Origin of the sequence: Nocardioides seonyuensis (assembly GCF_004683965.1) — a bacterium.
Classification (GTDB): domain Bacteria; phylum Actinomycetota; class Actinomycetes; order Propionibacteriales; family Nocardioidaceae; genus Nocardioides; species Nocardioides seonyuensis.
The window spans coordinates 3,559,630-3,616,648 of the sequence record NZ_CP038436.1 but is presented as its reverse complement, the minus strand read 5'-3'; the positions used below and the strand labels follow the sequence as shown (position 1 = coordinate 3,616,648).

Below are 57,019 nucleotides of genomic sequence, written 5' to 3'. Positions count from 1 at the left end.
TGTTCGAGGGAGTCGGGCTGCCCATGGACAAGCCGATCTCGAAGTTCACCAAGAAGCAGCTCGACACGATGCTGTGGGCCGAACCGACCAAGATCAAGGTCGAGGGGGTCAACCTCACGTTCGAGGGCATCATCCCCAAGATCCAGAAGTCCATGCTGTCGAAGGACCCCGAGGCCATGCAGCCGCACGTCCGACGCTTCGTCGAGCGCGCCGTCACCTTCCAGACCTGCCCGGACTGCGACGGCACCCGACTCACGCCGGAGGCGCGCGCCTCGAAGATCCGAGGGAAGTCGATCGCCGACCTGTGCGCGATGCAGATCAGCGACCTGGCCGTGTGGGTGCGCGACCTCGACGAGCCGTCCGTGGCGCCGTTGCTCAAGGGTCTCCAGCACCTCCTCGACTCGTTCTCCGACATCGGCCTCGGCTACCTGTCCCTGGACCGGCCGGCGGGGACCCTGTCGGGGGGAGAGGCCCAACGCGCCAAGATGATCCGCCATCTCGGGTCCTCGCTGACCGACGTGACCTACGTCTTCGACGAACCCACCATCGGCCTCCACCCCCATGACATCGCGCGGATGAACACGCTGCTCCTCCAGCTGCGCGACAAGGGCAACACGGTCCTGGTCGTCGAGCACAAGCCGGAGACCATCGCCATAGCCGACCACGTCGTCGACCTCGGCCCAGGGGCCGGCTCCGGTGGTGGCACGATCTGCTTCGAGGGCGACATCGACGGCCTCCGCGGCAGCAGCACGATCACCGGCAAGCACCTTGACGACCGGGCGCGCCTCAAGGAGCACGTGCGCAAGGCCACCGGCACGCTGGAGGTACGCGGTGCATCGACCCACAACCTGCGTGACGTCGACGTCGACGTGCCGCTGGGCCTCCTGACGGTCGTCACGGGGGTGGCGGGGTCGGGGAAGAGCTCGCTGATCCACGGCTCGCTGGCCGGCCGGGACGAGGTCGTCGTCATCGACCAGGGTGCGATCAAGGGGTCCCGTCGCAGTAACCCCGCGACGTACACCGGCCTGCTCGAGCCCATCCGCAAGGCCTTCGCCAAGGCCAACGGCGTCAAGCCGGCGCTGTTCAGCTCCAACTCCGAAGGCGCCTGCTCGACGTGCAACGGCGCCGGCGTGATCTTCACCGAGCTGGGACCGATGGCGACGTTCGAGTCGCCCTGCGAGGAGTGCGAGGGCCGGCGCTTCAGGGCGGAGGTGCTCGAGCACACCTTCGGCGGGAAGGACATCGCCGAGGTGCACGAGATGTCGGTCGTCGAGGCGCGTGAGCTCTTCGGCTCCGGCGATGCCAAGATCCCGGCCGCCGGCAAGATCCTCGACCGCCTGGTCGAGGTGGGCCTGGGCTACGTCACCCTCGGCCAGCCCCTGACGACTCTGTCAGGGGGCGAGCGACAGCGTCTCAAGCTGGCCAACCAGATGGGGGAGAAGGGGGACGTCTACGTCCTCGACGAGCCCACGACGGGTCTCCACCTCGCTGATGTCGAGAACCTCCTCCGGCTCCTCGACCGCCTGGTCGACTCCGGCAGGTCGGTGATCGTGATCGAGCACCACCAGGCGGTGATGGCGCACGCCGACTGGATCATCGACCTCGGTCCCGGTGCCGGGCATGAGGGCGGTCGGGTGGTGTTCGAAGGGACACCGGCGGACCTGGTGGCGGCCCGCAGCACCCTCACGGGCGAGCACCTTGCGGAGTACGTCGCCCGTTGAGCCTGTCAGGTCACCAAGAGTCCCGGCCTCGGCTCAGTAGGTGAAGCGACCGACCTGCTCCCGCATCTGGGCAGCCATGCGCGCCAGCTCCTCGGCCGCCGCACTGGTGCTCGAGGCCGCGCCGTCGCCGTCCGCGACCAGTCGAGCCAGCCCGCTGGTGCTGCCGGCGATCTCCAGGGAGCCGCTCGCAGCCTGTGTGACGTGGCGGCTCATCTCGTTCGTGGTCGCGGTCTGCTCCTCGACCGCGGCAGCGATGGTCGTCTGGCTGTCGCTGATCTGGGCGATGACGGCGCTGATCTCGGCGATCGCCTGCACGGCGGCGCTGGTGTCGGCCTGGATCGCAGCGATGCGGCTGCTGATCTCGCCGGTCGCACGGCTGGTCTCCTGAGCGAGCTCCTTGACCTCTCCGGCGACCACGGCGAAGCCCTTGCCGGCCTCACCGGCCCTGGCCGCCTCGATCGTCGCGTTGAGGGCGAGGAGATTGGTCTGCTCCGCGATGGAGCTGATGACCTTGACCACGTTGCCGATCTCGGAGGAGGAGTCGCCCAGCTTGGCCACGGTCGTGCTCGTCGACTCGGCTGTGAGCACCGCCCCGCCGGCGACGTCTGCGGCTGCCGCCGCGTTTCGGGCGATCTCGCGGATGGAGGCCGACATCTGCTCGGTGCCCGCAGCCAGCGTGGACACGTTGCCCGAGACGCTGTCGGCCGTGCCCGCGAGCTGCTTGGCCTCACGCGTGGACTCGGCGGCGCTGCTGGACAGCTGGGCCGACACCGCCAACAGCTCCTCAGAGGCGGCTGCGAGTGACTGGGCGTTGTCGTCCATGCCGCGCATCGACGTCGACAACGACTCGAGCGCCTCGTCGAGCGCGCGCGACATTTCGCCCACCTCGTCCGTGCGCTCGAGCCCCGAGCGCACGTCGAGGCGCCCCGCGGCGACCTGGCGCAGCTGGTCGGCGATCTGGCGCAGGGGAGCGGTGATGGAGCGTGTCACGTGCACGAGGAGGAGGACGGTGACCAGCGCCGCGAGGGCGAGCCCTCCGGCGACCCGGACTCGCTGTCCGGCGCTGGTGTCGTCGACCTTCGCCTCGAGCTTCTCCACCCGTGCGTCGATGAGCTCCTGGAACTCGGCGTTGGCTTCGTAGGTGTCCGTCCAGGCTGCCCCCGCAGGGCCGTCGTTGATGCTTGCCATCACGTCGGGAAGCGCCTCCAACCCGTCGCTGCGCAGCATCTCGCGCAGCGCGGCGTCCTCGGCGTGGAAGGTGGTGAAGTAGGCCTCGACGTCCTGGACGATGGCGGCCTCCTCCTCAGTCAGGGCCGAGGTGTCGGCCTCGGAGAAGAGCTGCTGGACGCCTTCCCACGCGGTGTCGAAGCCCTGGACGTTGTAGGCGTCCTCGGCCAGGCCCTTCTCGACTCCGTAGGCGGCGGCGTCCGCCACGTAGAGGCCCTGCCAGCCGGTGAGGTCGTTGATGGCCACCAACAGGTCGTCGCCGATCTGCTGCGCCTCGAGCACGGCGCTGACCTGGTCTCGCTGCTGCTCCAGGCGGTCCTCGCTGACGAGGTCGTAGATGAAGGCGGCGGCGATCAACAGCCCGCACAGGGCGAAGACGGCGCTGAGTCGAGCGCCGATCCGCAGGTTGTCGAGGCGCAGCGGCGCGGGCATGGCGAGTCTCCTGGTGTCGTACGGCACCCCGACCGGGCCCGGCGGGGTCGCCGCACCCATCGGGTGCCGACGCGGGGACCTGAGGGGTCCGCCACGTGACCTCCACCGCTCGGCACGCAGACGCGTCGATGGGCGCCGGCCACGAGGACGGCGCCCATCGACGTTGCGGTCAGGGAACTCGGATGATCCGGTCCTGCGGGCCGGGTGCGATCCCGGCGGGGTTGGCGAGCAGGTAGTTCTCGAAGGCGTCGGTGTCCACGTTGCCGGGGACCCGGTCGGTGCCCTCGAGGAGCACCGAGTAGTTGTCGCCGCCGTCAGCCAGGAAGCTGTTGACGGTGACGCGGTAGGTCGCCGCAGCGTCCAGTGGCGCCCCGTTGAGCGTGATGTTGTCCACCTTGGAACCGGCCGGCGCAGAGTCCGAGCGCCGGTAGGAGAAGCCCTCGGAGACCTGGAGGATTCCGTTGCCACCGGTGAACTGCTGCTCCAGCAGGGCGTCGATCTGCTGGCCGGTGAGCGACATGGTGACGAGCGAGTTGCCGAACGGCTGCACCGCGAAGGCCTCGCCATAGGTCACCTCGCCCGGCTGCTCGCCGCCGCTGGGAGCGTAGAGCAGGTCCGCCCGGATGCCCCCGGCGTTCATGAAGGCGATCTGCGATCCGGTGCCGGCCTGCTGGGCGTCGAAGTTCTGCGCGTCAGCGATGCGGTCACCGAGAGAGGACTCTCCGGCAGCGTTCGCCGCGCGGAGGATGTCAGCGGTGATGCGTCCGATCACCCGGTTGGCGAACGGCGCGGACGCCGTCTGGTACTTGCTGATCAAGGTGGTGAGGTCGGCCGCGGGGTCGACCGTCCGGGTGACGATCCTGTTGTTGACGAGGATCTCGGTCGGCTGCTTGGTGGCGCGGCTGAGAGTCATGTCGATGTCGGTGATGAGTCGCCCGTTGCTGGCAGCACCGGTGACGACCTTGCCGTCGATCTCGCAGTTCACCGCCCAGTTGGTGTGGCCGGTGATCATCACGTCGACCTCGTCGTCGAGCGCGGATGCGATCTGCGGCACCCGGCCGGTGGTCGTGCCGCACGAGTTGATGGTCGTCTCGTTGAGCGGGTTGGAGGTCGACCCACCCTCGTGCAGCAGCACGACGATCGTGCGGACGCCCTTCTTCTTGAGGTGGGGGACGAGCGCGTTCACGGTCTCGACCTCGTCGAGGAAGTCGACGCTCGAGATGCCGGCAGGGGAGACGATCGCGGGGGTCACCTTGGTGGTCATGCCGATGAGGCCGACCTTCACACCCTTGAACTTCTCGATCGCGTAGGGCGGGAAGATGGTGTCGCCGGTGGACTTGTACTTCACGTTCGCGGCGAGGAAGTCGAACTCCGCGCCGCCGAAGCCGTCGCCGTCCTGGCAACCGTCGACCGGGTGGCAGCCGCCTTCCTGCATGCGCAGGAGCTCGTCCACGCCCTCGTCGAACTCGTGGTTCCCGACGGCGTTGAAGTCGAGATCCATCAGGTTGGCGGCCTCGATGGTCGGCTCGTCGTGGAAGAGCGCCGAGACCAGCGGCGTCGCGCCGATCAGGTCACCCGCCGACACGAAGAGGGTGTTGGGGTTGGTGGCCCGCAGCTCCCTGACGTGGGTGGCGAGGTAGGCGGCACCCCCGGCATTGGTCGAGCCGATCCGGCCGCTCGATCCCGAAGGGGGCTCGAGGGCCCCGTGGAAGTCGTTGAGGCCCAGGAGCTGGACCTCGGTGGTGGCGGCCTTCGTGGGGCCCTTCTTCTCGGGTGCTGCGAGTGCTGATGGCGCTGCGGCAGCAGTCAGGAGTGCTGCTGCTGCGCCCAGCGCAGCCCAGCGAAAGCGGTCGTTCACGGGCATTCCCCTCGGGTGGGTGGGACTGACCTCCGCACGCTAACCCGAGGGAGCCCATTGCGCGAGGGGTGAACGCGCTGCTTCTGGTTGAACTTCTACCGACGGAAGCAGGCCGAGGAGCGGCGGGTGCCTCAGGGCTCGGGCCAGGGCGTCGTGGACACCATGTCCAACGCGCGCTGCATCACGAAGGGATCGGCCTGGTAGTAGAGCCACGGGCGTCCGAACCACACGAAGCCGTCGACGTTCTCGGCCGCGAGCCTGCGCGCCTCCTCGGAGAGGCCCCACTCGGGGTCGCCGGGACGGGCCGTGGGCGGGATGCCGAGGGTGACGCAGCGCGTCATCGTGGGTGTCGTACAGGTCCGGGCGTTGTCACGCTCCTCGCCCTTGGCCGCGGGGATCATGTCCGTCCACTCGGTCGGCTGCCCCGACTTGGCGGTGTCGATGATGAAGTGCTTGGAGCCGTAGCCCTGCTTGCGCAGGAGGTCCACCATCTGTGAGCCGAGCAGGATGTTCTCCTCCGGGCCGGTGTAGTGCGTGGAGTCCATGGCGAAGCCGCGGGCGTAGGCCACACCCGTCCGCTTGAGGTTGCGGATGCAGCGGGCCGCCGTCGGCTTCGTGTGGGGCTTGCACCAGTCGGCCGCGCCGGCGTCGATGTAGACCGACGTGGCGGGCAGGTTCGACAGGGTCCGCGTGGCGAAGCGGATCAGCTTGGCGCTGACCTTGGGCTTGGGGGTGCACCACAGGAAGGGACCATCGGGCTGCATCACGATGAGCGTCGGCGCTGATCCGATGCCGGAGGCGAGGTTGCGGATCCAGGTCTTGTAGCTCGCCTGCTCCGCCCGCGTGGGGGGACGCTCGCACGCCTCGTTCTCCCACGGCTTCATCCGGAAGACCGCGATCTGCGAGAGAGCCTCGGGGTTGCCGGCCTGGGAGTTGGCGATGTAGCTGATCGTCTTCGACTGGATCTGGCTGTCGGGCACGTGGTTGGCGAACCATTTGGTGCGAGGCCGGAGCCGGATCGTGTTGAGGGCCGCCTGCGTCGCCGGGTCTGCCGCCTCGTAGGGGTAGTAGAGCTGGTCCTGCGGACCGTGGTAGACGCCCCAGAGGCGGTTGGCCAGCGGGTTGCTCGGGTTCTCCTCGTGCGGCGCTTGGGCGGCTTGCCATACCGGCACCGTCGTCGCGCGAGCGCTCTTGACGGGTGCCTCAGCCGGTACGGCGGCCGGCGCAGCAGTGGTGGCCAGGCCGGAGGCAAGCACGGCAAGACATGCGAGGACACGGGGGAGGGACAGCATGGAACGCCTTCACGATAGGTGCGCGCGGGACCCGCCCGGCACGTCTCGCGAAGACTGTTTCACGGAGGCGGCGACCGTGTGAGCACTTTGGCGTGGTTGGCCCGTGGCCACGGGCACTGGCGATCTCTAGAGTCCCACCCATGACATTCTCGGTGGCCCTGGAGGCAGGACGAACGGCTTGCGTCGAGTCGATCGAGTCGTTCGTGCGGGCTGTGGAGTCCTTCAGCGAGTACGACCTCCTCGGTCCGTCCCGGTGCCACGGCTGGAGTCGTCTCGAGGTGGTGGCCCACGTCATCGCCGGGTGGCAGGAGATGCTCGGCGGCCTGGTGTCACGCGTGGAAGTCGAGCCCACAGTGGACGCGGCGTCATACTGGCCGGCGTTCGCCGAGGACTACGGCGACGAGGACCCCGTGCTCGTAGTTATGTCACAACGACGCCGAGCCTCGGCGTTCGCACGACCTGCCTCGGCGGTGGCCCAGCTCAACGACGTCGCGAAGTCCCTGCTGCGCGGGGTCCGCGACTGCGGCGAGATCAACCTCCACTGGGACGGTCACGTCTTCACCCCGGGCGACTTCCTCGCCGTCTGGGCCGTCGAGGACGTGGTCCACCAGCTCGACCTGATGTGCGACGAGCCAGCGGCGGCCAGCGCGTTGAGCCTGGCCCGGCGGACGACGGAGTCCCTCGTGGGTGAACAGCTTCCTGCCGGCTGGTCTGACTCGGACGCCACGCTCATCGGCACCGGCAGGCTGCCCGTGCCACCGGGATCCGGACTGGATGCCTCCAGGTTCCCGGCACTGGGCTGAGGGAGGGGGGGGCATGCAGAACACCCGGCCGGGATCCGGCTGCCCCTTCAGACTTCCTGACACGTTCGCCGATAATTGACATTATGTCATCACGGAGTGCGCGTTCGGCTCGACGTGAGTCGTCCACCGACTCCTGTCCACTACCCCGCCGACATCGACCGAAGCACCGGACGGCTCGACATGTGCGTTAACCAGCGCGAGAGACAACGTCGACCTACCGTTGTCGAACCGCCCACTCACATGCCCCGGAGATCAGAATGCGTCGTCGCACTGTGGCCGTCATCGCCAGCCTCGCTTGTGCCGTAGGGCTCTCGACGCCGACGGTCGCTGCCGAGGCGAGACGACTCATTTCCGGTGCGGACGTGCGAAACGGCAGCCTGACAGGCGCCGACATCGCCGACAGGACGATCCGCGCAAGGGACTTGGCTGCGAATGCCCTCGTGTCTGGTCCCGAAGGCCCCCGTGGGCCCGAGGGGGCTGCGGGCCCCCGCGGCATCGAGGGCCCGGTCGGTGGCCGCGGACCCGAGGGGCCCGCTGGTGCCAGGGGGCAGGAAGGTCCCGCCGGAACGCCTGGACCGCAGGGAGTCCAAGGTTCCCCAGGCCCAGCGGGAGCACCGGGTGCACCAGGCGGTGTCTCAGGCTGGGAGATGGTTGAGAAGCGGCAGCATGTGTCGGTCGGCTATGCGGATATGTATCGCGCACACCTGTGGGTGATGTGCCCAGTGGGCAAAGTCCTGCTTGGGGGCGGAGGTGGGATCAGCCAAGGCCAAGGCTCAGCGGACATGCAGATGAATCAGCCGACCTCCATCCCGGGCCAGCGCGGCTGGTTCGTAGCGTTCATCCTCCAGGATCCTTCCCCGCCGGAGGTATGGACGCCCGAGCTGCAGGTGTACGCCATATGTGCGAATCCTGCCTAGCACCAAGGCCTCGTCGCTCCCCCTACAACTGAAACCCGAGATCACTGGGGGTCTGAGGGTCGGTGACAACCAGGGACGCCATGCGCACGATCGTCAGCTGCCCGGTCACCGCACCTCGAGATAGGCGCCCGACAACCTCGTGAGCTCATGCATGACCGTGTCGCGGTCCAGGCCGGGATCGTCCAAGACCCAGCGCGTGACGACGGCCTGCGCGGTCACCACGAGCACCCAGGAACGATGTGAGGCCTCTGATGCACCCATTCCCGACGCGAGCACGAGATAGGCGGTCAGCAGGTCACGCAGACGGCGCTCGAGTGCCGTACGACGCTCCTTGAAGCGCGCCAGCGGAAGCTCCTCGGCGATCACCCGCATCAGCTCGGCGTCCTGCTCGATCGCCGCGACCAGCGCGACGACGACGGACTCGATCGTGTCAGGGCCGGTTGTCGTGACGTGGTCGCTGAGCGATGCCGTCACCCGTTCCTCGACCTGCGCCCAGTACTGCTCGAGGATGACGTCGATGATCGCGGCCTTGTCGGGAAAGTACTGGTAAAGCGAGCCCGGACTCACGCGCGCCTCCTTGGCGACGGCGTTGGTCGAGAAGGCCGCGTAGCCGTCACGTGACAGGACCACGCGGCCTGCCTGCACGATTCCTTCCACTGTCCGGCGGGACCTCTCCTGCCGTGGAGTCTTTCTCATGACGCGAATTGTATGCGAGTTGGTGCTCGCATCAGACTGTTGCGATGGCCCCGCACCAGCAGTTCCCCACCCGGCACCGCGAGGCCGAGCCCCGGGGTACCCGGCTCGGCCGTCCGCTCAGGCTCGTCTCGGGCCTGCGTGGTCCGGTTGACGAGGCACTTCTCGACAGGCTGGGCAGGGCGCTCCTCGAGCAGGACGAGGCAGGTGCGGCGGTCGCTGCTGCCATGCGTCGGGCCCCGGGAGATCCCGAGCGGGTCACCCATGCGCATCTTCGCGCCGCTCTGTCATCGGGATCAGGCGAGAGCACTCCCCCCGCGCTGAGGAGGTTCCTCGACGAGGTCAGCACGCCCCCCGACTGGGTCGACTGGGATCGCGTCGCTCGTGGCGCACGCGTCTTCGACCGCCTGGGCCGCAGCGCCGGCGACGTCCTCCTGCAGCTCTCCCTGATCGGGGGCTACCGATTCGGGGGCCCCACCGAGCTCTTGGTCGCGACCGGCGGCCTCAAGGGCCCGCACACCTTGCGGCGGATCGCCGAGACGCAGCAGTGGACCCTGAGCCTGATGCGACCCGGCGCCCTCCGACCCGGTGGCGAGGGCTGGCGCACGACGCTGCACGTCCGCGTCATGCACGCCCTGGTGAACTCCGCCTACGCCGGCGACCCAGAACGCTGGGACGTGCAGCGGTGGGGCCTGCCCATAAACCAGGCCGACCAGGCGGGCACCCTCGGCCTGTTCGACGCGACGCTGGTCGTCGGGTGCCGGGCGCTCGGCATCCCGGTCCCCCGCGACGACGCCGAGGACCTGCTCCACCTGTGGAAGTACGTCGGGTGGTTGATGGGGGTCCATCCTGACTTCCTCACCGACGACGAGGACGAGCGCACTTGGCTCAACCTCCACATCCTCTACGCGGCGGCCGGCCAGACACAGGCAGGTCGCGAGCTCGCGCAGGCGATCGTGGCAGCCCAGCCGGAGCGACGGTTCGCGGGCGACGGTGCCGTCGCGCGACGTCTGCGCGGTCGATATGAGCAGGAGCGGCTGCTCAGCATGCTTACGATGTTCCTCGGCCCCGCCAGCATGCGCGAGCTCGGCCTGCCGATCCGGCCGCCCTGGGCGTTCGCAGGGGCTTTCGGCGCGAACACGTGGCGGCACCGCGTCATCGGTCGCTCGGCGCGCGGACGTGCCACGAACGAGAGACGTGGCCTGGCCGTCCAGCAACGCCTGCAGGCGACGTACGTCGTGGAAGATGCGCCCCACGCACCCCGCGTGCGCAGCGGCTCGGACGGGCTCACCTACCGCTAGGCGAGACGCGTCAACGGTCGGGCCAGGACCAGCCGTCGCTGGTGACGAGCTGGTGCAGCATGACCCGGCGCTCCTCGTTCGACTCCAGCGCCGCGTCCAGGGCGTCCTGGCCGAGCAGCGGGATCCCGATCTCACGCAGGCGTTCCACGGGCGGTGGCGGCGGTGGCTCCACGTCGGGCGTCCACGACGTGTGGGCAGCGGTGCGCAGGTAGCGCTCGATGGCGAAGCGCAGCGGTCGGGTCACGCTCCGGTCCGGTCGGCTCTCGGGGCTCACGACCTCCTCCAGAAGCATCAGGGCCTCCTCGAGGTTGGCCATGGCCAGTGGACCGGCGAGATCACCGCTCGCGGAGTGGAAGTAGTTCAGGACGGGATAGGCCAGGTGCTGCTCGGCAGAGACCGCGACGATCGACGTCAGGCTCGTGAGCTGCTGGTGGAAGTGGTCGGTGAAGCACGTCCCGTCCCACCCCAGCTCGAGTATCGAGGTGGGCGACTCCCCCAGCCCGTTGACCTGGATGGCGAGCGCTCGACGCGCGACCACCGCCGTCACCACGGAGACGAGGTAGGCGATCGAGAGCGTGACGAGGAAGAAGCCGGTGAAGCTCGCCAGCGCCGTGATGATGCCCCACGCGTCGGATGTGACGTCGTACTGCCCCGTGCCCAGGGTGATGATGGCGAAGCCGGTGAAGTAGATCTCGCCGGCGAACGAGGCGGGCTCGCCGGTGGAGATGTGCACGATCGCGTCCGAGCCTGCGAACACCAGCACCCAGCCGAGCCACAGCGCCAGGACCCACACCATCAACGCCATGAAGACGAACACGACCCCTGCTGAGGCCAGGGCCCGCGACTCGCGGTCCTTCTTGTGAAAGCGCATCAGGAGCCGCCAGCAGCGACCCAGGATGACGCTCGTCAAGGGCCCCGCTCCCCCGGAGACACCGAGGGTCGTCATGCAGGCGTCCGCGAACACGGCGCCGATGACGATCAGGCCCGCGACGGTCAGCAGCACTTCGGTCATGAGGTCTCTCCGTCGGGGTCAGGCGGGCAGGCCCCCAGCGCGGTGCACCGAAGCCCGGCTGGTCCGTACCCCCTACGATCGGCGTCATGCTGAAGCGCCTCGCGGCCGTGTCCGCCGTCCTGCTGTCCGCGTCCCTGCTCGCTGCCTGCGGTGGTGAGTCCGGCGACACTGCCAAGGACCCTGCGGCGTCCGACTCCGTCGCGACTGTGACCTGCGAGTACCCCGCGGACGGCGAGGCGGCGCGCGAGGTGGAGGCCCCGCCCGAGGAGGCCACCGCCGAGGGAACGGTGACGGCGACCGTCGCGACCAACCGCGGAGACATCGTCCTCACCCTCGACCGGGAGAAGGCGCCCTGCACGGTCAACTCGTTCGTCTCCCTGGCCGAGCAGGGTTTCTACGACGACACCCCGTGCCCGCGCCTGGGCAACCAGCCCGGCTTCGGCATCCTCCAGTGCGGCGACCCCAGCGGCACGAGCGCAGGTGGGCCCGGCTACCAGTTCGACGACGAGCTGTCTGGTGACGAGACCTACCCGGCCGGCACGATCGCGATGGCCAACGCGGGCCCGGACACCAACGGCTCTCAGTTCTTCCTCGTCTTCGCCGACTCGCAGTTCCCGCCCAGCTACACCGTGTTCGGCACCATCGACGAAGGTGGCCTCGCGGTGCTGCAGGAAGTGGCCGACAAGGGCGACGACGGCTCCAACCCCGCCGGCGGTGGCGCACCCAAGCAGAGCGTGCAGATCGAGAGCGTGACGATCGGCTAGCCCGTGGGGTGCTCCACGGGCGCGTAGGTGACGTCTGCTCCCAACTGGACCGTGCGCGAGACGGTGCACAGCCGGTCGCGCGACATCTCGATCGCCCGCGGCAGCGCGGCCCGGGCCCGGTCGCCCGCCTCCCCCTCGGGGAAGGCGACCTCGAAGGTCACCGTGAGGCCGGTCATGTGGTTGCCGGACTCGCTGCGAACCTTGTGGCCCTCGGACCGGACGGAGAACGTGGTGGACTGCGCGCGCTTGTGCGTGATCGCCTCGACGTCCAGCGCGCTGCACCCGGCGATCGCAGCGAGAAGGAGCTCCACCGGCGTGAAGTCGGGGTCGTCCCCGCCGACCCCGAAGAAGGTCTCCCCTCCCCTGGCATTCGTCGCCTTGAACCGGGCCGGTCCGATCTTGGTGAGCTCGATGCTGCGCAGGGTGTCGTCACTCATGGCCCCACCCTGTCAGAGCGCCGGGACTACTGTGCACGTGTGACGGCTGACACCCCGAGACGCCCCGGGCCATCGGTACGACGCCGTGTCGTGGAGCACCGCGGCGACCTGGAGATGCGTCACGAGGACCGCCTCGCCACCGAGGAGCCGCTCGAGATACGCCTGGCCTCCCCCGGCCGTGCGGCAACGCGAGCCTGGGTGACGATGCGCACACCGGGCCACGACTTCGAGCTGGCCGCGGGCTGGGTCCTCCACGAGGGCCTGGCCGAGCCCTCCGGGATCATGCGGGTCGCCTACTGCACAGACTCCCGGCTCGCACCCGAGCAGGAGTTCAACGTCGTCACCGTGACCCTGGCGCATTCACCGCAGCTGCCGCACCGCCATGACACTGCAGCCACCGGGTCCTCGGCCTGCGGCGTCTGCGGCAAGGAGAGCGTCGACGCCGCCACGCAGGTCTCTCCGGGCCCCGGCTGGACCGGCGAGCGGCTGGACGCCGACGCCGTACGACGCCTGCCCGAGCGCCTGCGCACAGGGCAGGCCCTCTTCGAGCGCACCGGCGGGGTGCACGCAGCGGGGCTCGCGACGGCTGCCGGGGAGATCCTCGCCGTGCGCGAGGACGTCGGTCGGCACAACGCCGTGGACAAGGTGGTCGGGTCGCAGGTCCTGGCCGGCGCCGACCCGTCAGCGGCTGCCCTCGTCGTGAGCGGACGTGCGGGCTTCGAGCTGGTCCAGAAGGCCGTGGCCAGCGGAATGGGCGCCCTGGTCTCGGTGGGTGCGCCGACGAGCCTGGCCGCGGACCTGGCGACTGCGTCGGGACTCGACCTGTGGGGGTTCGCGTCCTCGGAGCGTGTGATCCGCTACAGCTGACTCCCGGGCTCGGCGTGGGTGCGGGCCGGTGTCGGTGGTCCCGCCTAGGTTCGTCCTGTGCGCATCCTCCACACCTCAGACTGGCACCTGGGGAGGTCCTTCCACCGGGAGGGGCTCCTGGGTCATCAGGCTGCGTTCATCGATCACCTGCTCGAGGTCGTGGAGTCCGAGCGCGTGGACCTGGTCGTCGTGGCGGGCGACGTCTACGACCGGGCCCTCCCCCACGTGGACGCGGTGCACCTCGCCGACGAGACGTTCGCGAGGCTGGCTGCCTCCCCTGCTCAGGTCGTCGTCACCAGCGGCAACCACGACTCGGCCCAGCGCCTCGGATTCGGTTCTCGCCTGATCGACTCCGCCGGAGTCTTCATCCGGACCGACCACAGGTCGGTCGGCACCCCCGTCCTCCTCGACGACGAGCACGGCACCGTCGCCGTCCACGCGCTCCCCTACCTCGACCCCTCCGCCCTGCGGGACCCCTGGCAGCTCCCGGCACGCAGCCACCAAGCGACCCTGGGCCACGCCATGCAGCAGGTGCGAGCTGACCTTGCTCGCCGTCCCGGTGCGCGCTCGGTGGTGCTGGCCCATGCCTTCGTGGCCGGCGCCGCGCCGACCGAGTCTGAGCGCGACATCAGCGTAGGCGGCGTCGACCGCGTCTCCACCGACCTCTTCGACGGCATCGACTACACCGCACTCGGCCACCTGCACGGCCCGCACGTGCTCGGAGACTCGCTGCGCTACAGCGGATCGCCGCTGGCCTACTCCTTCTCCGAGGCCGGCCAGATCAAGGGATCATGGCTCGTCGACCTCGGTGGCGACGGCGTGGCCCGTGCCGAATGGGTCGAGGCACCCGTCCCGCGCCGGCTCACCCGGCTCGAAGGAGACCTCGAGTCCCTGCTCGGTGACCCCGCGCTCACCGTCCACGAGCACGACTGGGTCCAGGCGACGCTCTCCGACCACCCTCGACCGGCGCGGGCGATGGAGCGCCTGCGACGGCGCTTCCCGCACGCCCTCGTGCTGCAGTTCGCCGACGCTCCCACCACCCCCTCCGCCCCGCGCGCCCGGGTCGCCGGCCGGTCCGACCATGCCGTCGCGCTCGACTTCGTCGCCGACCTGCGCGGCATGCCCGCCACCCACACCGAGTCCGAGCTCCTGCGCACTGCGGTCGACGCGTGCTGCCACGACCCCGACCTGGACCCGGTGGTGGGGGCGGGATGAGGCTCCACCACCTGGAGGTCACGGCGTTCGGACCATTTGCCGCGACGGTGCGCGTCGACTTCGACGCGCTCTCCGACGCGGGCCTGTTCCTCCTGTCCGGGCCCACTGGTGCGGGCAAGTCCAGCGTGCTGGACGCCGTGTGCTTCGCCCTCTACGGCGATGTCCCCGGAGATCGGGCCACCGCGAAGCGGTTGCGTTGCGACCAGGCCGACGAAGGTGTTGCGCCCCGCGTCGTCCTGGAGGCGACCCTGTCGGGGCGGCGCTTCCGTGTGGACCGTTCTCCCGCGTGGCAGCGACCCAAGAAGCGCGGCACCGGGATCACGACCGAGCAGGCCCGCGTCACCCTCTCCGAGCGCGTTCCCGGCAGTGAGGCCCAGTGGCGGCCGCTCTCGACGCGCCTGGACGAGACCGGTCACCTCATCACCCGACTCGTCGGGATGAATCTCCCCCAGTTCTGCCAGGTCGCGCTGCTTCCCCAGGGCCGCTTCCAGGCCTTCCTGCGCGCCGGCTCGGACGAGCGGCACGCGTTGCTCCAGCAGGTCTTCCAGACCGGTCGTTTCGACCAGGTGGAGGGGTGGCTCCGCAACCGCCGCATCGAGCTCCGGCGACTGTGCGAGGTGCACCAGGGCCGCGTCGCCGACCAGGTCAGCCGGATCAGCGAGGTGACCTCGTCCCCCGCCCCCGACGACTGGGAGCAGTTTCCGCAGCTCCTGAGCGCATGGTCGGCCGATCTGGTTGCCGACACCGGTCACCGGCTGGCCAGCGCCACCGAGGCGCTGCGCGTCGCAGAAGACGCCGAGACGACCGCGCGCGCCGAGGAGGAGGCGGGAGCCAGACTGGCCCAAGCCCTCACGCTGCTACGGGAGACCCAGGAGCGGTCCGACGCCCTCGACGCCGCCGCAGAGGAGCGCGCGAGCGTCCGGGCCCGGGTCGAGACTGCCCGTCAGGCGGCGGCGCTCCGTCCCCTCCACGCGGCCATGCTCACCGCCCAGGAGCAGGCCGAGGTGGCCTGGAGCGCCCTCTCCGAGTCCCTGCGCCCGCTCGACGGCTTCGAGGAAGCACAGCTCGAGGACCCTGCAGCGCTGGACGCGATCCGACACCGGACGCTCGCACGGCTCGCCGACGTGGACAGACTGCGACCCCTGGCAGCCAGGGTCGTCGAGCTGGACATCGAGCGCATCCGCGTCCAGGACGAGCTGCAGACCCTGCGGGCGCGGGGAGCAGAGCTCGACGCCCTCGCCCGCGAGCTGCCGGGTCGGCTGCAGGACCTGCGAGAGCAGGCACGATCCGTGACGAGCTCCGCGGCCCGCTCCGGGGTCCTGCAGGAGCAGGTCGCCTCCCTCCGCGAGCGGGAGCGAGCGGCCCAGCAGGTCCTCGAGCTCGAGGCAGAGGCCGTCGCAGCCGAGACTGAGCGCCTCTCCGCGATGACCGCGCTGCAGGAGGCGAAGGAGGCTTGGCTCGGCGTGCGTGAACGCCGGCTGGAAGGCATGGCAGCCGAGATCGCCTCCTCGCTCGTGGTGGGTGGGTGCTGCCCGGTCTGCGGGTCCGCCGAGCACCCCTCCCCCGCCGCCGTCGAGGCGGGCACCCCTGACGTCGAGACCGAACGCACGGCGCGCAGGGTCGTCGACGACCTCGAGGTCGTGCTCGAGGCTCGCTCCCAGCACACGCGAGACCTCGCGACCCGGCTCGCCACCGCGCGCGGTGCCGCCGGCAACGACATCGAGGGTCTGCCCGCGCTGCTTGCCGGGGCCGAGCTGGCCCTGGACGAGGCCGAGGCGCACGCGGCCCAAGTCCCCCACCTGACCGACGAGGTCTCCCGCCACGAGGCGCAACTAGAGCAGCTCACCCACGATCGCGAGAGTGTCTCGGCCGACCTCACGATCACGACGGCTGCGATCGTGCGGCTCGACCAGGAGCGCGACACCTGCGCCAACCAGGTCGACGACGTCCTGAACGGCACCGGTTGTGACGATCTGGGAGACCTCACGGCGAGGCTGCAGGAGACCGAGCGTGTGCTCTCGGCCGCAGTGCAGGCCCACCTTCACCACTCCACCGCGCAGACCCGGCTCCACCAGGCTTGCGCCGACCTCGAGCGGGCAGCGGTCGAGGCCGGCTTCGCCTCTCACCAGGACGCCCTCGAAGCCTGGCTGGCGCCCGAGGAGCTCACGCGGTTGGAGACCTGGGCGGCCGAGCACGACCGCCAACGACACCGCGTGCAGGAGATCCTGGCCGATCCCGCCCTGCAAGCCGCCTCGTCTGCCACTCCACCGGACCTCGTGGCTCTGGAGGAAGCATCCGTCTCGGCACGGCAAGCGGCCGCGGCGGCTCGCAGCGCACACCAGGCCCTGGTCGAGCGAGACCGCCGACTCGCAGCGCTGGTCGCCGAGCTCCAGCAGGTGCTCGATGCCTGGTCTCCCGTGCGTGCCGATCACGAGACAACGGCGGCGCTGTCTGCCTTCGTCGAGGGGAAGTCACCTGACAACCGGCTCCAGATGCGGCTCTCCGCCTATGTCCTCGCGCATCGGCTCTCCCAGGTGGTCGAGGCGGCCAATCTCCGTCTGCACTCCATGAGTGACCAGCGCTACTCGCTCCTCCACACCGGAGAGCGGGGGGCCGGAGAGAAGCGCGGTGGCCTGAGCCTGGTCGTCCGCGACGACTGGTCGGGCGAGAGCCGGGACCCTGCCACCCTGTCCGGAGGCGAGACGTTCGTGGTGTCGCTCGCCCTCGCTCTGGGCCTGGCCGACGTGATCACAGCAGAGGCCGGCGGAGCAGACCTGGACACCCTCTTCGTCGACGAGGGATTCGGATCGCTGGATGCAGACACCCTCGACGACGTGATGGACACCCTCGACTCGCTGCGCGACGGCGGCCGCGTCGTCGGAGTGGTCAGCCACGTCGCGGAGATGCAGGTGCGGATCCCCACCCAACTTCGGGTCACGAAGGCGCGTCACGGCTCCCTGGTCTCCCAATGAGTCGATAGGTTCCTCGGCATGAGTTCCGCCAGGCTCGACGAGACCTTCAACGCCCTGCCTCATCGCCGACTCGGCGATGTCGCCCTCGGCCGTGCCGAGTCGCTGGGCGCCTCGCACGCCGAGTTCCACTTCGAGCGCAACCGCTTCCAGTACCTCGGCGCACGCGACGGGGTCCTCCAAACGGCCAGCGACTCCGAGGACCTCGGCTTCTCCGTCCGCGTCGTGCACGGTGGTGCCTGGGGGTTCGCCTCTGGCGTCGTGCTGACCGACGAGGAGGCCGCTCGAGTCGCCGAGACCGCAGTGGCGGTCGCGAGGGTCGCCGCCGCCATGACCCGTGATCCCGTGGTCCTGGCACCCGAGCCGGTCTACGACGACGTCACGTGGGTGTCCGCCTACGACGTCAACCCACTCGAGGTCGCCACGGCCGAGAAGGCCGCCCTCCTGGTCGAGTGGACCGCCCGGCTGCGCACCGGCGCCGCAGTCGACCACGCGACGTCCTTCCTCCACCAGGTCCAGGAGAACAAGTACTACGCCGACCTCGCGGGCACCCGCACGACCCAGCAGAGGGTCAGGCTGCAACCGGGCTTCGAGGCCAGCGGCTCCGACGAGACGACCGGCCTCTTCGACTCGATGGCCTCGATCGCGCCTCCGGTCGGCCGCGGCTGGGAGTACCTCACCGGAGCACAGTGGGACTGGGACGCCGAGCTCACCGAGGTGCCCGACCTCCTTGCCGAGAAGCTCAAGGCGCCAAGCGTCCGGGCCGGCCGCTACGACCTGGTCATCGATCCCTCCAACCTGTGGCTCACGATCCATGAGTCCATCGGGCACGCCACCGAGCTCGACCGGGCGCTGGGCTACGAGGCCAACTACGCCGGCACCTCGTTCGCGACCTACGACAAGCTCGGCAACCTCCACTACGGCTCACCTGTCATGAACGTCACGGGCGACAGGACCCAGGAGCACGGGCTTGCCACCATCGGCTGGGACGACGAAGGCGTGCAGACCCAGCGCTGGGACATCATCAAGGACGGGCTCCTCGTCGGCTACCAGCTCGACCGACCGATGGCCGCCATGAAGCCCGAGCTCTCCGGACCCGAGCATCCCCAGGGGCGATCTAACGGCTGTGCCTACGCCGACTCCCCGGGGCACATCCCGATCCAGCGGATGGCCAACGTGTCCCTGGAGCCCGCCCCCGACGGCCCCTCGACCGAGGACCTGATCTCCCGCGTCGACCGCGGCATCTACGTCGTCGGTGACAAGTCCTGGTCGATCGACATGCAGAGGTTCAACTTCCAGTTCACCGGCCAGCGGTTCTACAAGATCACCGACGGCAAGCTCGACGGAATGCTGCGCGACGTCGCCTACCAGGCCACGACGACTGAGTTCTGGAGGTCGATGGAGGCGGTGGGCGGTCCCCAGACCTGGGTGCTGGGAGGCGCGTTCAACTGCGGCAAGGCCCAACCGGGCCAGGTCGCCGCGGTGAGCCACGGGTGTCCCACCTCGTTGTTCCGCGACGTCAACATCCTCAACACCCTCGATGAGGCAGGCCACTGATGACAGTCACCCCCCAAGAGCTGGTCGAGCACGCGCTCGCTGCATCGACGTCCGACGACTGCGTCGTGCTCGTGCGCGACGTCACCAGCGCCAACCTGCGCTGGGCCAACAACACCCTCACCACCAACGGTGTCATGACAGAGATGAGCGTCACGGTCATCTCCTTCGTCGGTCGTGCGACCGGTGTCGCCACAGCCTCCGTCTCGGGTGCCGCCACGACCCGTGAGGGCGTCAGCGCCCTCGTCGAGACTGCCGATGCCGCCGCCCGGGCCGGCACCGACGCCGAGGACGCGGCTGAGCTGGTGGCCGACTCGACCTCCGCCGACTGGGCGGACGCCCCCGAGACCACTGACATCCACGTCTACGACTCCTTCGCGCCCGCGCTGGGCGACGCCTTCGAGCGGGCGCAGGCCGAGCGACGCCTGCTCTACGGCTTCGTCAACCACGAGGTGGCGACCACCTACCTCGGGTCCACCCGGGGGCTGCGGCTGCGGCACGTCCAGCCGACCGGCCACTACGGCTGCACGGGCAAGGACCTCTCGCTCACCCGCAGCGCCTGGGCGGGGGGCGCCACCCGCGACTTCCTCGACGTGGACGCGCACGCGGTCACCGACGAGGTCGCCCGCAGGCTCGCCTGGGCCGAGCGCAAGATCGACCTTCCGGCGGGGCGCTACGACACCATCCTCCCGCCTTCCTCCGTGGCCGACCTGATGATCGACGCCTACTGGGGCGCCGGCGCACGGGTGGCCCACGAGGGTGAGTCCGTCTACAGCAAGAGGGGCGGTGGGACACGCATCGGGGAGCAGATCGCGCGATCCGGCGTCAACCTGTTCTCGGACCCGGGACACGCCCCCATCGCGAGCGCTCCCTTCGCCGTTGCCACGGCCTCGGACAACACCGAGTCCGTCTTCGACAACGGCCTGCCACTCGGGCGCACCGACTGGATCAGGGACGGGCGCCTCGAGGCACTCGTCTCCACCCGCCACTCCGCACAGATGACCGGTCAGCAGGTCGCTCCCTATGTCGACAACCTCGTGCTCGAGGTCGACGGCGCCGACGCGACCCTGGAAGAGATGGTGGCGAGCACCGAGCGCGGCCTCCTGCTCACGTGCCTGTGGTACATCCGGGAGGTCGACCCGCAGTCCATGCTGCTGACGGGGCTGACGCGTGACGGCGTCTACCTCGTCGAGGACGGTGAGATCACCGGCGCCGTCAACAACTTCCGCTGGAACGAGAGCCCGATCGACCTCCTCAACCGCTTCACAGCAGCTGGACGGACCGTGCCGAGCTTCTCTCGCGAGTGGGGCGACGACTACTTCTCGCGCACCGCGACGCCAGCGCTCCGAGTGCCTGACTTCAACATGTCCAGCGTGTCCCAGGGCGTCTGACACGACCCATCACTCGGCGAATGCCTCCGGCGGCGGGCACGCGCACACCAGGTTGCGGTCGCCGTACGCCTGGTCGATGCGGGCAACGGGCGGCCAGTACTTGTCCGGGTCGACTCCCTGGGGGAACACGCCGAGCTCGCGGCTGTAGGCGCGGTCCCACTCCCCCACCATCGCGCGGGCGGTGTGCGGAGCATGGCGGAGCGGGGCGTCCTCCGGAGACCACTCCCCCGCCTCCACGCGCGCAATCTCGGCGCGGATCGCGATCATCGCGTCGCAGAAACGGTCGATCTCGGCGAGGTCCTCGGACTCGGTCGGCTCGACCATCAGCGTGCCGGCAACCGGGAACGACATCGTCGGCGCGTGGAAGCCGTAGTCCACCAGGCGCTTGGCCACGTCGTCGACCGTGACACCGCTGGCCTTGGTGATGCCACGCAGGTCGAGGATGCACTCGTGGGCCACGAGTCCACCGTGGCCGCGGTAGAGCACCGGGTAGTGCTCCTCCAAGCGGTGGGCGATGTAGTTGGCGGAGAGCACCGCCACGGAGGTCGCGCGTGTCAGGCCCTCTCCACCCATCATCCGGATGTAGGCCCACGTGATCGGCAGGATGCCGGCCGAGCCGTGGGGCGCCGCACTGATCGGACCGATCCCGTCGCGGCGTTCGACCTCAGGGTGGAGGGCGTGGGTCGGGAGGAAGGGCGCCAGGTGGTCGCGAACCGCGACTGGCCCGACGCCGGGTCCACCCCCACCGTGCGGGATGCAGAACGTCTTGTGGAGGTTGAGGTGCGAGACGTCGCCGCCGAACTCACCTGGACGGGCGTAGCCAAGCAGGGCGTTGAGGTTGGCGCCGTCGACGTAGACCTGACCGCCGTGGTCGTGGACGATCTTGCACAGGTCGGTGATGGAGTCCTCGTAGGCCCCGTGGGTGGAGGGGTAGGTCACCATGATCGCGGCCAGGGTGTCGGAGTGCTGGTCGCACTTGGCGCGCAGGTCCTCGAGGTCGACGGAGCCGTCGTCGGTGGCCTTGACGACGACGACCTTCATCCCAGCCATGACCGCGGAGGCAGCATTCGTGCCGTGGGCCGAGGAGGGAATCAGGCACACGTCACGCACGGGAGCGTCGGGCTGGTGCTGGGCGGCGTGGTAGCCGCGGATCGCCAGCAACCCGGCCAGCTCACCCTGCGAGCCCGCGTTGGGCTGCACCGAGACCCGGTCGTAGCCGGTCACCTCCGCCAACCACGACTCCAGGTCGGCGACCAGGCGCGCGTAGCCAGCCGCGTCCTCGGCCGGCACGAACGGGTGCAGGTCGGCGAAGCCCGGCAGGCTGATCGGCTCCATCTCGGTCGTGGCGTTGAGCTTCATCGTGCACGAACCCAGCGGGATCATTCCGCGGTCCAGGGCGTAGTCCCGTGCCGAGAGACGTCGCAGGTAGCGCAACATCTGCGTCTCGCTGTGGTGGATGTTGAAGACCTCGTGGGTGAGGTACGACGTCTCGCGCACCAGCTCCGGCGGCAGGCCGGACGCACTTGACCCGGCGACCTCGGTCGAGACCCCGAAGGCCATCAGGACGGACGAGACCGTGGCCGGGCTGGTCGTCTCCGACGTCGAGATCCCCACGTGGTCCTCGTCGACCAGGCGCAGGTGGATCCCTCGCGAGCGGGCCCGCGCCACCACGTCAGCGGCCGAGCCGGGCACCCGGACGGTGAGGGTGTCGAAGAACGTGTCGTTGACGACCCGTACTCCCCCGGACCTCAGCGCCGCCGCCAGGTCCGCCGCGCGGTCGTGCGTGCGCTGGGCGATCTCTCGCAGCCCCTCGGGACCGTGGTAGACGGCGTACATCGACGCCACGACGGCGAGCAGCACCTGGGCGGTGCAGATGTTGGACGTCGCCTTGTCCCGGCGGATGTGTTGCTCGCGCGTCTGCAGTGCCAGCCGGTAGGCCGGGCGCCCCTCAGCATCGACGGAGACCCCGACCAGCCGCCCCGGCAGATGGCGCTCGATGCCGGCGGCGACGGACATGTAGCCAGCGTGCGGCCCGCCGTAGAACAGCGGGACACCGAACCGCTGGGAGGATCCGATCACGACGTCGGCACCCATGACGCCGGGCGCCTCGAGCAGGGCGAGTCCCAGGAGGTCGGCTGCCACGACGGCGAGCGCATCACGTGCGTGCGCCGACTCGATCACCGGGCGCGGATCGAGCACACGCCCGCTCGCGCCGGGGTACTGCACGAGGACGCCGCACAGGTCGCCGTCAGGAAGGCCCTCGGACAGGTCCGCCACCACGACCTCGATGCCCATGCCCTCAGCGCGGGTCCGCACCACGTCGATGGTCTGGGGCAGCGCGTCGGAGTCGACCACGAACGGGCCGGTGGCTTTGCGGTTGGCGCGACGCACGAGCGTCATGGCCTCGGCCGCTGCAGTGCCCTCGTCGAGGAGGGAGGCGTTAGCCGTGGGCAGACCGGTGAGGTCGGCGACGACGGTCTGGAAGTTGATCAGCGCCTCGAGGCGGCCTTGCGAGATCTCGGGCTGGTACGGCGTGTAGGCGGTGTACCACGAAGGGTCCTCGAGCACGTTGCGACGGATTACGGCCGGCGTGATGGTGCCGTGGTAGCCGAGCCCGATCATCGCCTCCGCGGGACGGTTCTGGGCAGCCATCGTGGCCAGCTCCCGTGCCGCCGCACTCTCGTCGAGTGCCTCGGGGAGGTCCAGCGCAGCCGCGGTCCTGATGCCCCCAGGGACCGCGGCCGACATCAGGGACTCCAGCGAGTCGTGCCCCAGCCTCTCGAGCATCGTGACGACGTCCTCGGCGCGGGGTCCGATGTGGCGGGCGACGAAGGGCGAGGTGGCGATGGGGGCAGTCACGGAGGCTCCTGAGGAAATCGACCAGTAGGCCTCCCCCTCTGTCGGCGCGCTGCCTTCAGAGGTGCCTGGTCCGCGCGGTCCGGGTGCCTGAGAGGTTCCGGGGAGGAATTGCCCCTTCGGCGCAGCATGACCTGGCGGTCACGCCGACTCTCCCGCGCGGGATCGTCAGCGCCACCAATTTACCACTCTCAGCCGGTCTGGCGGGCAGCGCGACGAGCAGCGAGCTCGTCCCCCGGCAGCGGGCCGGCCGCATCGGCCGCCGTGCGCTCGCTGGGCAGCTCGGCGAGGGTGCCCTCGATCTCGCGCCACACGCCTCCGATGGCGATGCCGAAGACGCCCTGCCCACCCTGGAGGAGATCGATGACCTCGTCATTGCTCGTGCACTCGTAGACCGAGGCCCCGTCGCTCATCAAGGTGACCCGTGTGAGGTCGTCCGTGCCCCGCTCACGGAGGTGAGCCACGGCGGTCCGGATCTGCTGCAGCGAGATGCCGGCATCGAGAAGTCGCTTGACGACCTTGAGGATCAGGATGTCGCGGAAGGAGTAGAGACGCTGGGAGCCCGAGCCTGCGGCGCCGCGCACGCTCGGCTCGATGAGGCCGGTGCGCGCCCAGTAGTCGAGCTGCCGATAGGTGATGCCGGCGGCGTTGCAGGCCGTCGGCCCTCGGTACCCGGTGTCACTCGGGAGGGGCGAGACATCGTCGGTGAAGAGCAGGCCCTGCTCGTCCGCGGCCTCTGCTGCCTTGGCGGCACGCTCGTTGCGCTGCTGCTCGTTCTCGTTCACGCCCACTCGATCCTCCACGGTTACTCCGTTGATCGTAGCTCCGGGGGAAGATGGTGGGGCCGAGGGATCGACAACCACATCGGTGGAGTTACAACAGAGACACTTCAAGGTAGGGCCGCGATCCCGGGGGGTCAATCCCATCGGCGGCGTGTCGCAACCCTCAACCTCAACATGAGGGTGAGGCTCAGGCGCGGTCCTCGCCCGACTCCTCGAAGTCGTCCGGGGTGACGTGGTCGAGGAATTCACGGAAACGCTCGACCTCGTCCTCCTGCTCGGCGGGCACCGCAAGGCCCGCCTCGTCGAGCACGGCCTCGGAGCACACGATGCGGGAGCCGGTGCGCAGGGCCAGCGCGATGGAGTCCGAGGGGCGTGCCTCCACCTGGGCGCCACTGGCGAACACCAGCATCGCGTAGAAGATGTTGTCCTTGACCTCGGTGATGCGCACCTCGTCGAGGCTCTGCCCTGTCGCCTCGAGCACGTTGCGCATCAGGTCGTGGGTCAGCGGCCGGGGCGGGGTCACCCCCTGCTGGGCGAATGCGATGGCGGTCGCCTCGACCGCACCGATCCAGATGGGCAGGTAGCGCTCCCCAGCGACCTCGCGCAACAGCACGATCGGCTGGTTGGAGGGCATCTCGACACGAACGCCGATGACGTCTACTTCGCGCACGAGTCCAGCCTACTCACGTCACCACAACGGTCTCGCTCCCCCGGGTTCAACCCCGCGAGAGCCCGATCTTGATCAAGGTGGCGTGCAGGCGCACCGAGAGCGCCGCGATCTGGAGGGTGGCGTCCTCGGCACGGCCGGCCGCAGCGGCGTCGCGCCCGCGGGCAATGGGCGCCACGACCTGCTGCACCAGACCCACCTCCCGGTCGGCAGCGGTCTTGAACGCGCGCAGGTGCCGGGGCTCGATGCCGTACTCCCCCAGGTCGCGTGCCGTGCGCGCGACCACCAGGGCGTCGGAGTCGAAGTGCCCCGTGCCGGTCCGGGCGGCGACCAGGCCGTAGCGCTCGAGCTCGGTGAGCAGCTCCTCGGAGATCTCGGCGACCTTGAGGAGCTCTCGCCTGGAGAGACGCAGGTCGCTGGTGCGGCCGAAGGACTCGGGGGACGGAAGACCGTCGGAGCTCAGCGCGACCTTGGGCACGGAAGGAACCACCGACTCGATGGCCGGCGGCTCGAGGCCACGGTCCATCGCGTCGAGGTGCTCGCCGATCACCTTGAGCGGCAGGTAGTGATCGCGCTGCATGCGCAGGATGTAGCGCAGGCGCTCGAGGTCCTCGACAGAGAACTTGCGGTAGCCGGCTGGTGTCCGCTCGGGCTTGATCAGGCCCTCTCCCTCGAGGAAGCGGATCTTGGGGATGGTGATGCCGGGAAAGTCAGGGCGCAGGGCGTCGAGCACCTGGCCGATGTTCATCCGGCTCTTGGCCGCGCTGGCAGGCCCGGGGGATGCGGCTCCGGGCGACGGTGACGCTGCCACCGGCTCAGGGCTCCTGGTGGGAGGCGAAGAACACCAGCCGGTACTTGCCGATCTGCACCTCGTCGCCGTCCGTCAGCTCCAAGGAGTCGATCCGGTCACGGTTGACGTAGGTGCCGTTGAGACTGCCGACGTCGCTGACCGTGAACGTCTTGCCCGTGCGCCGGAACTCCGCGTGCCGGCGCGACACCGTCACGTCGTCGAGGAAGATCTCGCTGTCGGGATGACGACCGGCGCCGACCACCTCGGTGTCGAGGAGGAACCGGCTTCCTGCACTGGGCCCCCGTTGGACGACCAGGAGCGCGTGACCCTCCGGGAGGGCGTCGACCGCAGCGGCGTCGACCGGGCTGAGCTGCCGGTCCGAGGTGTCGACCCGGTCCGGGGCACCGAACGAGATCGTGGCGGTGGACTCGACAGGGGGCGTCGGCGACGACGCGTCGGCCGAGTCCGGCGTGGCCATCCGGTTGCCGCACTGCGCGCAGAAGCGGGCATCGTCGGGATTCTGCCTGCCGCAGGCGGTGCAGAACGGCATCGGTGCCTCCTCGACAGCTCACCAACCCTCACGTGAGGGTTGAGGTTCATGGTTTCTCCGAACGTACCAGCCGGTTGCGCGCCGCCGCGCACCGATCAGCCGGCGAGGCCCGCCTCGTAGGCCGCTGCGTCGAGCAACCCGTCGAGCTGGCTGGAGTCGCTGGGGAGGATCTCGAAGAGCCATCCGGCGTCGTAGGGGTCGTTGTTGACCATCTCCGGCGTGGAGTCCAGCGCCGAGTTCACAGCCACCACCTCGCCCGACACGGGTGCGTAGAGGTCGCTCACGGACTTGGTCGACTCCAGCTCGCCACAGGTGTCCCCCGCCGTCACCTGGTCACCGACCTGGGGCAGCGACACGTAGACGATGTCGCCCAGGGCGTCCTGGGCGAAGTGGGTGATGCCCACACGCACCGAGCCCTCGCTCTCCCCCGGATTGCGCACCCACTCGTGCTCGACGGTGTAGGTCAGGTCGTCCGGGTACACAGGCTTCTCCTTGGGTGGGATGGGGTCGGTGGCAGGCTACTGCGAGTCGGCGGGCTCCGCATGCTCCGGTCGGTCGAGCTCACGCACGCTCGTGATCTCGACCGTGTCGGGCTCCTCGACGGTGACGGTCGCACCGTCCTCACCCTCCAGGGTGTCGATCGGGCCGGATGTGAGCGAGAGACCAGCTCGCAGGGCGTGGGGGTCGCCGATGACCTCGAGGACGTACGGCGGCTCCAGCAGCCTGCCGTCGAGCTCGATCCCGCCCACGGCATTCTCGAACGAGCTGTCCGCCCCCAGCCGGAAGCGGTCGTTGAACTCCATCGCCTCGGCGCCGGCGGTGCGCAGCTCCTGGATGGTGTCCAGGAGGGCGCCGACGCTGACCCGGCCACTGGTCTCCTCGATGGTCACACGCAGGCCCGGTCCGGACACCGGCACCAGGCCGGCGACGATGTTGAGGGTGCGGGCCCGCTGGGCGGCCTCCTCGAGCGCCGCCTCACGACGGGTGTTCTCGGACTGGAGCTCGTCGCGCCGGGCCTCGAGTCGCTCGACCTCACGGCGCGCCCGCTGGGCCGTGCCGGTGAGACCGTCGAGGATCTCGATGAGCTGCCCCTCCCGGAGACCGGCATAGGTGGCGTCCGCCCTGTAGTCGTTGACCTGGACGACGAAGGCGAAGCCCAGGACCGCGAGCAGGACGGCCACGACCGCCTGGCCGCGGCTGGGGCGCACGAGTGCCGCGCGCAGACGCTCGCGACCCGAGGCGGGCTCGCCGGGCGGGTCCTGGCGTGGGGTCTCGTCGTGGGGCTCAGGCATGGAAGAGATGGCGGCGGATGGCCGCGACGTTGGAGAAGATACGGATCCCGAGCACCACCACGACGCCGGTGGAGAGCTGTCCGCCGACGCCCAGTCGATCGCCGACGTAGACGATCGCCGCAGCGATGACGACGTTGCTGATGAACGACACGACGAAGACCTTGTCGTCGAAGATGCCGTCGAGGAACGCACGCAGCCCGCCGAGCATCGCGTCGAGGGCGGCGACGACCGCGATCGGCAGGTAGAACTCGAAGGCGAGCGGGACGTTGGGCGCCAGGACGAGGCCCGCGATGACTCCCAGCAGGAGTCCCAGTGCGGCGATCATGGTGCTCCCTCCTCCCCCTGAGGCATTCCGTTCGGCGCCAGTTCCGACACGATCACATCACGCAAGCGTCCCAGCGTCGCGCCCGGCAGGCGGAGATCGTCCACCTTTTGTGCCGAATAGCGAAAACCGAGGCCGTTGGCCAAGGTGAACCACACCTGGCCCTGGCTGGTCTGGAGCAACCGTGCCTCGAGTGTCGCGCTGTCGCCGATGGCCGTCACGACGTACGGCGCGTTCACCGGGTTGCCGTTCACGTGGATCGAGCGGCCGGTGTTCCGGATGCCGCCGGTGGCCGTCAGGCGCTGGTCGTTGATCGCGATGGCCTCGGCACCGGCTTCCCACAGCGCGTCAGCGAGCGTCGCGAGGTCCTCGTCGCGGACCTCGTCGTCGACGTCGGCGCCGACCGCGCTGTTGACGGTGATCCGGATTCCTTCGCCCTGGACGGCGCCGAACCCGGTGGGAACCTCGAGGCGTGCCACCGTCGCACGCATGTCACTGATCTGCTCCTGCAGCGTCGCTGCCCTGGTGACCGCGGACTGGTTGGCGACCCTGAGGTCGTTGACGTCGCGCTGGAGGTCCACGAGCTCGGCACGACGAGCCTGGATGCGGCTGACCAGGGCGGCTCGCCCGAGCTCCTCCACCTCGGAGTCGCGGTTGGTCTGGACCGTCGCGATGGTGACCAACCCTCCGAACAAGGCCACCACCAGGAGTGTTCCCAGCGTCACGCGGCCGCGTCGTGGCCCTGGCGGCGCCTCACCGGCTGCGGCCCGGCGTGCGGCGACGTGCGCGTAGTCCTCGTCCATCGACCGGGCCGTGAGCAGGGTCAGGAGCGGCGTGGTCACATGGTCCGGCAGGGGCTCGCGGAGGTCAGGCATGGTCGCTCACGGGGGGAGTCGGCCGCTCCGTCTCGCGGAGGAGCGTGCGGACCTGCCAGGCGTACAGCACCCCTGCCCACCAGTAGAGGCCGATCCCCCACCAGGCGAAGGCCCAGCCGAAGACTCTCGCCAGCGTCGGCACCGTGCCCGTGCCCTCTCCCAGCAGGAGCAGCGGGAAGGCGTAGAGGAGGTTGAAGGTCGCGGCCTTCCCGAGGAAGTGCACGGGAAGCGCGCTGAAGCCCCGGGTCCGGAGGAACGGGACGAGCCCCCAGAGGAGGAGGTCGCGCAGCGGGAGCGCGAGGGCAACCCAGACCGGGATGATGTCGCGCAGGAAGAGCCCGACCACGACGGCCAGGATGTAGAGCCGGTCCGCCACGGGGTCGAGGATCTCGCCCAGGCTGGAGCGCTGGTCGAGGCGGCGTGCGAGCCAGCCGTCGAGCCAGTCGGTGAGGCCCGCGACCATCAGCACCGCGAGCGCGAGACCGTCCTGCTCCGGCCCCAGGACGAGCCAGAGGAAGGCCGGCACACCAGCGAGGCGGACCATGCTGATGATGTTGGGCACGGTCCACACACGAGAGCGCATGGAGTCAGGCACGGACTGACCCTACCGAGCCCTACCCAGCGTCCGCTGCGGACACGTCGTGGTGCGACGCGTCCCGGATCTCGCCGACGAGCTCCTCGAGGACGTCCTCCAACGTGATGACACCGATCAGCTCGCCGTTCCTGCCGACGACGCGCCCCATGTGGGCACCCTTCACCTGGAGGGAGGCGAGGGCCTCGTGGAGGAGGTCGTCCGGGCCCACGGTTGCGAAGGGACGCACCCACTTCGCGTCGATGACCCGGTCACGTCGGTCCAGCTCTGTCTCGAGGGCGTCCTTGACGTGGAGGTAGCCGAGAAGGCCACCGTCAGGGGCCGCCACGGGGAAGCGGCTGAAGCCGGTCGCGGCACACAGGGACTCCACGTCGACTGCTGTGGCGCCCGGCTTCACGGTGGCGAGCGTCTCGACCGGCATGACGACCGTGGACACCGTCTTCTCCGTGAACCCCAGGGCTCCGGCGAGCCGGTCGTACTCGTTCGCCGCGATGAGGCCCTCTCCGCGTGACTCCTCCACGAGGGCGGCGACCTCTTCGCGGGTGTAGCTGGAGCTGACCTCCCCCTTCGGCTCGACCCGCATGAGCCACAAGGTCGCGTTGGCCAGGAAGTTCAGAGCCGCGATGAACGGTCGCAGCACGGTGACGATCATCATCATCGGTGGGCCCAGGACGAGGGCCGCACGGTCGGGACCGGCCAGGGCGATGTTCTTGGGCACCATCTCGCCGAGCACCACGTGCAGGTAGACGACGATCGCCATCGCGACGACGAACGAGACCGGGTGCAAGAGGTCGTCGGGAAGGCTGAGCGCATGGAAGACGGGCTCGAGGAGGTGGGCGACCGCGGGTTCACCGACCGCACCGAGACCCAGTGAGCACACGGTGATGCCGAGCTGGGCGCCTGCCATCACGAGCGACACCTGTTCCATCGCGCGCAGAGTCGTGCGGGCCGCTCTCGATCCTTCCTGCGCCAGGGGCTCGACCTGGCTGCGCCTGGCCGAGATCAGGGCGAACTCGGCACCGACGAAGAACGCGTTCAGCACCAGGAGCACCACGGCGAGCAGGACACCGAAGACCTCACTGCTCATCTGCGACCTCCTCGTCCACGCGGCGCAGATCGAGACGGTCGATGCGGAGGCCTTCCATGCGCTCGACCGTCAAGGTCACGAGCCGCTCGCTGGTCGTCTCAGGGTCGCTCCGGTCTCGTACGACGACCTCGACGCGGTCGCCCGGCGCGGGAATCTTGCCCAGCTCCCGCATGACGAGCCCAGCCACCGTGTCATAGTCCTCGTGCTCGGGCAGCTCCACGCCGGTGGCGTCGTTCACCTCGTCGGGTCGGAGCAGCCCGGAGACGGACCAGCTGCCGTCACGCCGCTGACGGACCCGCGAGCCGAGTCGGTCGTGCTCGTCGGAGATGTCCCCGACGATCTCCTCGACCACGTCCTCCAGGGTCACGATGCCGGCGTGGCCGCCGTACTCGTCCAGGACGACGGCCATCTGGAAGCCGCCCTGGCGCAGGAGCTCCAGCAGCGGGTCGAGCCTGATGCTGTCGGGCACCACCACGGGCTTGACCATGATGTGCTTGATGCGGGTCGTCGCACGCTCGTGGACCGGGACAGCGACCGCGTGCTTGACATGGGCCGTGCCGACGACGACGTCCTCGGCGTCTAGGACCGGGAAGCGCGAGTGCCCCGTCTGGCGGGTGAGCTCGATCAGCGTCGCCACCCTGTCGCCGTCCTCCACCGTCGTCGTGCGCACCCGAGGAGTCATGATCTCCGACGCGGTGCGCTGCCCGAAGTCGACCGAGCGCTCCATCAGCTCGGCCGTGTCGGGGTCGAGCGTCCCCTGGTCGGCCGAGCGCTGCACGAGCGAGTCGAGCTCCTCGAGGCTCCGCGCCGAGCGCAGCTCCTCCTGGGGTTCGAGCCCGAGGCGACGCACGATGGCGTTGGCGGATCCGTTGAGCAGCCTGATCAGCCAGGTGTTCAGCGTGGTGAAGCCCCGCATGAAGCCTTGGGTCGCCCGAGCCGTCTCGAGCGGTCGTGCGATGGCGAGGTTCTTGGGAACCATCTCGCCGAACAGCATGGTCAGCACGGTGCCGAACAGCAGGCCCAGGGCGATCGCAGTGGGCCTGACCACGTTGTCCGGCAGTCCGACCGCGGCAAGCGGGTCGTCGATCAGGTCTGAGATGGCCGGTTCGGCGAGGAAGCCGATCGCCAGGTTCGTGACGGTGATCCCGACCTGCGCGCCCGAGAGCTGCGTGGAGAGCGATCGCAGTGCGCGCTGCACCCCGACAGCCTTGGCGTCCCCCGAGGCCGCTGCCCTGTCGACCACCCCCCTGTCGACCGTGACGAACGCGAACTCGGCAGCGACGAACATGCCGCATGCAAGGACGAGCGCCAGCGAGACGAGAAGGAGGAGGAACGGGGTCATGACCGACCCCGTCGGCCGTGGGCTGCAGTGCTCGGACTTTGACTCTCGTCCATGGGGGCGGTGCGGGTCCTTGTCATCGGAGACGGGGGATTCACCCTAGCCGCTCACAGCGGCTCCTCCACTTTGGGCCGGGGCGGAGCGACCCCCTACCCTTGGCGCGACCGGTGGCAAGCAGACGGGGGACGGCAGCGTCCCGGCGAGGGACGATTCATGCGGGTGTGGGCTCAGTCGCTGGCGACTGGCGTGCTCGTGGTCCTCGTCGCCGCCCTCGCGACCACGACCGTGGGCGCCAGCCGCGGGAACGCCGGAGCCTCCTTGACGGCGGCGAGCGGGGAGTCTGCAGCGCGACCCAACGTGGTCTTCGTCCTGACCGACGACATGCGCGACGACGACCTGGTCCACATGCCGATCACCCGACGCCTGCTGGTCGACCAGGGCATGGAGTTCACGGACGCCATCTCGCCGCACCCGCTGTGCTGCCCGGCGCGAGCGCAGCTGGTCACGGGCCAGTACGCCCAGAACAACGGCGTCCAGCACAACCGCGGGCCCTATGGCGGCTTCCCCGCCCTCGACCCCACCCGCGAGTCCAGCTCCTGGTTCCGTGACGCGGGCTACCAGACCGGGTTCGTCGGCAAGTTCCTCAACGGCTACGGCCCCGGAGACGTCGAGCCATCCGGTTGGACCCGCTGGGATGCCCTGCAGACCGGCGTCTACGACTACTTCGACTTCACCATGTCAGGCGACGGCAGCGCCCGGAGGTTCACCGACAGCTACGTGACCGAGGTGATCTCTCGTCGGACGGACGACCTGGTGCGTGAGTTCTCGGCCACCACTGACCCGTTCGTGGTGTTCGCCTGGCACGTCGCCCCGCACTACCGCATCGCACGAGGCTCCGGCCCCACCGTCCCTCCTCCCGCGCCCCAGGATCGTCGCCTGTTCGAGGACATCCACCCCGTGCCCCTCTCCGACCCCGCGTTCAACGAGGCGGAGATCAGCGACCAGCCCACCTACTTCCGCGACCGCCCGTTCGTCGAGCCCGCCGAGGTCGCCGAGCACCACCGTGCGCGTCTTCGGTCGCTCCAGTCGGTCGACCGGGCAGTGGGTTCGCTCATCGACACCCTCGCGGCGACCGGCGAGCTGGAGGACACCTACATCGTGTTCTCCTCCGACAACGGCTACTCCCTCGGCGAGCACCGCTACGTCGGCAAGGACAAGCTCACGCGCTCGTCGCTGCAGGTCCCGCTCGTCGTCCGGGGGCCAGGAATTGCTCCCGGCACCTCGTCGGACCTCCCTGCCACGCTGGTCGACGTCCCTGCCACCATCGCCGGCCTCGCGGGCGTCTCCCCCGGGTGGGTCGTCGACGGGACGTCGCTGGCGCCCACGCTGGAGGGAGCGGCCCAACCGTTCCGTGACACGACCCTCGTCCAGACGGGTTCCGCCCTCGGCGACGGCTGGGGCTACCGAGGCGTCCGGACCGCGCGCTATCTCTACGCCGTCGACGGAGCCGACGGGATCCTGTACGACACCGAGGTCGACCCGCACGAGACGGTCAACCGCTTCTCCGATCCGGCCTATGCAGAGGTCCGGGAAGCGCTCGACCGCCGGCGCGACCAGCTCGTCGACTGCTCGGGCTGGACGTGCAACCAGGTCTTCGGTCCTTTGCCGGAGCCGGCCGAGAGGCCGGACCGCGGCATCCGCTGAGTCTGCGGATGCCCCGAGATGGTCCGGACCACCTGGACCGTTCAGGGCCGGAAATCGAAGATCTCTCACAGATTGCCTTCAATCGTCCGGTCGGCTGATGTCAGGACCGGGCATGACCCCTACTGTGCACATCTCGGGCGAATTCGACCAAGAGGTAGGACAGGATGAAGACCACGCAGTTCCACGTGTGCACCGAGCTCCCCGACGCGCCCTCGGCCGACGCCGAGGTTCCCGAAGGGACTCGCTGGGTCTGCGAGTGTGGCGCCAACTTCGTCTACCGCGAGGGCTTCAACGCCTCCGGTCATCTCCACTCCGCCTGGTGGCCGGCGCCCGCCCTGCCCAAGCAGCGGCGCGAGCGCCAGTCGCTCAAGAACCTCTTGATCCGTCCCCGCCAGGGCTGACAGGCTCCTCGCAGCAACCCCTGGAGTGTCGATCACTCAGGGCTGTCCGGCTCCTGTCGGGGGTCGTAGTAGTACCGGTAGGCCGTCCGCCGGGACCGGCAGGGAGGTGTTGTCCCAGCGGACCCGGTAGTTGTCGGGCACCGTCCAGCGATGCCTGAGCAGCATCTCGTGGACCTCCAGGGTGCCGAAGTGCAGCCCGATGCACTTGTGGACACCGCCGCCGAAGGGTATCCAGGCGTTGCGGTGGGACTTGTCCATGCTCGACCGGTTCACGGCCGAGTACAACCAGCAGCGGCCACACCGCTCCCTGCCCCACCGGGCAACCCCAGCAAGGCTCTACGCCACCATGCCCAAAGCCCTGCCCGGACCCAGCCGAGACGCCGAGACCCACGACCGCGTCCGGCACGACACCGTCGACAAGTCCGGCACCATCACCCTGCGCGTGCACGGCCCGCTCCGCCACATCGGCATCGGCCGATCGCACAGCCGAACCCACGTCATCCTGCTCATCCAGGACCTCGAGGTCCGCGTCGTCATCGCCGTCACCGGCGAGCTCAAACGCGACCATCGACACCAGCCAGGACTACCAACCCCAGAAATGACAAGATCCGAACCCACTCCGCGGGTTCGGATCTTGCAGATGTCCTGAGACATCACATCGGTCGGGCTGACAGGATTTGAACCTGCGACCCCTTGACCCCCAGTCAAGTGCGCTACCAAGCTGCGCCACAGCCCGAGTGCCTCGTCAGGACGATGCCCTTCGAAGCGATGGGAACCCTACCGCAGGGTCCGAGAGTCCTGACAATCGACCCCGCACCCGGGCCCGGGTGGTCCGTGGGGGTCAGGTGGCAATGGCTCATCCGGCTCATTGGTGTCCAAACCGGCCACCCGGACCGGCCCGGGCGCCCAGCATGGAGGTGTTCCTTCACCCGAGAGGCCGCCGTCCGTGCCCACCCTGCTACGTCGTCTTGCGCTTCTGGCCCTGGTGCCGTCCGCCCTGGTGTGGACCGGTGCCGTCCTGGAGCCTGCCACCGCCGCCTTCGAGCCCAACGCGCCGACGCCTGCTGCCCTGGCGGAGGAGCAGGCGCTCGACAAGATGCTGGCTCAACGGGCAGCAGCGCTCGCAGCGCTCGACCAGCGGGCCGACGTGCGAGACCGGCAGCTGCTGGGCCGTCAGGCTGTGCTGGCCCGGTTCGGCTACCACGGGGACCCGGACAACGTTCGCGTGGTGCTACCGCTCGCGTCGTACTCAGTCTCGGCGGCCTTCGGGCTCACGGGACCCCTGTGGGAGGCAGAGCACGGCGGCCAGGACTTCGGTGCGGCCTCCGGGGAGTCCCTCGTGGCAGTCAGCGCCGGGACGATCACCGAGGTCGCGGACGCGGGCCCGTACGGGCTGCGCACGATCCTGACCCTCGACGACGGGACGGAGGTCTGGTACTGCCACCAGAGCTCAGTGAGCGCGGTGGAGGGCCAGCGGGTGGACGTGGCTGAGCCGATCGGCTCCGTCGGCAGCACCGGCAACTCCGTGGGACCTCACTTGCATTTCGAGATCCGTCCCGACGGCGAGGCGCCCATCGATCCGATGGCGTGGCTCCGCGAGGCCGGGCTCGCGCCCTGACACGGTCTTGATCAGCGCTTGCGCTTCTCGCGCGGCTTCTGCTGGATCACGATGGGCGTGCCGACGAAGCCGAACTCCTCGCGCAGCCGTCGCTCGATGTAGCGCTCGTAGGAAGCGTCCAGTCTGCCGCTCGTGAACAGCACGAACGTCGGGGGCGCCACAGAAGGCTGGGTGGCGAAGAGGATCTTCGGCTGCTTCCCGCTGCGCACGGGGTGCGGGTGCTCGCCGACCAGACGCCCCAGGAAGGTGTTGAGCGCCCCTGTGCCCACGCGGGTCTCCCACCCCGCGAGCGCCTTGTCGAGGGCCGGGACGAGACGGTCGACGTGCCATCCGGTTCGCGCCGTGATGTTGATGCGCGGCGCCCACTGCACCTGCACCAGGTCTCGCTCGGCCTCACGCTCGAGGTAGTAGCGGCGCTCGTCGTCGACGAGGTCCCACTTGTTGAACGCGATCACCATCGCGCGACCGGCGTCGCGGATGGTCTGGATGATGCGCATGTCCTGCTCCGACACCGATTGCGACGCGTCGAGCACCAGGACGGCCACTTCGGCACGGTCGATCGCCGTGGACGTGCGCAGGGACGCGTAGTACTCGTGGCCCGAGGCCGTCTTGACCCGCTTGCGGATACCGGCGGTGTCGATGAACCGCCAGGTCCGGTCCCCCATGTCGATCAGCTCGTCCACGGGGTCCACGGTGGTGCCGGCGACGTTGTCGACGACGACGCGCTCGGAGCCTGCGAGCTGGTTGAGCAGGGACGACTTGCCGACGTTGGGCTTGCCCACCAGTGCGATCCGGCGCGGCCCCCCCACCTCGCCGAACGACTCGGGTGGGGTCTCCGGCAGAGCGGCCAGGATGGCGTCGAGCATGTCCCCGGATCCGCGGCCGTGCAGCGCCGAGACCGGGAAGGGCTCGCCGAGCCCGAGGTTCCAGAGTCCGAAGGCCTCGGCCTCCGCGCGCTGGTCGTCGACCTTGTTGGCCGCCAGGACCACGGGCTTGCCCGACTTGCGCAGGACCTTGACCACTGCCTCGTCGGAGTCGGTGATCCCGATCGTGGCATCCACCACGAACAGCACAGCGTCGGCGAGGGTGACCGCGATCTCCGCCTGGGCGGCGATGCGCTCGGCCAGCCCGCGAGCGTCAGGGTCCCAGCCGCCGGTGTCCACGACGGTGAAGGCCCGGCCGTTCCAGTTGGCGTCGTACGACACCCGGTCGCGCGTCACCCCGGGACGGTCCTCGACCACTGCCTCGCGTCGACCGATGATCCGGTTGACCAAGGTCGACTTGCCCACGTTGGGGCGGCCCACGACGGCCAGCACAGGGGTCGGACCCGCTTCGGCTGCCGCGTCGGTCTGGTCGTAGTCGCTCACGTCGGTCACTGCTCTCTGGTCTGGTCGAGGAACCCCGTGTCGGGGTCGTCTCCTGATTGTCCCGCGGGAAGGGGCCCCGGGAGGGATCGTCGCGTCCGGGCGAGTGCCAGCTCGAGCTCCGCACGCAGGTGGTCCCACAGCAACGCCGAGGTGGCTAGTACATGTTCCCGCGTGCGTGGCCACGGCTGTGCTGCGCACGTCCAGGGGCGCCCGAAGACGATGTGGATGCCTTCCCGGCGGTCCGGCATCGCGTTGGTCCCCCCACCGGGGGGACGGGTCCCCAACATCGTCACGGGCACCACCGGCGCACCGGTGACGAGGGCGAGGTAGGCCGCACCGTGGTGGAAGCGGTGGAGCTCTCCGTCGCCGCGAGTGCCCTCCGGGAACACGCCTGCCACTCCCCCGTCGCGCAGGACTCGCAGGCAGGCCTTGATCGCGCCCGGGTCAGCGTGGAAGCGGTCGAGCGAGATCTGCCCGGTGGCACGCAACACGGGCCCGAGGCGTCCGGAGAACATCTCCTGCTTGGTCAGGGCGTGCACGGGTCGGGGGGTGAAGACCGTCAGGAGCGGACCGTCGATCAGCCCCACGTGGTTGGAGGCGAGGATGGCGGGTCCCTGTGCCGGCACGTGGTGGGCTCCGTCGACCTCGACCCGCCAGCGCAGGCGAACCAGCGCCCTGGCCACGGGTCGGATTCCGCGGAGCGCGGCCCGGGGCGGGTGCTGAGGGCTGCTCGCGGGGAGGTCGGCGAGCGTCATCGCGGCGCCTCGACCGCCTCTGCGAGCGCCACCACCTGGCTGATGACCTCGTCCAGGGTGAAGTCGGTCGTGTCGATGTGCACGGCGCCCTCGGCCATCGTGAGCGGAGCCGTGGCGCGACCGGAGTCGATCCGGTCGCGCTGCAGGAGCGACGCCTCGGTGGCAGCCACGTCCACGCCCCCCTGCTCGGCGGCCCGGCGTCGCGCCCTGGCGTCCGGGTCCGCACTCAGGAAGACCTTCACCTCGGCCTGCGGCCACACGACAGAGGCGATGTCGCGGCCCTCGACGACGATGCCGCCGTCGCCTATGACGCGACGTTGGAGGTCGAGCAGGCGACTGCGAACCGCGGGAACCGCGCTCACAGGGCTCACCGCCTCGGTGACTTGTTCCTCGCGGATGGGCCCGGAGACGTCGTGGCCGTCGACGGTGATGCTGGGGCCCCGCGGGTCGGTGCCGGAGAGGATCTCGGGATCGCCCGCTCGCCTGGCAACCTCGGCCGCGTCGTGGACGTCCACGCCGCGCTCGAGCAGCCACCAGGTCATTGCCCTGAACATCGCCCCGGTGTCGAGGTAACGCAGTCCGAGGCGCTCGGCGACGCCACGACAGGTGCTGGACTTCCCGGAGCCGGACGTGCCGTCGACGGCGATGACGAGACGGGTGGGAACGGGGCTGCTCACGGGCGTGAGGCTACCGGTGAGTGGTCCACCCGCGGGATTCGAGAGCCTCGAGCAGGTGGTCGGCCCGCGCGGCCTCCACCACCAGCTCCGTCAGTCCGACGGGTCGACCGGGATCGTGGTCGATGTGCACGTCCTCGATGTTGACGCCGATGTCGCCAGCGTCCCCGAAGAGGCGGGCGAGCTCGCCCGGGTGGTCGGGCACCGACACGAAGACCGAGGCCGTCGGCGTGGACGGACCGCCGTGCTTGCCGGGGATGGCGGCGGTCCCGGCGTTGCCCCGCGCCAGGATGTCGCCGAGGGCGTCGTCGTCCCCTCCGGCCACCGCCTCGATCAGCCGGGCGAGGTCCTTCTGCACCTCGCCCAGGAGGCCGAGCACCGCCGCGGAGTTCGCCCCGAGGATCTGCTGCCACATCACCGGGTCACTGGCTGCGACCCGTGTCACGTCACGCACGCCCTGGCCCGAGAGCGCGAGGTGCGCGGACGGGGCGCCGGCGAGCCGACCGGCCACGAGGACGGCGGCGAGGTGCGGCAGGTGCGAGGTCCGGGCGACCGCGAGGTCGTGGTCCTCGGGGTCGAGCACGACGGGTACGGCGCCGCACACGCGCGCCAGCCGGGTGATCGCTTCGATCGCATCCGGACGTGCCGCCGCATGAGGGGTGACGGCCCAGGGACGACCGTCGAAGAGCGCAGCACTCGCCGCCAGCGGTCCGGACCGCTCGGATCCGGCCATCGGGTGCGAGCCGACGTAGCGATCCACGCCGTCGACGTCGACGACCACACGCAGGGGCGCTGCCTTCACACTGCCGACGTCGGTCACGAACGCGTCCGGGTGGTCGCTCAGGGCGGCGGCGACCGCCTCGCCGAGGTGCCGTGGCGGAGTGGCCACGACCACCAGCCGCGGCCGGTCCTCCGCCCGGAGGGGTCGGCCGGCCCCGAGCCCAGTCGCTGTGCGGAGGTGCTCGGCGGAGAGGTCGTCGAGGAGGACGTCGAGACCCGATGCGCGACAGGCGAGCGCAACCGAGGTCCCCAGGAGTCCGGTGCCGATGACGGCAACCGGTCCCGCGAGATCAGTCATGGCTCGTCGTGCGCGTCAGATCGCGTCGTAGGTGTGCGGCACCGTGGAGGTAGGCGTGGGTGATCTCCGCGCGAGGCAGATCGGTCTCGACGTGCGCCATCAGCCGCACGACGCGGGGCATGGAGCCCTCGATCTCGAGCTCGCGGGCGCACATCAGTGGGACGTCCGAGAAGCCCAGCTGGCGGGCGGCATAGGCGGGGAACTCGCTGTGCAGGTCACTGGTCGCGGTGAACATGATCGAGATGAAGTCGTCGACCACGAGCCCGTTGGCCTCCATGACGTCGCTCACCAGCTCAGCGACACGCTCGAGCATGTGCTCGCGCGTGTCGGTCTCGAGCTGGGTCGCTCCCCTGACTGCGCGTACGGCCATGGCGCGAGCCTAGTCGCGCCGGCGCTCAGCCTTCGGCGGAGTCCATCAGCCTGCCCAGCTCGCCGAGCGTGAGCTCGCGCATGTCACCGGGCTTGAGCCTCGCCAGGGTCAGTGGGCCGATCGCCGTGCGGGTGAGCCGGAGGACCGGGTGGCCCACGTGGGCCAGGAGCCGGCGGACGATGCGGTTGCGTCCCTCGTGGATGGTCAGCTCCACGATGGACCGGCCGTGACCGTCCTTGCGGGGGTCGCCGCCCAGCACCTTGGCCCGCGAGACCGTGACGGGGCCGTCCTCCAGCACGACGCCGTCGAGGAGCTGCCTGATGGTGCGGACGTGCACCTCGCCCTCGACCTCGGCCACGTAGGTCTTGTCGACCTCGTGGGAGGGGTGGGCCAGGCGCTGCGCGAAGTCACCGTCGTTGGTGAGGATGATCAGGCCCTCTGTGTCGGTGTCGAGCCGTCCGACGTGGAACAGCCGCTCGGGCCGGTGGGCGACGAGGTCTCCCAGGGTGCGGCGCCCCTCGGGGTCGGACATCGTCGAGACGACCCCTCGGGGCTTGTTGAGCACCAGGTAGACGAGGTCGCTGACAGGGGGAAGGAGCCGGCCTTCCACGCGGATCACGGCGGTGCGCGGATCGACCTTGGTCCCCAGCCGCGTCACGATCTCGCCGTCCACCTCGACCAGGCCCTCGAGCATCAGCTCCTCGCACTTGCGCCGGCTGGCCACCCCTGACTGCGCCAGGAGCTTCTGCAGACGGATGAGGCCGTCCTCGTCGGTCTCCGGGCGCTCCGAGAACGGCTGGTCGTTGTCAGGCTGGTCGTGGGGTCTCATGTGATCTCGGTCCCGCCGTCGGGCTCGGTGCCCTCGCCGCTGTGCGGTGAAGCGTGGGATGAGGCGCTGTGAGGCGAGGCGTTGTCGGTCGCGGCCTCGGGCTCCGGAGCGTTCGTGGGCGCTCGCTCGCCCAGCCCTGCGGCGTGCGCGAGCTCGTCCTCGAGATCGTCCATGTCAGGGAGGTACGGCGCCAGCTCGGGCAGCTCGTCGAGCGAGGTGATCCCGATCCGTTCGAGGAAGTAGGAGGTCGTGCGGTAGAGATTGGCGCCGCTCTGCTCGTCGTGACCGGCCTCCTCGACCAGCCCGCGGTTCAGGAGGGTGCGCATGACCCCGTCGACGTTGACTCCGCGGATCGCGGAGACGCGTGCGCGGGACACCGGCTGCTTGTAGGCGACCACTGACAGGGTCTCGAGCGCGGCCTGTGTCAGCCGGGCCTGCTGGCCCTCCAGGACGAATCCCTCCACGACCGCGGCGAACTCGGCCCTGGAGTAGAAGCGCCACCCTCCGGCGACGTTGCGAAGCTCGAAGCCTCGGCCCTGCTGGGTGTACTCCTCTGCAAGAGCAGCCAGTGCGTCGTCGACCTCCTCGACCGGGTGACCCACCACCGACGCCAGGCGCACCCTGTCGAGGGGTTCGTCGGAGACCATCAAGATCGCCTCCAACGCCGGCCGGAGCTCGGCCACGGCGACGGCGAGGGTGTCGGGATCCTCGGCCACGGAGCCGGGCTCGGCTGCGGCGTCGGGCTGCTCGCTCACTGGGGGTCCTCCTGTGCGTCGACGTCGTCGTCGGATCCGGGCGGCTCCGGCTCATCCTCCGGGAGCGTCCCGTCGAACTCGTCGGTGATCTCGATGTCGCCCTCGTCGTCCCCGGTCCATCGGACCGTGAGCTCGCCGAGAGGAGTCACCTGGTCGAAGCCCACCACACCCTCGCGGAAGAGCTCCAGCAGGGAGAGGAAACGCGCCACCGTGGTCAGCCGGTCCGGCGAGTCCCCGCACAGGGCCCGGAACGTCATCGTGCCGCCGCGGCGCAGGCGGTCCACGACGAGAGCCGCCTGCTCTCGCACGCTCACCTTCGCTGCGTGGATGTGCCCGAGCGACACCTCCTCCACCGGCTTGGGCTCCATGGCCCGTGCGGCGAGCCGCGCGAACTCCTCCAGCCCGATGCCGATCAGGACCTCCGGAAGCAGGGACGCGAAGCGCTCCTCCAGCCCCACGGCACGCGGGTGCATGCGGGACTCCGACGCGATCCGCTGCTCGAGCACGCTCGCCACCTGCTTGAAGGCGCGGTACTGCAGCAGCCTGGCGAACAGCAGGTCCCGCGCCTCCAGCAGCGCGAGGTCCTCCTCGTCCTCGACGTCGCCCTGGGGCAGCAACCGGGCGGCCTTCAGGTCGAGCAGGGTCGCTGCGACGACCAGGAACGAGGTGGTCTGCTCGAGCTCCCACGCGTCGCCGAGGTTCTTGACGTGCACGATGAACTCGTCGGTGACCTGGGAGAGCGCGACCTCGGTGATGTCGAGCTTGTGCTTCGCGATCAGGCCCAGGAGCAGGTCGAAGGGGCCCTCGAAGTTCTCCAGGCGCACCGCGAACGCCGGAGCCTCACCACCCGGGTCGACCTCGGGCACGGCTGGGCCGGTCAGGGTGCTCACTCCTCGACGAGTCGTCTCACCAGGGCGCTCTGCTCACCGTGCTCCTCGAGATCGGCCAGCACCAGGGCAACGGCCTCGCGCACGAGACGCCCTCGGTCGACCGCCAGACCGTGCTCACGACGCAGCAGCAGCCGCGCGTGCTCGAGGTCGAGGAGCTCGTCGGCCGTGACGTAGACGGTCATCTTCTCGTCGTGGCGCACCCGTCCGCTGGGCTTCCGTGCGCTCGCCCCGGCGGTCTCCTCGGGAGGCTCGTCGGCGACGGCGCGGACAGCCCTCTGCGTCGAGGCCGTGGGCCGGAAGAGGTCATCGGCGGCGGGCAGGTTCACTCGGCGGGCCACCTGGTCAACACCTCCTTCGCAAGCTGGCGGTAGGCGTCGGCACCGGTCGAGGTCGAGGCGTATGCCGTGATGGGCTCGCCGGCGACCGTCGCATCGGAGAACTTGACCGTCCGCCGGATGACCGTGTGGAAGACGGTGTCGCCCCAGGCCTGCACCAGGCGCTCCATCACCTCGCGCCCGTGCAAGGTGCGTCCGTCGAACATCGTCCCGAGCACCCCGTCTATCTCGAGCCTGGGATTGAGCCGCTCGCGCACCTTGTCGATGGTCTGCTTGAGCAGCGCGACCCCGCGCAGGGCGAAGTACTCGCACTCGAGAGGCACGATCACTCCATCGGCGGCCGTCAGGGCGTTGACCGTGAGCAGCCCGAGCGAGGGCTGGCAGTCGATGAGGATGACGTCGTAATGCTCCACGGCCGGTGCAAGCACGCGCTGGAGCGTCTGCTCGCGTGCCACTTCGTGGACCAGCTGCACCTCAGCGGCGGAGAGGTCGATGTTGGACGGCAGCAGGTCCATGCCCGGAACACCCGAGGGCACGACGACGTCGTGCAGGGTGACGTCGCGCTCCATGAGGAGGTTGTAGATCGTCAGGTCGATCTCGTGGGGATTGAGTCCCAGCCCGACCGAGAGCGAGCCCTGCGGGTCGAAGTCGACGAGCAGCACCTTGCGGCCGAGCTCGGCGAGCGAGGCGCCGAGGTTGATCGTGGTGGTGGTCTTGCCGACCCCACCCTTCTGGTTGCACATGGCGATGATGCGAGCGCCGCCGTGCTCCTTGACCGGCAGGGGCTCGGGGAAGTCCGGCACGGGTCGGCCGGTCGGTCCCAGCGGGACGTCGGGGCGCTGGAACGCCAAGGGCTCACTCACGGACTGTTCTGCTCCCGGGTCTGGTTCGGTGGCGGCTGGTGCGACAGCAGGACGACTCGTGAGAGGCGGCATCGTCGGCGCGGTGGAGCCCGACTGACCCGGCGTGCCCGAGGATCCTGCACCGCTCATGAACTACTCCTCGCTCGATTGACTCGATTGCACCACGCCCGGCCCGGCAAGCTTTGTCGACACGGCGACAGATCGTCAGGTTCCGGCGACTCTAGGACCGTGACGCATCCGCCACAACACGGGGGGCCAAACCCGTCGGGCTGCTGGAGAATCTGTGCACAAGGTCCCGGTTGGTTGCACAGGAGAGGCCCACCCTGTGCACAAACCTGTGCAGTTCTGGACCGGTCCCCAGGTCACAGACGACGCATGGCCACCGAGGCCAGGACCAGCGCGCCTGCCTCGTCGCTTGCGTCACAGTCCACGACTGCGTCGATCACCCAGTCGTGGTGCCCTTCGGGGTCGTGGAGGGTCTGGCGGACCTCACGGACCCGAGACGTGACGTCCTCGTCGGCACCGGCCGGAGAGTCGATCCGCTCCTCCCCCACCACCAGCAGGTCGGGTCCGTGCGCGTCGGCGTCGACGACGAGACGGTCGTGCTCGGTGTAGTAGTCCTCGAGCGCGGAGTCCCACGCCGACCGGCCCATGACCACGCTCCGTGGTGGGTCGACCAGGTCCGCCGCGGCACGCTCCAGCCGCACCAGCCCGTCGAGGTCGTCGCGCGCCACCAGCGCGACCCTGGCCCACATCGCGTTGCGGATCATCACCGCGAATGCCCGGGGCTGGCGCGACAGCGGGCGAGGCGGAGGGGGTGGTTCGTGGTGGGCGACGCGGCCGGGGACGTGCGCGGGGTCGGCCAGTGACTCCCACTCGTCGAGCAGGGACGAGTCGGTCTGCCGGATGGTCTCTCCCAGCCAGTCGATGACGTCGTCCAGCTCAGGCGTGCGGTGCGTGTCGGGCACGGTCTGCCTGAGCGTGCGGTAGGCGTCCGTGAGGTAGCGCAGGACCAGCCCCTCGGACCTCGCCAGCTGGTAGCGGCCGACGAAGTCGGTGAAGCCCATGGCCTGCTCCCACATCTCCCGCACGATCGACTTGGGACCCAGCGCGTCCTCGGGGAGCCAGGGGTGGGTCTGCCGGTAGATCTCGTAGAGGGCCTCCAGCAGCTCCGCCAGCGGTTGGGGCCAGGTGATCTCCTCCAGCAGTGCCATGCGCTCGTCGTACTCGATGCCGTCCGCCTTCATCTCCTGCACCGCCTGCCCCCGTGCCGCGAAGCGCTGCGCCATGAGGATCTGACGCGGCGCCTCCAGCACCGACTCCACGACCGAGATCGTGTCGAGCGTGTAGCTCTCCGCCTCGGGGTCGAGGACGTCGAACGCGGCGAGCGCGAAGTGCGCGAGCGGCTGGTTGAGCGCGAAGTCGGGTGGGAGATCGACCGTCAGGACGTACCGGCGGCCGTGCTCGTCGACCTCGTCGAGACGGGTCATGACACCGGTGCGCACCAGCGACCGTGCCAGCCGTAGCGCGCGGCGGGCCAGGCGCAGCTGTTGGCGCCGGTCCTCGTGGTTGTCGGTGAGCAGACGTCGCATGACGGGGAAGGCGTCCTCCTGTCGCGTGAGGACGTTGATCAGCATGGCGTTGTCGACCCTCATGCGTGACGTGAGCTTCTCGGGCACCCCTGCGACGAGCTTCTCGAAGGTCTGCTCGGTCCACACGACCGTGCCCTCTGGCGGCTTCTTGAGCTGTGCCTTCGACTTGCGCTTCGCGTTGGCGCCGGGGGCGCTGTTCTTGGCCTCCGCCTTGGCCTTGGCCCGCTCGTTGTCGATGACGTGCTCGGGCGCCTGTACGACGACGTGGCCGGCCGTGTCGAACCCCGCGCGGCCGGCTCGACCGGCGATCTGGAGGAACTCCCGGGTCCGGAGCACCCGCTGCTTGGTGCCGTCGTACTTGGCCAGGCCGCTGAACAGGACGGTGCGGATCGGCACGTTGATCCCCACGCCGAGCGTGTCGGTGCCGCAGATGACCGTGAGCAGCCCGTCCTGGGCGAGCTGCTCCACCAGCCGGCGGTACTTCGGCAGCATCCCGGCGTGGTGGACCCCGATGCCGTTGCGCACGAGCCTCGAGAGCGTCTTGCCGAAGCCCGCCCCGAACCGGAAGGCCCCGATCCGCTCGGCGATGGCCTCCTTGTCGACCTTCCTCGGCGGGCGCCGCAGCAGGTTGGTCGCGTGCTCGACCGCCGCGGCCTGCGTGAAGTGCACGACGTAGACAGGTGCCTGACCGGTGGTGACGAGCTCCTCGAGTGTCTCGTCGAGGTGGTCGAGGGACCAGGCGAAGGTGAGCGGCACCGGACGCTCGGCGTCGTCGACCACGGCCACCTCGCGACCCGTGCGCGCCGTGAGGTCCGCGGCGAGGGAAGACATGTCGCCCAGAGTCGCCGACATGAGCAGGAACTGTGCGTCCACCAGCTCCAGGAGCGGCACCTGCCAGGCCCAGCCGCGGTCCGGTTCGGCGTAGAAGTGGAACTCGTCCATCACGACGAGCCCGACGTCGGCACCCCGGCCTTCGCGCAGGGCCAGGTTGGCGAGGATCTCCGCGGTGCAGCAGATGATGGGCGCGTCCGGGTTGACGGCGGCGTCACCGGTCAGCATGCCCACGTTGTCGGCCCCGAACACCTCGCACAGCGAGAAGAACTTCTCCGACACGAGCGCCTTGATGGGCGCTGTGTAGAAGCTGACCTCGTCCCGAGCCAGTGCCGCAAGGTGGGCTCCGACCGCCACGAGGGACTTGCCCGAGCCTGTGGGCGTGGCCAGGACGACGTGGTTGCCGCTCACGACCTCCAGGACTGCCTCGTCCTGGTGCGGATACAGCGTGAGCCCTTGCTCGCCGACCCACGTCGTGAAGCTCTCGTAGACGGTGTCAGCGTCTCCCCTGACGCTGCTGAGGTGGATGCCCATCAGTCTCGCGCCCTGGGGTGCGCGGTGGCGAACACCTCGCGCAGGTTGTCCACCGTGACGAGCGTGTAGACCTGGGTCGTCGTCACGGAGGCGTGGCCGAGCAGCTCTTGGACCACTCGCACGTCGGCCCCGCCGTCGATCAGGTGGGTGGCGAAGGAGTGACGCAGGGTGTGGGGCGAGACGTCCTTGTTCACCCCGGCCCGTTCGGCGGCCCTGGCGAGGACAGCCCATGCGCTCTGCCGTGAGAGCCGGCCTCCTCTGGAGTTCAGGAACAGCGCCCCGCTGGGCGTCCTGGCCCCCACCAGGTCGGGCCGGGCCCGACGCAGGTAGGCGTCCACGGCGACGAGGGCATAGGCACCGATGGGCACCAGTCGCTCCTTGGCCCCCTTGCCACGCAGGAGGACGGTGGCGTCGACGGTGTCGACGTCGTCGACGTCGAGACCCACGGCCTCCGATATGCGTGCTCCGGTGCCGTACAGGACCTCCAGGAGAGCACGGTCACGGAGGGCGAGGGTCGTGTCGGGTGCGCCCGCCGCCTCGAGGATCGCCTCGACGTCGGCGAGCGGCAGCGCCTTGGGGAGCCGCTTGGCCGGCGTCGGCGGCTTGATCGCCGTCGCCGGGTCGTGCCTGGCCAGTCCGTCCTGGACGGCGAACTTGTGGAACCCGCGCACTGCCACCACCGTGCGCGCGGCCGAGCTGGCGCTGAGGGGCACGTGGTCGGCGTCGCCCTCCCGGAGGTTGGCCAGGAAGGACCCGACAGTCGCCTCGCTGATGTCGTCGATCTCCTCGATCCCGAGCGTGTTGAGGTACTGCGCGTAGCGGCGGAGGTCACGACGGTATGACGTCATCGTGTTCGCAGCGAGGCCGCGCTCGACCGAGAGGTGGTCGAGGTAGGTGCGGACGGCGCGGGTGAGGCTCACCCCGGAACGGTATCGAGTGGGACGGGCTCCAGGAGTCCCCGGCGCTCGAGGGCGTCGTAGGCGAGGACGGCCTGGGCGAGAGGCCCCTCCCTGACCCGCCCCTCGAGCACCGCCTCGACGAGCTCGGCCATCGGAACCCAGAACGTCTCCATCTCGGCCTCCTCGTGGTCGAGGGCGAAGTCGCCACGCGAGGCGTGCGTCAACCCGCGCGCCAGATAGATCTCGTGCACCTCGTCGGTGATGCCGGCGCTGGCGAACGTGCTCAGGAGTCGTTGCCAGTGGCGCGCTGCGAGCTCTGCCTCCTCGCAGAGCTCGCGCTTCGCCGTCTCTACGGCCGGCTCGTCATCGGCGTCGCGCAGTCCTGCCGGGAGCTCCACGAACTCCTGGCCGCACGTGTGGCGGTACTGCCGCAGGCACAGCACGCGCTCACGGTCGTCGACGGCCAGCACCACGACTGCCCCAGGGTGCTCTACGACCAGCCGGGGGAAGGACTCCTCCGGGTGTCCCGGTCTGCTGACCCAGTCCTCGCGCAGTGCGACGACCCAGTCGTCACGGTGGATGTCGCGACTCGACGAGACGGGCCACGAGGCCGGCCGGTCGGCGAGGGGTGCGTCTGCCATGACCTCGACGTTAGTCGGCCCGACGCGATGAGTAACGTCGCCCCATGACGTTGCGCAGCCTGACTCGGGAAGAAGCCGCCCAGAGGTCCTCACTGGTCTCGGTCCAGCGGTACGACATCGCGGTCGACCTCACCGGGCTCCTCGAGGGCTCGCGGTTCTCCTCGGTCAGCACCATCTCCTTCACCTGCCGGGAGCCGGGCGCGGCCACCTTCGTCGACTGTGTCGCCGACGTGGAGCGGGCGACCCTCAACGGCACCGAGCTGGACGCCGGCTCCATCGCCGACGGACGCATCCTCGTGACCGACCTGGCCGCCGAGAACGTCCTGGTGGTGGAGGCCAGCACGACCAACACCGCCTCGGGTGAGGGCATCCTGCGCACCGTCGATCCCACGGACAAGCTCGTCTACGTCTGGACGAGCCTGGAGCCCGACGAGGCACGCCGGCTGTGGGCCTGCTTCGACCAACCCGACCTCAAGGCGCCGCACGCCTTCACCGTCACGGCCCCCGAGTCGTGGCTCGTCACCTCCAACAGTGCTCCCGAGTCGGTCGAGCCGAGCGGCGAGTCCCGGGTCTGGACCTACCCGCCGACGCCGCCCCTGTCGACGTACGTCGTGGTGGTCAATGCAGGCCCCTTCCACGAGGTGCGTGTCCAGCACGACGGCCACGACCTCGGCTTCTACTGCCGGCAGTCGTTGGTGCCCCACCTCGAGCGTGACCTCGACGAGCTCGTCACCCTGACCCGACAGGGCCTCGCCTTCTTCGGCGAGCGGTTCGGTGTGCCCTTCCCGCAGGAGCGCTACGACCAGGTGTTCGTGCCGAACCTGGGCGGGGCGATGGAGAACTGGGGGTGCGTCACCTACGGCGACGGCCAGCTGTTCCGCACTCCCCCGACGCACGCGCAGCGGTCGACGCGCGCAGAGTTCGTGCTCCACGAGATGGCCCACATGTGGTTCGGCGACCTGGTCACGATGACCTGGTGGGACGACCTGTGGCTCAACGAGGCGTTCGCCTCCTGGGCGGCCAACTGGGGACTGGCTCGGGCCACGGAGTTCTCCGACCAGTGGGCGGAGTTCCTCGCAGCCATGAAGCGCACGGCCTACGAGATGGACATGAGCCCGGCGCGCCATCCCATCCGCAGCGAGGTGGCTGACGTCAGCGGCGCGATGGCCAACTTCGACGCGATCACCTACGTCAAGGGGCAGAGCGTCCTCCACCAGCTGGTGGCCTACATCGGGGAGGACGCCTTCGTCGAGGGCCTGCGCGACTACTTCTCCCGCTACGCCTACTCCAACACCCGCCTGGCTGACCTGATGGAGTGCTACGAGCGCTCCTCCGGACGCGACCTGTCCGCGTGGACCACCGCGTGGCTGGACCAGGCCGGGCCTGACGTGCTTGCCCTGGAAGGGACCGACCTGGTCGCAGACGCGCCCCCGGGCCAGGAGCCCCGTCCGCACCGCCTCGCGCTGGCGGGCTACACCGTCGCAGAGGGACAGCTCACCGAGACCGGTCGCCAGCACGTGGAGGTGTCAGGCGCACGCACCCCGGTGGCTGCACCCGAGGGAGACCTGGTCCTGGTGAACGCGGGCGACCTCACGTTCGCCGCAGTCCGCCCCGACGAGTCGTCCCGGCGTCTGATGCTCGTGCACATCGCCGACTTCACCGACCCGCTCGACCGTGCGCTCGTCGCTGCGACGGCCGGCCAGCTGCTCCTGCTCGGCGAGGTGGCGCCGCGCGAGGTCGCCGGCGCGCTGACCCGAGCCATCGCTGCCGAGACGAGCCCGGCCCTGGTGGAGCCGTTCCTCTCCCAGGCCATCGGTGTCGCCGACCGCTGGGCGCCGGCCGGCGAGGCACCCGGGTTGCTCAGCGACTTCGCCGACGCTGTCCTCGAGGTGGTCGACAGGCCCGACCAGCGCCAGCCGGCACTGCGAGCGCTGGCCAGTGCCGCGTCGAGCGAGAAGCATTGGGCCGTCCTCGAGGAGGCAGTTGCCGGGTCCAGCGACAACGACCTGGCCTGGCGGATGCATGCCCGGCGCGCAGAGCTGGGACAGTACGACGAAGCTGCCGTCACCCGCCTGCTGGAGTCCGACCCGGATCCCGACGCCCACATGCGCCGGCTCGCGGTCCTGGCCGCGCGCCCGGACGTCGAGGCCAAGGAGGAGGTCTGGAGGGCATTCTTCGTGGACTACTCGGTTCCCGCCAGCCGGGAGACGCTCGTGCTGGGCGCCACCTTCTGGCGGCCCGGGCAGGCCGAGCTGCTCAAGCCCTTCACCCTGCGCTACCTCGAAGAGCTGCACACCCTCAAGGGCGGTCTGCTCAACCAGGGCCTCACCATCCGGGCGATGTATCCCCTCGGAGCCGGGGACGCGGAGTTCCTCGCGGCCGCGGAGGCCGCGTCGGAGGATGCTTCGCTCAGTGCCTACGCGCGCAACCAGCTCAAGGCCAACGGCTTCGTGCTCGACCGCATCCTCGCGGCCCGCAAGCTGTGACCTGGCGATGACCGCCCGTCGTCAGACCTCTGCGACCTCGTCGTCGACGCGCCTCAGCGCGGCCTCGTCGATGGGGATCCGCAGCTCGCGCTGACGCTCGATCGCAGCACCCACCAGGCCGGCGAAGAGCGGGTGGGGTTGTGTCGGGCGTGACTTGAGCTCGGGGTGCGCCTGCGTCGCCACGTAGTAGGGGTGCACCTCGGCCGGGAGCTCCACGAACTCCACCAGGCCCAGGTCGGGGTTGACCCCGGAGAAGACGAGGCCCGCCTCCTCCAGCACGCCCCGGTAGGCGTCGTTGAACTCGTAGCGGTGGCGGTGGCGCTCCTCGACGTGCTCCGCGCCGTAGGCCATCGCCACCACCGATCCAGGCACCAGGTCCGCCGGCTGGAGGCCCAGGCGCATCGTGCCTCCCAGGTCACCGGCACCGTCGACGTACTGCTTCTGCTCCTCGATGGTCGAGATGACCGGCTCGAGCGTGCCCGGGTCGAACTCGGTGGACCCGGCCTTGTCGAGGCCCGCGACGTTGCGTGCGTACTCGATGACCATGCACTGCAGCCCCAGGCACAGACCCAGGGTGGGGATGGCGTGGGTCCGCGCGTAGGTCAGGGCCCCGAGCTTGCCCTCGATGCCACGCACGCCGAATCCGCCCGGGACGCAGACAGCGTCCACGTCGTGCAGCAGCTTCGCGGCCCCCTGGGGTGTCTCGCACTCGTCCGAGGCCACCCAGCGCAGATGCACCTTCGCCTCGTGTGCGAAACCACCTGCGCGCAATGCCTCCGCGACCGAGAGGTAGGCGTCGGGCAGGTCGACGTACTTGCCCACCAGGGCGACGGTGACGTCCTCCTGGGGGTGGTGCACCCGGCGGAGCAGGTCGTCCCACACGGTCCAGTCCACGTCCCGGAAGGGCAGGTCCAGTCGTCGTACGACGTAGGCGTCGAGGCCCTCGCGGTGGAGGACCTTCGGGATGTCGTAGATCGAGGGTGCGTCGGCCGCGGTGACGACGGCCTCCTCGTCGACGTCGCACATCAGGGAGATCTTGCGCTTGATGCTCTCGGGCAGCTCGCGGTCGGCTCGGCAGACCACCGCATCGGGTTGGATGCCGATGGACCGCAGCGCCGCCACGGAGTGCTGGGTGGGCTTGGTCTTGAGCTCGCCGGAGGGACCGATGTAGGGCACGAGCGAGACGTGGATGAAGAAGCAGTTGTCGCGGCCGATGTCGTGGCGCGTCTGGCGGGCCGCCTCGAGGAAGGGGAGCGACTCGATGTCGCCGACCGTTCCCCCGATCTCGGTGATCACCACGTCGATGTCGGCCCCACCCATCGCGAGGATGCGGTCCTTGATCTCGTTGGTGATGTGCGGGATCACCTGCACGGTGTCACCGAGGTAGTCGCCGCGCCGCTCCTTGGCGATCACGCTCGAGTAGACCTGACCCGTCGTGACGTTGGCGATGCCGTTCAGGTCGGTGTCGAGGAACCGCTCGTAGTGGCCGATGTCGAGATCGGTCTCGGCACCGTCGTTGGTCACGAAGACCTCGCCGTGCTGAAACGGGTTCATGGTCCCGGGATCGACGTTGAGGTAGGGGTCGAGCTTCTGCATCGTGACGCGGAGACCGCGTGACTTCAGCAGGCTGCCCAGGCTGGAGGCGGTGAGCCCCTTGCCGAGGGAGGAGGCGACGCCCCCGGTCACGAATACGTGCTTGGTCGGCGTCGGGTTCCTCACGGGGTTCTAGCCTACCCGAGAGGGGCCGGCCCGTCGGCACCCGACGCACCGAACGACCCGCCTGCTGTCTGCGTCGAGCGTGCGAGCGCCATGACGGTGGCGATCTTTCCGGCCATCGTCTCGGTCCCGTCGACCGTGGCCACCGATGCCGCGGCGGGGTCGGCCCGGAAGCGGCCCAGCTGGCCCTCTCCCCCGTCAGCGGCGGACCCGGCAGCGACCACGCCCTTGACGCCGCGGGAGAGCCCTCCGAGAAGTCCCGAGAGGATGGCGTCCACGCTCTCGTCCCGGGTGTCGGCACCGAGGACGAAGAGGACGAGGGGGGCCCGCTGAGGGTCATCGGCGACGGGAGCCATGAGCCCCGCGCCCGCGACGGCCTCGGCGACCGAGCGCGCCTTGCGCGTGCTGGACTCCGCGTCCTCGGAAGTGGTGCCGACGGTGAGCCCGAGGAGCTGCCCCATGCGGTCGTAGGTCGAGGCGTCCGCGGACACGGAGTCTCCCAGCTGTGTCATCAGCTGGCTGCCCAAGGTGTCCACGAGCGACTTCTGGCTGGGATCGAGCATCGCCTCGCTCAACGCGTAGCGGGCGGTGACGCTTCCTCCGGCCGCGGAGACCTGCTCCACCAGGGCCGTCACCACCTGCTCGTCGGCCCCCGGCACTGTCACCACCGCGACCTCCTGCCCCTTGAGCCGGTCGGCGACCAGGGTCGGTGCCACTGCCGCGACGAAGCCGTCGGGGAAGGTCGAGCCCGCACCCGTCGCCGGGTCGTCTCCCAGCGGGGCCGCAGCGGGGTCGGTGCGGTCCGCGACCTCGGAGAGCGGGCCGCTGCCCAGGACGACTCCGACCGCGAGGGCCAGGAAGACGGAGACGACGGTGATGACGTGGTGGCGCAAGGTGATCACGGGAGAAGTCCTCGGAGGTTCTCGACGGCGGTGGACACGGTGGGCTCGAGGTCTGCGACCCACTCCTGGCCGACGGGCGTGATGCCGACGGCGGCGGCCAGGGCCAGGAGCCCGGCCAGCGTGACACCGAGCAGGTGACGCGGACGCACCGCTCCGTCGTAGAGCGTGGGAATCGCCGCGGCATCGACCAGCGTCGGACCGACCTTGAGCCTGGTGAGGAACGTGCTGGCCAGGCCGCTGCGGCCACGGTCGAGGAACTCGTCCAGCGTCGCGTGCATCCCGACTCCGACGATCAGGCGAGCCTCTGCGCCGGCCGCCATCAGGAGTGCGGCGTCCTCGCCGGTGGCACTGGTCTCGAAGCGGGCGGGACGCAGGTTCATGCGCTCCAGCGGCTCGGTGACCGCGCGGCCCGCTCCGCGCTCGACGAGGACCACCACGTCTCGCGCCCGTCGCAGGACCTGCGCGGACGGCGGCTCCGCCCCCGCCGAGATGACGACCACGTCCGGCCGGTGCCCGGCGGCCGCCAGGGCGTCCGCACCGCCGTCGACGCCGACCAGGACCGGGTCCTGCTCGCGGATGAACGGCTTGATGCCTCGCAGCTCGCCCTCCCAGTCGTGGGAGCGTACGACGACCACGACCGGCCGGCCGGCCATCGAGGTGCTGGTCTGCGGGAGCCCGTGGCCGTGGAGGAGCAGGTCCTGCTCGCGGCGGAGGAACTCGGTGCTGTTGTGGGTGAAGCTGTCGAGCTGCGCGGCGAGGCCGCGGCGGGCGCTGGCCATCTCGGTCCCGACGAGCGTCGCGTCGAGGTGTCGTCCGGTGGCGATCTGGTCCTCGCCGGAGTAGACCACGCCCTCGTCCAACCGGACGGGCGCGCCGTCCTTGAGCCGCGCGAGCAGCTCCGCTCCCGCCTGGTCGATCACGCTCACCCCGGCGTCGACGAGCACCTGGGGGCCCAGGTTGGGGTAGCGACCCGAGATCAGCGGCCCGGCGTTGACCACTCCGACGACTCCTGCGTCGACGAGGGCCTGTGCGGTGGCGCGGTCGAGGTCGACGTGGTCGCAGACGGCGACGTCCCCTGACCGCACCCGGGTGAGGAGCGCGGCCGTACGACGGTCGACACGGGCTGGCCCCTGCACGCCCGGGAGGGCGGGGGCTGGACGGGAGCGGACGGCGAACTTCATCCGCGCCATGTTCTCAGCCGGTTCGGCCCGCTTCGTGCAGGCACGCCCGTTCGGGCGCGGCGGTGTCGAGCAGCTCGCGCGCGTGGGCGAGCGCACTGCTCGACTCCTCGAGCCCCGCCAGCATCCGCGAGAGCTCGCGTTCGCGCTCGGAGGCATCGAGGGTGACCAGCCCGGAGGTCGTCACTGACCCGTCGCTGGACTTGTGCACCACGACGTGGCGATCGCCGTAGGCCGCGACCTGGGGCAGGTGCGTCACGACCAGCACCTGCGCGTCACGAGCCAGCCGGGCCAGCCGCCGACCGATCTCGATGGCTGCCTTGCCCCCGACACCGGCATCGACCTCGTCGAACACGAAGATCGGGACCGGGCTCGTTCCGGCGAGCGCGACCTCGACCGCGAGCATGACCCGCGAGAGCTCGCCGCCCGAGGCGCCCTTGTGCAGGGGTCGCGCGTCAGCACCGGTGTTGGCTGCGAGCAGGAGCTCCACCTCGTCCGTGCCGTGCGAGCCCGCCCGGACCCAGCGCCCGCCGACCTCGAGGGCGTGAGCGGTGAGCCGCTCGGGCTCCTCGATCTCCTGCTGGCCGACCCTGACGACGACGGTGGCGTGTGGCATGGCGAGGTGGGTGAGCTCCTCGGTGACCACTGACTCGAGCCTGGCCGCTGCGGCGCGCCTGGCCTCGCTCAGCCGGCTGGCTGCGGCGGCGAGCTCGCGGCGCAGCTCCTTCCTCTGGACCTCCAACGCCTCGATCTGCTCGTCGGTGGAGTCAAGGTCGGTGAGCCGCGCGGCAGCGTCCTCGCCCCAGGCCAGCACCTCGTCGATCGTGGCGCCGTACTTCCGGGTCAAGGCGGTCAGCGCGGCACGCCTCTCGCTCACGGCGGCCAGACGGCTGGGGTCGGACTCGAGGCCGGCGGCGTAGGACGCCACGTCGGCCGCGACGTCGGACAGCAGGTAGGTGAGCTCGGCCAGCCGATCGGCCAGCTCCGCAGCCTGGTTGTCGTGCTCCCTCACGTCGTCGAGGGCGGCCCGGGCCGCGGACGCCGTCGCGAGGGCATCGGGGTCGCCCTGCTCGCTGTTGAGCGCCTGACGCGCCAGCTCGGCGGCTGATCGCAGTGTGTCTGCGAAGCCCAGCCTGGCCTCCTCGGCCGCGAGTGAGTGGTCCTCCCCCGGCTCCGGCGCCACAGCCTCGATCTCGGACAGTCCGAAGCGCAGCCGGTCAGCCTCCTGGGCCCGCTCCTGTGCGCTGGTGACCACCTGGTGGAGACGATCCTCCAGCTCCACGAGACGGTCGTGCCCGTCTGCGTAGGTGGCGAGGAGGCGCGCGACCTCGGGGCCACCGAACCGGTCGAGGGCCTCCCGCTGAGCCTGGGGGCGCAGCAGCCGGTGCTGGTCGGACTGGCCGTGGACGGCCACGAGGGGCTCGGCGACACCCGCCAGGACGGAGACCGGCACTGCGGCTCCCCCGACCCAGGCACGGGAGCGTCCCTCGGCGGCGACGTTGCGGGCCAGGACGACCCGTCCGTCCTCGTGGTCGCCGCCGGCCTCCTCGACGGAGGCGAGGAGGTCGGGGAGGCCGCTGGCCTCGATGACCCCCTCGACGCGTGCGTGCTTCGCCCCGCTGCGCACCGCGCCCGAGTCTGCGCGGTTCCCCAGCAGCATGCCGAGGGCGGTCACGACCATGGTCTTGCCCGCACCGGTCTCGCCCGTGATGACCGTCAGCCCGGGGCCGAGCTCGAGGGTCGAGGAGTCGATGACCCCGAGCGAGCTGATCCGCAGCTCCTCAAGCATCGGCTTCGCCACCCTCGCGGCGCCGGCGCTCGGCCGCTCCGCGCCACCCTTCGACAGACAGGTCGAACTTCGCGACCAGTCGGTCGGTGAACGGCGCCTGGTGGAGCCGCACCAGCCGAACCGGGTGGGCTCCGCGTCGTACCTCGATGCGCGCCCCCGGCGGGAGGTCCACGGTGCGTCGGCCGTCGCACCACAGGACCCCGGCGCCGTCGGTGCCGGGAATCACTTCCACGGCGAGGACCGACGAGGGCGCGATCACCATCGGACGCGCGAACAGCGCGTGGGCGCTCAACGGGACCATCAGCAGTGCTTCGACAGAGGGCCACACGATCGGCCCCCCAGCGCTGAAGTTGTAGGCGGTCGAGCCGGTCGGGGTGGCACACACGACGCCGTCGCAGCCCCACCGTGACAGCGGTCGGCCGTCGATCTCGACGACGACCTGGAGCATCCGCTCGCGCGCCGCCTTCTCGACGCTCGCCTCGTTGAGGGCGAAGGTCGTCGCGACGACCTGTTTGCCGAGCATCACCGTCACGTCGAGCGTGAGGCGCTCCTCGATGACGTAGCGACGTTCCACGATGGCCGCGATGGTCGCCTCGACGGCGTCCTCCTCGGCCTCGGCCAGGAACCCGACATGACCGAGGTTGACACCGAGCAGCGGCGTGCTGGTGTCGTGCGTCAGCTCGGCGGCGCGCAGGATCGATCCGTCGCCTCCGATCACGAGGACGAGCTCGCAGTCGGCGCCGGGCTGGTCGTGCGGGTCCACCGTCTCGACGAGCGGGTCCAGCGAGCCGGTGTCGAGACCCAGGTCGCGGGCCTCCTCCGCGAGGAGGCGAACCCCGATCCCGTGGGCGGTGAGCGACTTGATGCACGCGCGCCCGACCTCACGGGCCGCCTCACGGCCGGTGTGCGTCAGGACGAGCACCCGACGCGGTCCGCTGCTCTCGCTCATCGCTCCACCCTCTCACCCGCGCCGGCACCGAGCGCGGCATTGCGCTCGACCTCGGCACGGATGTCGTCCTCGCCGATCGACGGTGCGCCGTGGCGCAGGAGGAGGAAGAACTCCACGTTGCCGGAGGGGCCCGGCAGCGGGCTCACGGTCACAGCCACTGCTCCCCACCCGCGATCGGCGGCGGCTGCAGCGATGCCCGCGACCGCCTCGACGCGCAGGCCGAGGTCGCGTACGACGCCACCCTTGCCCACTCGGTCC

The 57,019-nt window shown here is 70.0% G+C and carries 52 protein-coding genes, 1 tRNA gene and 1 riboswitch (2 of these 54 running past the window's edge); of the genes, 14 read left to right on the top strand and 39 right to left on the bottom strand.

All coding sequences use genetic code 11. The features are described 5' to 3' along the window. Positions 1-1,721, top strand: partial view of an ATP-binding cassette domain-containing protein gene (locus EXE58_RS17515; protein ID WP_135269039.1) — the 3' portion only. 637 nt of this gene lie to the left of the window's left edge; 1,721 of the gene's 2,358 nt are visible here — the last part of the coding sequence; the start codon falls outside the window, past its left edge; it ends in the stop codon at positions 1,719-1,721. A 33-nt stretch (positions 1,722-1,754) separates the two neighbouring features. Here the strand turns inward: EXE58_RS17515 and EXE58_RS17510 are convergent, their stop codons facing one another. The 3 genes from EXE58_RS17510 to EXE58_RS17500 all read right to left on the bottom strand — a co-directional run bounded on the left by EXE58_RS17510 (position 1,755) and on the right by EXE58_RS17500 (position 6,530). Further along, a complete protein-coding gene (locus EXE58_RS17510) occupies positions 1,755-3,380 on the bottom strand; it encodes a methyl-accepting chemotaxis protein (RefSeq protein ID WP_135269038.1) in 1,626 nt (541 codons plus the stop codon). A gap of 169 nt (positions 3,381-3,549) precedes the next feature. Continuing rightward, complete coding sequence (locus EXE58_RS17505) at positions 3,550-5,238, bottom strand: bifunctional metallophosphatase/5'-nucleotidase (RefSeq protein ID WP_208544068.1); 1,689 nt, start codon at positions 5,236-5,238, stop codon at positions 3,550-3,552. A gap of 131 nt (positions 5,239-5,369) precedes the next feature. Continuing rightward, the gene (locus EXE58_RS17500; protein ID WP_135269036.1) at positions 5,370-6,530 is read right to left on the bottom strand and encodes a glycoside hydrolase family 6 protein; all 1,161 of its coding nucleotides are present in this window, start codon (positions 6,528-6,530) and stop codon (positions 5,370-5,372) included. 140 nt (positions 6,531-6,670) lie between these two features. Between EXE58_RS17500 and EXE58_RS17495 the strand changes: the two genes are divergently transcribed. Beyond that, positions 6,671-7,333: a maleylpyruvate isomerase N-terminal domain-containing protein gene (locus EXE58_RS17495; protein WP_167288992.1), complete on the top strand. Its 663-nt coding sequence runs from the start codon at positions 6,671-6,673 to the stop codon at positions 7,331-7,333. Between the two features lie 1,022 nt (positions 7,334-8,355). Here EXE58_RS17495 and EXE58_RS17490 read toward each other — a convergent pair. After that, positions 8,356-8,946 carry a TetR/AcrR family transcriptional regulator gene (locus EXE58_RS17490; protein ID WP_135269034.1) on the bottom strand — a complete coding sequence of 197 codons (591 nt, stop codon included), beginning with the start codon at positions 8,944-8,946 and terminating at the stop codon, positions 8,356-8,358. 44 nt (positions 8,947-8,990) lie between these two features. Here EXE58_RS17490 and EXE58_RS17485 point away from each other — a divergent pair, with 44 nt between their 5' ends. Then, entirely contained in the window at positions 8,991-10,244 is a 1,254-nt protein-coding gene (locus EXE58_RS17485; protein ID WP_135269033.1) for an oxygenase MpaB family protein, read from the top strand. A gap of 10 nt (positions 10,245-10,254) precedes the next feature. Here EXE58_RS17485 and EXE58_RS17480 read toward each other — a convergent pair whose 3' ends face one another. Further along, the gene (locus tag EXE58_RS17480) at positions 10,255-11,256 is read right to left on the bottom strand and encodes a hypothetical protein (RefSeq protein ID WP_135269032.1); all 1,002 of its coding nucleotides are present in this window, start codon (positions 11,254-11,256) and stop codon (positions 10,255-10,257) included. An 86-nt stretch (positions 11,257-11,342) separates the two neighbouring features. On the opposite strand from EXE58_RS17480, the gene EXE58_RS17475 reads away from it, so the two are divergent. Beyond that, on the top strand, positions 11,343-12,020 hold the full coding sequence (locus EXE58_RS17475) for a peptidylprolyl isomerase (protein ID WP_135269031.1): 678 nt from the start codon (positions 11,343-11,345) through the stop codon (positions 12,018-12,020). Here the strand turns inward: EXE58_RS17475 and EXE58_RS17470 are convergent. After that, a complete protein-coding gene (locus EXE58_RS17470) occupies positions 12,017-12,457 on the bottom strand; it encodes an OsmC family protein (protein WP_135269030.1) in 441 nt (146 codons plus the stop codon). The two genes, EXE58_RS17475 and EXE58_RS17470, sit on opposite strands and share 4 nt — an antisense overlap. 39 nt (positions 12,458-12,496) lie before the next feature. On the opposite strand from EXE58_RS17470, the gene EXE58_RS17465 reads away from it, so the two are divergent. From EXE58_RS17465 to EXE58_RS17445, 5 genes are read left to right on the top strand one after another with little or no spacing between them, the layout of a single operon-like run. After that, complete coding sequence (locus EXE58_RS17465) at positions 12,497-13,324, top strand: formate dehydrogenase accessory sulfurtransferase FdhD (protein WP_244242294.1); 828 nt, start codon at positions 12,497-12,499, stop codon at positions 13,322-13,324. A gap of 57 nt (positions 13,325-13,381) precedes the next feature. Further along, positions 13,382-14,539: an exonuclease SbcCD subunit D gene (locus EXE58_RS17460; RefSeq protein WP_135269029.1), complete on the top strand. Its 1,158-nt coding sequence runs from the start codon at positions 13,382-13,384 to the stop codon at positions 14,537-14,539. Further along, entirely contained in the window at positions 14,536-17,511 is a 2,976-nt protein-coding gene (locus EXE58_RS17455) for an AAA family ATPase (protein ID WP_135269028.1), read from the top strand. The genes EXE58_RS17460 and EXE58_RS17455 overlap by 4 nt, the downstream gene beginning before the upstream one ends. 18 nt (positions 17,512-17,529) lie before the next feature. Then, the gene (locus tag EXE58_RS17450; RefSeq protein WP_135269027.1) at positions 17,530-19,065 is read left to right on the top strand and encodes a TldD/PmbA family protein; all 1,536 of its coding nucleotides are present in this window, start codon (positions 17,530-17,532) and stop codon (positions 19,063-19,065) included. Beyond that, entirely contained in the window at positions 19,065-20,453 is a 1,389-nt protein-coding gene (locus EXE58_RS17445) for a TldD/PmbA family protein (RefSeq protein WP_244242293.1), read from the top strand. Before EXE58_RS17450 ends, EXE58_RS17445 begins: the two co-directional genes overlap by 1 nt. A gap of 9 nt (positions 20,454-20,462) precedes the next feature. Here EXE58_RS17445 and gcvP read toward each other — a convergent pair whose 3' ends face one another. The 12 genes from gcvP to EXE58_RS17385 all read right to left on the bottom strand — a co-directional run bounded on the left by gcvP (position 20,463) and on the right by EXE58_RS17385 (position 31,608). Next, the gene (gcvP, locus tag EXE58_RS17440; protein WP_279638249.1) at positions 20,463-23,312 is read right to left on the bottom strand and encodes an aminomethyl-transferring glycine dehydrogenase; all 2,850 of its coding nucleotides are present in this window, start codon (positions 23,310-23,312) and stop codon (positions 20,463-20,465) included. 65 nt (positions 23,313-23,377) lie between these two features. Then, a riboswitch (glycine riboswitch) is annotated at positions 23,378-23,477 on the bottom strand. 23 nt (positions 23,478-23,500) lie between these two features. After that, on the bottom strand, positions 23,501-24,094 hold the full coding sequence (locus tag EXE58_RS17435) for a MerR family transcriptional regulator (protein ID WP_135269024.1): 594 nt from the start codon (positions 24,092-24,094) through the stop codon (positions 23,501-23,503). Between the two features lie 184 nt (positions 24,095-24,278). Further along, entirely contained in the window at positions 24,279-24,761 is a 483-nt protein-coding gene (locus tag EXE58_RS17430) for a bifunctional nuclease family protein (protein ID WP_135269023.1), read from the bottom strand. 46 nt (positions 24,762-24,807) lie between these two features. Further along, positions 24,808-25,569 carry a transcriptional regulator FtsR gene (gene ftsR / locus EXE58_RS17425; protein ID WP_341869516.1) on the bottom strand — a complete coding sequence of 254 codons (762 nt, stop codon included), beginning with the start codon at positions 25,567-25,569 and terminating at the stop codon, positions 24,808-24,810. Positions 25,570-25,573: 4 nt separating this feature from the next. Next, on the bottom strand, positions 25,574-26,098 hold the full coding sequence (locus tag EXE58_RS17420) for an FHA domain-containing protein (protein ID WP_135269022.1): 525 nt from the start codon (positions 26,096-26,098) through the stop codon (positions 25,574-25,576). Positions 26,099-26,193: 95 nt separating this feature from the next. Continuing rightward, on the bottom strand, positions 26,194-26,580 hold the full coding sequence (gene gcvH, locus EXE58_RS17415; protein WP_135269021.1) for a glycine cleavage system protein GcvH: 387 nt from the start codon (positions 26,578-26,580) through the stop codon (positions 26,194-26,196). Between the two features lie 36 nt (positions 26,581-26,616). Next, a complete protein-coding gene (locus EXE58_RS17410) occupies positions 26,617-27,390 on the bottom strand; it encodes a DUF881 domain-containing protein (RefSeq protein ID WP_135269020.1) in 774 nt (257 codons plus the stop codon). Further along, a complete protein-coding gene (locus EXE58_RS17405; protein WP_135269019.1) occupies positions 27,383-27,715 on the bottom strand; it encodes a small basic family protein in 333 nt (110 codons plus the stop codon). Before EXE58_RS17405 ends, EXE58_RS17410 begins: the two co-directional genes overlap by 8 nt. Further along, complete coding sequence (locus EXE58_RS17400) at positions 27,712-28,587, bottom strand: DUF881 domain-containing protein (RefSeq protein WP_135269018.1); 876 nt, start codon at positions 28,585-28,587, stop codon at positions 27,712-27,714. The genes EXE58_RS17405 and EXE58_RS17400 overlap by 4 nt, the downstream gene beginning before the upstream one ends. Further along, the gene (gene clsA / locus EXE58_RS17395; RefSeq protein ID WP_135269676.1) at positions 28,580-29,170 is read right to left on the bottom strand and encodes a cardiolipin synthase ClsA; all 591 of its coding nucleotides are present in this window, start codon (positions 29,168-29,170) and stop codon (positions 28,580-28,582) included. Before clsA ends, EXE58_RS17400 begins: the two co-directional genes overlap by 8 nt. 31 nt (positions 29,171-29,201) lie before the next feature. Beyond that, positions 29,202-30,266, bottom strand: a complete 1,065-nt coding sequence (locus EXE58_RS17390) for a hemolysin family protein (RefSeq protein ID WP_135269017.1) — start codon at positions 30,264-30,266, stop codon at positions 29,202-29,204. Then, positions 30,256-31,608, bottom strand: a complete 1,353-nt coding sequence (locus tag EXE58_RS17385; RefSeq protein ID WP_135269016.1) for a hemolysin family protein — start codon at positions 31,606-31,608, stop codon at positions 30,256-30,258. Before EXE58_RS17385 ends, EXE58_RS17390 begins: the two co-directional genes overlap by 11 nt. A 210-nt stretch (positions 31,609-31,818) precedes the next feature. On the opposite strand from EXE58_RS17385, the gene EXE58_RS17380 reads away from it, so the two are divergent. Both EXE58_RS17380 and EXE58_RS17375 read left to right on the top strand, forming a co-directional pair. Then, entirely contained in the window at positions 31,819-33,309 is a 1,491-nt protein-coding gene (locus EXE58_RS17380) for a sulfatase family protein (RefSeq protein ID WP_167288988.1), read from the top strand. Between the two features lie 164 nt (positions 33,310-33,473). Beyond that, positions 33,474-33,710 (top strand): hypothetical protein, encoded by a 237-nt coding sequence (locus EXE58_RS17375; protein ID WP_135269014.1) that lies wholly within the window; start codon positions 33,474-33,476, stop codon positions 33,708-33,710. Between the two features lie 36 nt (positions 33,711-33,746). On the opposite strand, the gene EXE58_RS17370 is transcribed toward EXE58_RS17375, so the two are convergent. Then, positions 33,747-33,968, bottom strand: a complete 222-nt coding sequence (locus tag EXE58_RS17370; RefSeq protein ID WP_135269013.1) for a cytochrome P450 — start codon at positions 33,966-33,968, stop codon at positions 33,747-33,749. Between EXE58_RS17370 and EXE58_RS17365 the strand changes: the two genes are divergently transcribed. Continuing rightward, positions 33,967-34,359 carry a hypothetical protein gene (locus EXE58_RS17365; protein WP_208544066.1) on the top strand — a complete coding sequence of 131 codons (393 nt, stop codon included), beginning with the start codon at positions 33,967-33,969 and terminating at the stop codon, positions 34,357-34,359. The genes EXE58_RS17370 and EXE58_RS17365 overlap by 2 nt on opposite strands. Positions 34,360-34,372: 13 nt before the next feature. Here EXE58_RS17365 and EXE58_RS17360 read toward each other — a convergent pair. After that, positions 34,373-34,446, bottom strand: a tRNA-Pro gene (locus EXE58_RS17360). A gap of 210 nt (positions 34,447-34,656) precedes the next feature. On the opposite strand from EXE58_RS17360, the gene EXE58_RS17355 reads away from it, so the two are divergent. Further along, on the top strand, positions 34,657-35,328 hold the full coding sequence (locus tag EXE58_RS17355; protein ID WP_135269012.1) for a M23 family metallopeptidase: 672 nt from the start codon (positions 34,657-34,659) through the stop codon (positions 35,326-35,328). 11 nt (positions 35,329-35,339) lie between these two features. Here the strand turns inward: EXE58_RS17355 and der are convergent, their stop codons facing one another. From der to EXE58_RS17290, 13 genes are all read right to left on the bottom strand, one after another. After that, a complete protein-coding gene (der, locus tag EXE58_RS17350) occupies positions 35,340-36,695 on the bottom strand; it encodes a ribosome biogenesis GTPase Der (RefSeq protein ID WP_244242292.1) in 1,356 nt (451 codons plus the stop codon). 5 nt (positions 36,696-36,700) lie between these two features. Then, positions 36,701-37,450 carry a lysophospholipid acyltransferase family protein gene (locus tag EXE58_RS17345; RefSeq protein ID WP_135269010.1) on the bottom strand — a complete coding sequence of 250 codons (750 nt, stop codon included), beginning with the start codon at positions 37,448-37,450 and terminating at the stop codon, positions 36,701-36,703. Next, positions 37,447-38,127, bottom strand: coding sequence for a (d)CMP kinase (cmk, locus tag EXE58_RS17340; RefSeq protein ID WP_135269009.1), 681 nt, complete (start codon positions 38,125-38,127; stop codon positions 37,447-37,449). Before cmk ends, EXE58_RS17345 begins: the two co-directional genes overlap by 4 nt. A 10-nt stretch (positions 38,128-38,137) precedes the next feature. Continuing rightward, on the bottom strand, positions 38,138-39,202 hold the full coding sequence (locus EXE58_RS17335) for a prephenate dehydrogenase (protein WP_135269008.1): 1,065 nt from the start codon (positions 39,200-39,202) through the stop codon (positions 38,138-38,140). Beyond that, complete coding sequence (gene aroH / locus EXE58_RS17330) at positions 39,195-39,572, bottom strand: chorismate mutase (RefSeq protein ID WP_135269007.1); 378 nt, start codon at positions 39,570-39,572, stop codon at positions 39,195-39,197. Before aroH ends, EXE58_RS17335 begins: the two co-directional genes overlap by 8 nt. Positions 39,573-39,597: 25 nt before the next feature. Next, positions 39,598-40,401 carry a pseudouridine synthase gene (locus EXE58_RS17325; RefSeq protein WP_135269006.1) on the bottom strand — a complete coding sequence of 268 codons (804 nt, stop codon included), beginning with the start codon at positions 40,399-40,401 and terminating at the stop codon, positions 39,598-39,600. Beyond that, a complete protein-coding gene (gene scpB, locus EXE58_RS17320) occupies positions 40,398-41,156 on the bottom strand; it encodes an SMC-Scp complex subunit ScpB (protein WP_341869515.1) in 759 nt (252 codons plus the stop codon). Before scpB ends, EXE58_RS17325 begins: the two co-directional genes overlap by 4 nt. Beyond that, positions 41,153-42,037, bottom strand: coding sequence for a segregation and condensation protein A (locus EXE58_RS17315; RefSeq protein ID WP_208544303.1), 885 nt, complete (start codon positions 42,035-42,037; stop codon positions 41,153-41,155). Before EXE58_RS17315 ends, scpB begins: the two co-directional genes overlap by 4 nt. Positions 42,038-42,042: 5 nt before the next feature. Then, a complete protein-coding gene (locus EXE58_RS17310; protein ID WP_135269004.1) occupies positions 42,043-42,384 on the bottom strand; it encodes a hypothetical protein in 342 nt (113 codons plus the stop codon). Then, the gene (locus tag EXE58_RS17305) at positions 42,369-43,316 is read right to left on the bottom strand and encodes a ParA family protein (RefSeq protein WP_135269674.1); all 948 of its coding nucleotides are present in this window, start codon (positions 43,314-43,316) and stop codon (positions 42,369-42,371) included. The genes EXE58_RS17310 and EXE58_RS17305 overlap by 16 nt, the downstream gene beginning before the upstream one ends. A 290-nt stretch (positions 43,317-43,606) precedes the next feature. Beyond that, a complete protein-coding gene (locus EXE58_RS17300; protein WP_135269003.1) occupies positions 43,607-46,201 on the bottom strand; it encodes a DEAD/DEAH box helicase in 2,595 nt (864 codons plus the stop codon). Then, on the bottom strand, positions 46,201-47,121 hold the full coding sequence (gene xerD, locus EXE58_RS17295; protein ID WP_135269002.1) for a site-specific tyrosine recombinase XerD: 921 nt from the start codon (positions 47,119-47,121) through the stop codon (positions 46,201-46,203). Before xerD ends, EXE58_RS17300 begins: the two co-directional genes overlap by 1 nt. Then, positions 47,118-47,741 carry an NUDIX domain-containing protein gene (locus EXE58_RS17290; protein ID WP_135269001.1) on the bottom strand — a complete coding sequence of 208 codons (624 nt, stop codon included), beginning with the start codon at positions 47,739-47,741 and terminating at the stop codon, positions 47,118-47,120. Before EXE58_RS17290 ends, xerD begins: the two co-directional genes overlap by 4 nt. 44 nt (positions 47,742-47,785) lie before the next feature. On the opposite strand from EXE58_RS17290, the gene pepN reads away from it, so the two are divergent. After that, positions 47,786-50,227, top strand: a complete 2,442-nt coding sequence (pepN, locus tag EXE58_RS17285; RefSeq protein WP_135269000.1) for an aminopeptidase N — start codon at positions 47,786-47,788, stop codon at positions 50,225-50,227. Between the two features lie 21 nt (positions 50,228-50,248). Here pepN and EXE58_RS17280 read toward each other — a convergent pair whose 3' ends face one another. The 6 genes in view from EXE58_RS17280 to EXE58_RS17255 are tightly spaced (at most 13 nt apart) and all read right to left on the bottom strand, a layout consistent with a single transcriptional unit that may run on beyond the window. Beyond that, complete coding sequence (locus EXE58_RS17280; RefSeq protein WP_135268999.1) at positions 50,249-51,946, bottom strand: CTP synthase; 1,698 nt, start codon at positions 51,944-51,946, stop codon at positions 50,249-50,251. A gap of 11 nt (positions 51,947-51,957) precedes the next feature. Next, on the bottom strand, positions 51,958-52,845 hold the full coding sequence (locus EXE58_RS17275; RefSeq protein WP_167288986.1) for a copper transporter: 888 nt from the start codon (positions 52,843-52,845) through the stop codon (positions 51,958-51,960). Further along, positions 52,842-54,026, bottom strand: a complete 1,185-nt coding sequence (gene steA / locus EXE58_RS17270; RefSeq protein ID WP_167288984.1) for a putative cytokinetic ring protein SteA — start codon at positions 54,024-54,026, stop codon at positions 52,842-52,844. The genes EXE58_RS17275 and steA overlap by 4 nt, the downstream gene beginning before the upstream one ends. A 13-nt stretch (positions 54,027-54,039) precedes the next feature. Continuing rightward, positions 54,040-55,812, bottom strand: coding sequence for a DNA repair protein RecN (gene recN, locus EXE58_RS17265; RefSeq protein WP_135268996.1), 1,773 nt, complete (start codon positions 55,810-55,812; stop codon positions 54,040-54,042). Further along, positions 55,805-56,761 (bottom strand): NAD kinase, encoded by a 957-nt coding sequence (locus tag EXE58_RS17260; protein WP_135268995.1) that lies wholly within the window; start codon positions 56,759-56,761, stop codon positions 55,805-55,807. Before EXE58_RS17260 ends, recN begins: the two co-directional genes overlap by 8 nt. After that, positions 56,758-57,019: the 3' portion of a TlyA family RNA methyltransferase gene (locus EXE58_RS17255; protein ID WP_135268994.1), read on the bottom strand. 581 nt of this gene lie beyond the right edge of the window; 262 of the gene's 843 nt are visible here — the last part of the coding sequence; its start codon lies beyond the right edge, outside the window; it ends in the stop codon at positions 56,758-56,760. Before EXE58_RS17255 ends, EXE58_RS17260 begins: the two co-directional genes overlap by 4 nt.

Excerpts from the sequence above, each read along its gene's own strand:
- EXE58_RS17510 (WP_135269038.1), bottom strand. The coding sequence starts at position 3,380 with ATGCCCGCGCCGCTGCGCCTCGACAACCTGCGGATCGGCGCTCGACTC.
- EXE58_RS17500 (WP_135269036.1), bottom strand. The coding sequence starts at position 6,530 with ATGCTGTCCCTCCCCCGTGTCCTCGCATGTCTTGCCGTGCTTGCCTCC.
- EXE58_RS17495 (WP_167288992.1), top strand. The coding sequence starts at position 6,671 with ATGACATTCTCGGTGGCCCTGGAGGCAGGACGAACGGCTTGCGTCGAG.
- EXE58_RS17490 (WP_135269034.1), bottom strand. The coding sequence starts at position 8,946 with ATGAGAAAGACTCCACGGCAGGAGAGGTCCCGCCGGACAGTGGAAGGA.
- EXE58_RS17485 (WP_135269033.1), top strand. The coding sequence starts at position 8,991 with ATGGCCCCGCACCAGCAGTTCCCCACCCGGCACCGCGAGGCCGAGCCC.
- EXE58_RS17480 (WP_135269032.1), bottom strand. The coding sequence starts at position 11,256 with ATGACCGAAGTGCTGCTGACCGTCGCGGGCCTGATCGTCATCGGCGCC.
- EXE58_RS17475 (WP_135269031.1), top strand. The coding sequence starts at position 11,343 with ATGCTGAAGCGCCTCGCGGCCGTGTCCGCCGTCCTGCTGTCCGCGTCC.
- EXE58_RS17470 (WP_135269030.1), bottom strand. The coding sequence starts at position 12,457 with ATGAGTGACGACACCCTGCGCAGCATCGAGCTCACCAAGATCGGACCG.
- EXE58_RS17455 (WP_135269028.1), top strand. The coding sequence starts at position 14,536 with ATGAGGCTCCACCACCTGGAGGTCACGGCGTTCGGACCATTTGCCGCG.
- EXE58_RS17450 (WP_135269027.1), top strand. The coding sequence starts at position 17,530 with ATGAGTTCCGCCAGGCTCGACGAGACCTTCAACGCCCTGCCTCATCGC.
- EXE58_RS17445 (WP_244242293.1), top strand. The coding sequence starts at position 19,065 with ATGACAGTCACCCCCCAAGAGCTGGTCGAGCACGCGCTCGCTGCATCG.
- EXE58_RS17420 (WP_135269022.1), bottom strand. The coding sequence starts at position 26,098 with ATGCCGTTCTGCACCGCCTGCGGCAGGCAGAATCCCGACGATGCCCGC.
- EXE58_RS17410 (WP_135269020.1), bottom strand. The coding sequence starts at position 27,390 with ATGCCTGAGCCCCACGACGAGACCCCACGCCAGGACCCGCCCGGCGAG.
- EXE58_RS17405 (WP_135269019.1), bottom strand. The coding sequence starts at position 27,715 with ATGATCGCCGCACTGGGACTCCTGCTGGGAGTCATCGCGGGCCTCGTC.
- EXE58_RS17400 (WP_135269018.1), bottom strand. The coding sequence starts at position 28,587 with ATGCCTGACCTCCGCGAGCCCCTGCCGGACCATGTGACCACGCCGCTC.
- clsA (WP_135269676.1), bottom strand. The coding sequence starts at position 29,170 with ATGCGCTCTCGTGTGTGGACCGTGCCCAACATCATCAGCATGGTCCGC.
- EXE58_RS17390 (WP_135269017.1), bottom strand. The coding sequence starts at position 30,266 with ATGAGCAGTGAGGTCTTCGGTGTCCTGCTCGCCGTGGTGCTCCTGGTG.
- EXE58_RS17385 (WP_135269016.1), bottom strand. The coding sequence starts at position 31,608 with ATGACCCCGTTCCTCCTCCTTCTCGTCTCGCTGGCGCTCGTCCTTGCA.
- EXE58_RS17380 (WP_167288988.1), top strand. The coding sequence starts at position 31,819 with ATGCGGGTGTGGGCTCAGTCGCTGGCGACTGGCGTGCTCGTGGTCCTC.
- EXE58_RS17375 (WP_135269014.1), top strand. The coding sequence starts at position 33,474 with ATGAAGACCACGCAGTTCCACGTGTGCACCGAGCTCCCCGACGCGCCC.
- EXE58_RS17365 (WP_208544066.1), top strand. The coding sequence starts at position 33,967 with ATGCTCGACCGGTTCACGGCCGAGTACAACCAGCAGCGGCCACACCGC.
- EXE58_RS17370 (WP_135269013.1), bottom strand. The coding sequence starts at position 33,968 with ATGGACAAGTCCCACCGCAACGCCTGGATACCCTTCGGCGGCGGTGTC.
- EXE58_RS17345 (WP_135269010.1), bottom strand. The coding sequence starts at position 37,450 with ATGACGCTCGCCGACCTCCCCGCGAGCAGCCCTCAGCACCCGCCCCGG.
- EXE58_RS17335 (WP_135269008.1), bottom strand. The coding sequence starts at position 39,202 with ATGACTGATCTCGCGGGACCGGTTGCCGTCATCGGCACCGGACTCCTG.
- aroH (WP_135269007.1), bottom strand. The coding sequence starts at position 39,572 with ATGGCCGTACGCGCAGTCAGGGGAGCGACCCAGCTCGAGACCGACACG.
- EXE58_RS17325 (WP_135269006.1), bottom strand. The coding sequence starts at position 40,401 with ATGAGACCCCACGACCAGCCTGACAACGACCAGCCGTTCTCGGAGCGC.
- EXE58_RS17305 (WP_135269674.1), bottom strand. The coding sequence starts at position 43,316 with ATGCCGCCTCTCACGAGTCGTCCTGCTGTCGCACCAGCCGCCACCGAA.
- EXE58_RS17300 (WP_135269003.1), bottom strand. The coding sequence starts at position 46,201 with ATGGGCATCCACCTCAGCAGCGTCAGGGGAGACGCTGACACCGTCTAC.
- EXE58_RS17290 (WP_135269001.1), bottom strand. The coding sequence starts at position 47,741 with ATGGCAGACGCACCCCTCGCCGACCGGCCGGCCTCGTGGCCCGTCTCG.
- pepN (WP_135269000.1), top strand. The coding sequence starts at position 47,786 with ATGACGTTGCGCAGCCTGACTCGGGAAGAAGCCGCCCAGAGGTCCTCA.
- steA (WP_167288984.1), bottom strand. The coding sequence starts at position 54,026 with ATGAAGTTCGCCGTCCGCTCCCGTCCAGCCCCCGCCCTCCCGGGCGTG.
- recN (WP_135268996.1), bottom strand. The coding sequence starts at position 55,812 with ATGCTTGAGGAGCTGCGGATCAGCTCGCTCGGGGTCATCGACTCCTCG.
- EXE58_RS17260 (WP_135268995.1), bottom strand. The coding sequence starts at position 56,761 with ATGAGCGAGAGCAGCGGACCGCGTCGGGTGCTCGTCCTGACGCACACC.